The organism is Corynebacterium sp. UMB10321 (assembly GCF_030228725.1).
GTDB lineage: Bacteria > Actinomycetota > Actinomycetes > Mycobacteriales > Mycobacteriaceae > Corynebacterium > Corynebacterium pseudogenitalium.
In genome coordinates this window covers 1-48,621 of sequence record NZ_JASOZC010000015.1, presented here as the reverse complement: position 1 = coordinate 48,621, position 48,621 = coordinate 1, and the positions used below count along the sequence as shown (strand labels likewise).

Here is a 48,621-nt window from a genome sequence, read left to right as displayed (position 1 = left end):
TAAACATAACCCGCCCAATCGGGTGGACGGCCTATGAATCTTCGGTGCCCTGGGGTGGAACCGCTAACAACGTAATGGGAGAGGTGTTTTCCACGGCGCAGCGCCATGCGCTCATCCGGATGCGCAATGGTGAGACGCTTACCAACGCGTCCTATCGCCAAGAATTCCCGATGGACTCCACCCAAGCACGCGCCGAGTTACAACAGCTTGTGGAATACGGCCTAGCGACCGCCCTTGGCCAAGCAGGTGGCACCGTTTATTCTTTCCTCCCGGAAGAGACATCTGCGCCGAAAGCCCCAGAGTCAGCAACTCCGACATCTCCACAATCACGGAGCCGCGCGTACCTACGGAGCGGGGAAAAAATCGACCTGATCCGCAAAGCGCTCCACCACGCCGGACAGCCACTGTCCAAACGTGAAATCGCCGAGCACACTGGCATGAGTTACGGTCAAATAACCCCGACCCTGAAGGCAATGGAGCAGCAAGGCATCATTACGTTCACAGAAAAGCACTGGAACGCGAAGAACCAGCGCTACGCGCTTTCTGGTGAACAAGACGAGTAGATGCGGACAACGCGGCGTCGAAAAAGAGCACCGCGCCTATCACCAGCACAGCGATCAGGGAGATCAAGAACTCGGTATGGCTCCCCTCAGCGCTCGGCCACAAGTCGATCAAGCCCGGCACCGCAAGCACAAGACCTGCGATCGCGATATAGCTTTGCGGCACTCCTGTAAATCTCTTGCCGCAGCTAATCGACGTCCAACTCCGTCCCAATAATGCGGCCCGTCTAGACGTAACTAATCGTCCAAGGTTTCCGTGTCTCCGGGAAACCATGGACGATTAGTCGGGTGCATTCGGCTTGTGTTGACAGAGGCCGTGATGGTGTTACGGCAGCATTGCAGCGATGTTGGCTGGCAGCATCGGCTTGAGCGCTGGCAGCGCGACCGCGCCGAGCACGCCCGCGATCAGCAGCGCGACCGGCGTCCAGAACGTTGCCGCGCGACCCGCGTTTGTCATCTTCGAGGACTGCTGGGTGATGAAGCTTGCCTCGTAGTTTTCGCCCTTGGCGCAGGCGATGTAGGATTTGAAACTTTCAATCGTGTACAGGAGTTCAGGGAACTCCTTGAGTATTTTCTCATCTTTGGTGATGGTGGTGCCAGTGTAGAACTGGATTAGCAGGCTGCGGTTGGTGCTTTGGAGTTCCCTCAGACGTGCCTCGATCTTTGGAAGATTCTCTATCGCCCATGTGCGGTCGGTTTGCTTCGTAAAGTAAGCAGCTTCGCTAGGGTCATCGAGGTGGCGCTGAACAATTGACATGTTAGTTTCTGTAATCTTGCACGTATTTTTGTCGACCATCTTGTTGCCCAGCGGTGCAGAGATTAGGTAGGAGTCCATCGGGTGCTTCTCAGTTTCGGCGCCCGTGGTCAGTGCGAGCGCCCCGACGGTCATGGTTGCGGCGAGGGCTACGGCTGCAATTTTCTTCACACCGAAAACTCCTTTGGGCGACAGGAAAAACAAGGTTCTTGTATATTCAAGCCCCCTCAGCGGTTGTCAAGACTGCTGCCCGGGCGCGAAGCCAGGTGCAATTCTGTTCACAAAATCCCGAGCAAGCTTTTCACCACACCTTCCGCCCCCGAAACCCCGCAGCCTCCGCCGCCGCAGCGCCCCGGCCTACCCCAACAGCGCGTTATCGATGAGCCGCACGCCGTCCACCGTCGCCGCAACCAGCGCCAGGCCAGGACCGGACGTCGGCTGCAACGTATCCGGATCGACGACCACCAGGTAGTCCAGCGTCACGCCCTCCGAAGCGGCAAGCTCCGCGCGCACGGCATCCACGTCCAACGCGCCCGCCTCGGCCTGCTCCTGCAGCGTCCGCAGCGAACGTGACAGCGCCAGTGCCTGCGAGCGTCCCGCCTCGGAGAGGCGCACGTTGCGGGAGGACTGCGCCAGGCCGTCCGCGGCGCGCGCGATGGGCAGGGTGCGGATCTCCACGTCGTGGTTCAGGTCGCGAACCATCCGGCGTAGCACCGCGACCTGCTGCGCGTCCTTCTGTCCGAAGTAGGCGACGTCTGGTTTGGCCAGGTTGAACAGCTTGTTCACGACGGTCGCTACGCCATCGAAGTGCCCCGGCCGCGACGCGCCTTCCAGGACGGTGCCCATCTCGCCGGTGCGAACCCAGATCTGCGGCACCCCTCCCGGGTACATCTCCTCGACACTGGGCGCGAACACGATGTCGACGCCGCGCTCCTCGCAAAACGTTGAGTCCGCCTCAATATCGCGTGGGTAGTTGCGGTAATCGTCGGTGTCGCCGAGGTCGGTGAACTGCAGTGGGTTGAGGAACACGCTGGTAATCAGCGTGTCGACCTCTCCCCGGGCCCGCTCAATCAGCGTGCCGTGCCCGGAGTGCAGCGCGCCCATTGTCGGCACCAGGCCGACGGTCCCGGTCGCTTCGGCGCGCGCCGCGCGCAGTTCTTCAACAGTGGTAATGACTCGCATGGTGGCCTTCCTTAGTCCTCGAACGATTCGGCAGCAGCAGGGAAGTCCCCCTTTTCGACGTCCTCCCGGTACCTCCGCGCGCCCTCCAGCAGCTGCGCGCCCAGGTCCGCATACTGACGTACAAACCGCGGCGTTTTTCCGCCGGCGCGGAACCCGAACGCGTCCTGCCACACGAGCACCTGCCCGTCAGTGCCGTTACCTGCGCCGATGCCGATGGTCGGGATCGGAACCTCGTTCGTTACCCGCGTCGCGATCTCCGAAGGCACCATCTCCAAAACGACCGCGAAAGCACCCGCGGTTGCGACGGCGGTGGCGTCGTCAAGTAGTTGTTGAGCTGCGTCACCGCGACCCTGTACCACGTAGCCGCCGAGTGCGTGCTCGGACTGCGGCGTGAACCCTATGTGGGCGCAGACGGGAATGCCGGCGTCGACAAGCGTTTTGATCGTCGGCGCCACCTCGACGCCGCCCTCCAGCTTCACTGCCTGCGCTCCAGTCTCCTTCATCACGCGGACCGCCGCGGCGAGCGCCTGCGCCGGCGACTCCTCATACGTGCCGAACGGCAGGTCAACCACCACAAACGTACGCTGCGTCGAGCGCACCACGGCCGAGGCGAACGCGATCATCTCGTCGAGCGTGATCGGCAGGGTAGTGGTGTGGCCAAGCACCACGTTGGCCGCCGAATCCCCGACGAGCAGGAAGTCGATGCCCGCCTCGTCGAAGATCTGGGCGGTCATGGTGTCGTAGCTGGTCAGCGCCGTAAATTTGCGGCCCTCTGCCTTCGCGTGCGCGAAGTAACGAGTACGGAGTCGTTTCATAGGGCCTTATATTAGGACGCTGGGTGGCGCCTCGCTGGCGGTTATTGAAAATCGGATGTCCACCATGGTGTACACAAAACCCTTTACAATCGCGCGAAATGCACTAGGTTGTGTAGAAACACTTTGAAAAACGGGGGGACACTTTGCGCACCTATACCTTGGCACCACTGCTCGCCGCCACACTTCTCGCTGGCTGCTCCAGCACCACTCTTATCGACGCCCCCTCCGCCCCAACCAACGCCCCTCCCTCGGATTCTGCGGGCCAGAAAGCCTTCGTGTTTGAGTCCGGTACCGTCCCCATCGGCGACTTCGACCCATTCACGCTTGCCCCCGAGGACTACTTCGATCCCTGCAACGACATCACCGAGGAGGAATTCCGCCGCGCGGACTTCACCGGGGAAATCAAGCGGAGCACGGACGGGGAGATTGACTCGCCGCATGGGAACTCATTTTGCATGTTTTCTGAGCCGGGAACTTTTCAGTCCAAAGGAATTGCGAACAGTGACGGAAATAGATCACAAGCAGAGCAGACACGAGTTATGGTCGACGGAATCGAGTCAAATATCTTGCCGGAAATCTACGTCTACAGGCAGGAGATGCCCCTTGTGACGACTCATCCGTGCATTGCACAAGTGGATACGATGCGTGGAGCTATCGGAACCTTCTTTTTCAGCCTTGACGAGAGCTATTCGTTTGATGATTACTGTCAGATAGCGGTTGATCTGCTAGAGCAATTGTATTTGTCCGGGGCACACAGCTAACCAAAAGATATTGGGGGAAAAATGACAAAAATAATTATTGAAGTTGATGATGTTAACGGCGCCATCAATGACTTGCAGACGATAGTCTATGACGCTGCCGGTATGTTCACGGCGACCACTTTTAATGCTGGGGGATCCTTCTCCTCGGTCTCCGGCCTCCGCGAGGCAGGGGAGAAGCACGGGGCGATCTACTCGGAGCACGCTCCACTTGCGACGGACGCGTTCACGGGGAATGTGAAGTCGTCGGCAAAGGTGTTGAAGGTCTGCCTGGACAATACGGTGATGGCGGACGATTCGATTGCGGGGATTGTGAACGCGGTCGGGCTTAGTGGAACGCCTGGGTTGAGTGGGCTGGGTTCGAATCTTGGGATGTCGTCGGCGGCGGCTGTCGCGAAGAGTTACAAGACGCAGCCGTTCAATAACAGTTCGGTGTACGCGTCGACGGATGGGAGCTTCGAGTCGCTGGTGAGCAATATTCTGACCACGAACACAGCGATTCCGTCGGGGTTGGCGTCGAATTGGACGTCGAATGCGCAGCGTATTTACGAGATGGTGGAGGCCATCGCCCCGGCCATTGCGTCCCTCGAATCTTCGGCGGAGACCGAGTTCGTCGCCCAGGCGATCGCGCGTCTCCAGCTGATTCAGGCGGCGGGCTCCGAGTACGCAGCCAACTCGGCGGCGCTTGCGGGGAATAACACGGGATTGGCGGCGTTGGCGTCGTCGTCGCAACTTATGGCGGCGGCAGCTCAGGCTGCGGCGATAGCAGCTGAGGCGGTATCCCCGGCTGCGGTGAAGGCTGTGAAGGAGGCCTTCGTCAGCTCCTACCCGATGTACGTCAACTCGTACCTGCCGGCGACGAACCCGACCTTCGTCAAGCTGCTTCCGGACCTCACCGACGTCACCGGTTCCGACTTCTCCATCAGCGGCCCACCCGCGCCGACAGCACCCGAGTTCGCGGACGCGCCAATGCCAGCGGGGCTTGCCAGCATCTTTGCCAACAACGGCTACACGGATCTCGCGAACGCGCGTGGTCCGCAGGATGTGTTGCAGCAGTTTGGGAAGCCGAACCCGGACATGCTCAATGCCATCGCGTCCGGCGCCACCCCGACCCAGGTTGCCTCGGCGCAGGCCCCGACGCTTCCTCCACCGGGAGCGCTGAACGCGCCGGCAGCGAATGTCGCGCCGGGCGCTGGCCTCCACGGCGGTCTCGCATCCGGTGCAGGCGGGCTCGGCGGCGCAGCGACAAACGCCGCTTCCGCAGCGGGCTCCGGCGTAGGTGCAGGCCAAGGCGCATTCGGCGGCATGCCGATGGGTGGCGCAGGCGGTGGTGGTCGCCATCGCGCCGGGTCGCTGCACCAGCAGGCGCCAGGTTTCGGCTCCTCAGCAGGCGCAGGGGCAGGCTCACCCACAGCCTCAGGATTCGGCTCCAACGCTGGCCTCGCCGGCGGCGGCGCGGGAGGATTCGCCGGTCGGCCGGGTGCCGGGTCCACAGGCAGCTTCGGCTCCTCAGCAGGCGCAGCGGGTGCCTCAGGTTCTGCCGCCAACACCGCAGGTCAGCAAGGGCAGCGAGGCGGCTTCATGGGTGCGCCAATGTCGCAGGGCCGCGGCAAAGATGACAAGAAGCAACGCCCCAAAGCGGTCACCAGTGCCGTCGAGAGGGAGGGCAACATCCACGCCCTTCTTGGCGACGCCCCCTTGGTCAACCCCGGCGTCATCGGCTTCAACGTGCGTGGTCGGTAGGCAGTCCAGCGCGCTGGCGTAGTTCGGCGGCGCGCTCGGGGCGTGGCCGTAGTCGCCAGATGTGTGCGCTCACCGCGGCGCCGATCGCAGCGAGCAGCACCGCCACCGGCCACAGCCCGACCACCACTATCACCACCCATATGGAGGCGCCCATCCCCAACCACAGCAGCCCCAGAATCCGCAGCTTCTGCGCCCGCGTCAGCTGTCCTGAGTAGTAGTCAATAATGAAGGGGCCGAACGTGTCATGGCGCAGCAGGTAGCGCTCCAACCGTGGCGAGCTCCGCGTGAAGCACACCAGCGCAAGCAGCAGAAACGGCGTCGTGGGCAGGATCGGCACCCACACGCCGACCGCGCCCAGAGCGAGCGCCACCAGCCCCACAATCATGTACACGTATCGCATCGTCGCCACAGTCTAGCCGCAACATGCAACAATAGTTGTATGACTGCCTGCACTATCCTGTACGCCTCGTTCTACGGATCCACCAAAGAATACGCCGATGAGCTGGCGAAACGCCTCAGCACCACCGCCGAGCCAATCCCCGACGCCGACTTCAACCCCGAAGGCCCCATCGTAGTTCTCGCCCCCATCCACGGCCCGAACAACCCCGGTGCCAGCTTCATCCGCAAGCTCCCCGACCCACTTTTCGACGCCCACTCCGTCTCCCTCGTCACCGTCGGCATGAGCCTGGACGAAGTGGCCGTCGATAAGGACTTTTCCGCGAAACTTTTGGGCAGCCGCGCGGACAGCGTCACCCGCTTTTACCTGCCCGGGCGCATGAACTATTCCGAACTATCCGCTGCTCACGCCGCCACGATGGCGGGCGTCGTCGGCGCTTTGCGGCTCAAACCGCGCAAGTCCGCGAACGACCGCATGATGATTGACACCTATAACAAGGACGTCGACCGCGTCGACTTCACCCGCCTCGCCCCCGTCGAGGCCTGGGTGCGCGACAACAGCTAGCGGATCAAACCGGCCTGCTTTGCCAGGCCTGCGATACCGGCCAGCACCGTAAACACGACGCCGATAATGATGCCGGCTTTCGTGCCGTCATCCATCGGCTCAGCCTTGAAATCCTTGCCCTGCAGGCACGCCTGGAGCGCCATGCCATCGTTGATGGCTGCGGTGTCCGCTGCATTGGATGATCCGAACGCCTCGCTGAGCTGTGACGACTGCTGCAGGTTCGTCAGGTCCGCATCTGCCAGCTTCTTGAGGTCCTGCTTCGTCGCAACCCAGCGCTTGATGCTTTCCTGCTTGTAGGTTCCGTTGTTCTGAGTCATGTCAGGGCTGTCGAATTTCAGGGTGCAGTGCTTCTGGTAGTTCTTCGTGCTCATCGTGTTCGACGCGGCATCGGCAGCCGGCGCGAGCATGGAGGCAGCCATCGCAGTAGCGAGAACGGTAGTGGTGATCTTCTTCATCGTGATGTCCTTATATAGAGAAGAAAGCTCCGCATGATGCGGAGCTTTAGAGGGGGAGGGGATACTACTTGAGGAGGTTGCCCAGGAACTGTGCAACAGGTACTGGAAGTGCGTTACGGAACTCAGGCGAGAACGCTGCACCAAGCGCCGCGATACCCAGGAGTGCAGGAACAATGACGGACAGCCAGTACGCGGCCGCGCGACCCTCATGCGGCTCGACGACGGAGGACAGCGAGTTCACGAAGTTGGTGGTGTAGTTCTCGCCGTTCGCGCAGGCCTGCAGCGCGAGCAGGTCTTCGCCCTTCATAAAGTCGTAAAAAGTTTGGTCACTGTCGCCCCGCAGGTAGGCCTGGTGGTTCATGAGGAAGGAATTAGCGGTAGTGGCATCTGGCATCTTCCGCCTCGCCTCTGCAGGGGTGAGTGTATCCGGCAGGCCGATTGCGTAGGTGATCGTGCACTTGTTGCCGGAGACGACGGTGGTCACCTTGTAGGCGTCGTCATAGCTGCTGCCTTTTTCTTCTGCGGCACCTGCCGTCGGGACGATCAGGCCGAGGGTCATGGTTGCAGCTACAGCTGCGGTCGCGAACTTCTTCACAGTGGGCACTCCTTGCGTTGACAGTGAACCATTAGATAGCGCTCATAATGTTCAGTGATCTGTACGTTTTTCTCAAGCTTTACCCCCGAAAGGTCCGTACTTAGTCCAGCAAAACTTCCGTCGACCTCCTCCCGTCGACCAACGCAGGTCACGGCATTTTTGGGCTTTTCGACGCCAATTCCCAATCTTGCGCTGACCTGCATTGGTCAACGCTAAGAGGTCGACCGGAACGTCTCGCCGGTCGACAGGCAAATGGTCTGGACCCCATGCAATTCTGTTCACGAAATCTCGAACAAAATCGAGAGGACATATCCCACCCGCCAACACCACCACACACCCCACCTCCGGGCCCCACCCACTACACTGTGTATCCATGACTAACGCGAGCGAAACCCCAGCGCACCGTTACGGCGCTGGCCTGGCAAATCAGATTGAGCAGAAGTGGCAGACGTTCTGGAAGGACAACGGCACGTTTAACGCGCCGAACCCGGTGGGCGACCTCGCCACGGGTGGCACACTGCCCGAGGACAAGCTGAATGTGCAGGACATGTTCCCGTACCCGTCGGGCGCGGGGCTGCATGTGGGCCACCCGCTTGGCTACATCGCGACGGACGTGTTTGCCCGCTACAACCGCATGTTGGGCAAAAACGTGCTGCACACGTTGGGCTATGACGCGTTTGGTCTTCCGGCGGAGCAGTACGCGATTCAGACGGGGACGCATCCGCGTACGACGACTGAGGCGAATATCCAGAATATGAAGCGTCAGCTGGGCCAGTTGGGTCTGGGCCATGATCCGCGTCGTTCGGTGGCGACGACCGATCCGGAGTTTTATAAGTGGACGCAGTGGATTTTCCTGCAGATTTATAACGCCTGGTTTGATGAGGAGCTGCAGAAAGCTCGTCCGATTGAGGAGCTGGTGCGTGACCTGCTCACGGGCGAGCGCCTGACCAAGGACGGCCGTAACTTCCGAGACTTGACGCATGCGGAGAAGCACAAGGCGATTGATGAGTTCCGCTTGGTGTACCTGTCCGATTCGATGGTGAACTGGTGCCCTGGTTTGGGTACGGTGCTGGCGAATGAGGAGGTCACGGCGGAGGGCCGTTCGGAGCGTGGGAACTTCCCGGTGTTCCGCAAGCGGCTGCGTCAGTGGATGATGCGCATTACTGACTACTCGGATCGCCTGCTCGATGACCTTGATCTGCTGGATTGGCCGGAGAAGGTCAAGGCGATGCAACGTAATTGGATTGGTCGTTCGCGTGGTGCGCAGGTGGCGTTCGCGTCGGAGGCGGGCCCGCTCGAGGTCTTTACGACGCGTCCGGATACGTTGTTCGGCGCTACCTATATGGTGCTCGCGCCTGAGCACCCGCTTGTCGACGCCCTCACGGCCGATGCCTTCCCGGCCGACACGGATGAGCGTTGGACGAATGGGGCGGAGTCGCCGAAGGTGGCCGTCGAGAAGTATAGGGCGGCGATTGCTGCCAAGAGTGACTTGGAGCGCCAGGAGAATAAGGAGAAGACTGGCGTGTTCTTGGGTTCGTTTGCGACGAACCCGGTGAGCGGCGAGCAGGTGCCGATCTTCATCGCGGATTATGTCCTGACCGGTTATGGTACGGGCGCGATTATGGCGGTGCCGGCGCACGACGAGCGCGACTACGAGTTCGCGACCGTCTTTGGTCTGCCGATCGTGCCGGTGCTCGACGGCGACGTCGCAGAAACCGCGTTCACGGGCGACGCGCCGCACATCAACTCTGCGAATGAGCAGGGTCTGGACCTCAACGGCCTGGGCAAGGACGAGGGTATCGCGAAGGCGATTGAGTGGCTGGCCGCGAACGGTGCTGGTGAGGAGAAGATCCAGTACAAGCTTCGCGACTGGCTCTTTGCCCGCCAGCGCTACTGGGGCGAACCGTTCCCGATCGTGTACGACGAGAACGGCCAGGCGCACGGCCTGCCGGAAGACATGCTGCCGGTCGAGTTGCCGCAGGTGGAGGACTACAACCCGGTGTCCTTCGACCCGGAGGACGCGGATTCTCAGCCGGCGCCGCCGCTGGCGAAGGCCACGGGCTGGGTCGAGGTGGAGCTCGACTTGGGTGAGGGCACGAAGAAGTACTGGCGCGACACGAACGTGATGCCGCAGTGGGCGGGTTCCTCCTGGTACCAGCTGCGCTACATCGACCCGACGAACCAGGACGCGTTCTGCGACATCGAGAACGAGCGCTACTGGACCGGCCCGCGCAGCGAGAACGATCCGGGCGGCGTGGACCTCTACGTCGGCGGCGTGGAGCACGCGGTGCTGCACCTGCTCTACGCCCGTTTCTGGCACAAGGTGCTCTACGACCTGGGCTTTGTCTCCTCGAAGGAGCCGTACCGCCGCCTGTTCAACCAGGGCTACATCCAGGCGTACGCCTACACGGATTCGCGTGGCGTGTACGTCCCGGCCGCCGAGGTGGAGGAGAAGGACGGCAAGTTCTACCGCGACGGCGAGGAGGTCAACCGCGAGTACGGCAAGATGGGCAAGTCGTTGAAGAACGCTGTTGCTCCGGATGACATCTGCCGCGATTACGGCGCGGATACCCTGCGTGTGTACGAGATGTCGATGGGCCCGCTGGACACGTCGCGCCCGTGGGCGACGAAGGACGTCGTCGGCGCGCATCGTTTCCTGCAGCGCCTGTGGCGCCTGGTTGTGGACGAGGAGTCCGGCGAGGTCACCGTCACCGACGCCGCGCTCACCGAGGATGACAACAAGCAGCTGCACCGCACCATCGCCGGTGTCCGCGATGATTACGAGCACCTGCGGGATAACACGGTCGTCGCAAAGCTGATCGAGTTCACGAACTACCTGACCAAGACGTACCCGTCGGGCGCCCCGCGCGCGGCGGTCACTCCGCTGGTGCAGATGGTCGCGCCGCTCGCCCCACACATCGCGGAGGAGCTGTGGGCGAAGCTCGGCCACGCCGACACCATCACGTTCGAGCCGTTCCCGACCTTCGAGGAATCATTCCTTGTCGACGCCACCATCGAACTGCCCGTCCAGATCAACGGCAAGGTGAAGGCCCGGATTGACGTCCCGACGGACGCCTCCAAGGAGGACACCGAGTCCCTCGCCCTGGCTGACGAGCGGGTCAAGGAGCTCACCGACGGCAAGAACGTGGTCAAGGTGATTGTGGTGCCGGGCCGTATGGCGAACCTGGTCGTTAAGTAAACGTTCAGGAAACGTGTAGGTGCTGCGGAGCGTTTGTGTGTACTGTTGGGCACCATGACTGAACCAAATACACCTAACAACGATCCGCAGAACCCGGGTGGCATCCCGTCCTACCCGGAATACGGCGCGTCGCCATACGGCCAGCCCTCGGGACAGTCCTACGGGGAGCAGGCCGATTTCGGTGCGTTTGACGTCAACTCGGCCGCCCAGGCGTCCGACGAGAGCGCGTTGCGTTACCACGGCGCCCAGCTCGCCGTCCCGACGAGCCCCGCAGCCGCCATGCTCGCTAACGACGACGGCTTCGTCGGCATCACGCCTTCCCAGTACGGCGACGGCGTCACCCCGCACCCGATCAGCAACCCGGCCGCCAACGGCGTCGCCCACGGGCTGGGCACCGGGAAGCTGTCCGTCGGCGCTGCGCTGAAGTACGGTTTCAAAACCGCCTACGCCAACCCGGGCACCTGGCTGGTGCTCGCATTTGTGTACGCGCTGCTGAACAACATCGGGGCCGTCTTCCAGAGCGACACGGTCAGCGCCCTGGGCATGCTGGCCCTATTCTTCGTCACGCCGCTGTTCCTGGCCGCCGCGCTGCAGCAGACCCTGGTCGGCCCGAAGCAGTTCGTCCTGAAGGACATCAAGTCGGCTGCCTACGGCAAGACGCTGGGTATGTCGGTGGTCGTCGGCATCATCACGACTCTGATCTTCGCCCTGCTCATGGTGATCGGGTTCGTCGCTGGTTTCGCCGGCGCGGACCCGGAGGCGCTCCTGACCGCCTCGAGCGGTGATCTCAGCGCTATCGACCCATCCGCGTTCGTGACCCTATTCGTTGGGATCGGCATCGCGGTGCTGATCATGTTGCTTATCTCGCCGTTCTTCATCTTCCAGTCGTTCTACGCAGCCGACAACAACGGCACTTTCGGCGACGCCTTCAAGGCCGGCTTCACCACAGCGAAGCGCAACTACGGTGGTCTGCTCGGCCTGATGATCGTCTGCGGGATCCTGATGGTCACCGTCTCCGGCAGTGGCGCCGCCTCCAGCGTGGCCGCTTTTGTCTCTCTGGTGTTGGGCACGCTGCTGGCCGCCCCAGCACTCCTGGCGATGGTATACGCCTACCGCCAGGTCTCCGGCGGCCCCGTCCCGCACGAGGTAGCCGTTGCCTAAGCGCAGCACCTACTACACGGCCGTGGCACTGACCGCCGCGGCCGTGCTCTTTTTTACCGTCGGCAAGGCGTACGTTGGCCTGCCCGGGGTGTGGGACACAATCTCCCACGAGGTCCGCCACCTGCGCCTCATCCCCTTCGGCTCCTTCATCTACTACCGAGTCTGGTGGGGGCCGTGGCTCAACCTCATCGGCAACATCGTCCTTTTCCTCCCAGTCGGCTACCTGGCCCGCCTCCGGCTCGGCAAGGTCTGGAAGGCCACGCTCGTGGCGATGGTGGCGTCCCTAAGCATCGAAGTAGCCCAGTACGCGCTCGCCGCCGGCTACTCAGATATCGACGACCTCCTCATCAACACCGCCGGCGGCGCCCTGGGCGCTACACTTGCCCACATGCCCAGCTTCACCCGCACTGTCTTCCCCGACGGCGACGAACCCGACGCCCGCTTCACCCTCGCCAACGAGCGCACCTTCCTCGCCTGGACCCGCACCGCGCTGGCATTCCTGGCAGGCGGCATTGCCCTCGGCGCCTTCGACGTCACCGGCATCACCTCCGAGACCCAAACCTTCGCCGCCGCCACCGTGATCGTGATCGGCATGGCCATAGCTGCCGGCGCCGCCATCCGCTGGGTCCGCGTCGAGCGAGCCCTGCGCCACGGCCGTCCCCTGCCCGCCCCCGCGATCGCGCCGCTGCTCGGCGTCGGGATCCTGGTCGCCTCCATCGTCGTGCTGGTAGGCCTGCTCTCGTGACCATCCCCGTCCCGGACCCCGGCCTCCAGCCCGAGCGCACCGCCCTGAGCTGGACCCGCACCGCCCTGGCCATGCTCGTCTGCTCGATGGTGCTCCTGCGCTGGTCCTACGCCTACCCCGTGCCCGTCTTCGGCGCCATCGGGTTACTACTCACGCTCGCGACAGTGCTCATCGCCAGATATCGACGCCTCTACCGCACCGAAGCGCACAACCTCGCCCAGGAGCGCTCCCAACCAAACACGGTTTCCGTCTTCGCCACTGCGTGTGCGCTAGTCGGTCTGGGTGGGTTGGGCCTGTGGCTGGTCCTTGTGAATTAAGGGGTCGAGGGTCTGCGCACTCGGGCCTGCGCACCTTTTTCCTGCTTGGAAAATCCGTGACCTGGGGAAACGTGCCTGGCTTCGCGCGAAATCAGGGAATTTGGTGTCTTGCAGTGGGGTGCAGTGCCAAACCAAGCAGCTAGTGAAAACCAGCCCTTTTCTGACCAGGCACTATGAACATCTATACCAAGCCTGGCTGCGCCCTTTGGCACTGGCTGCCGATTCTGCGCACCTTTTTCCTGCCAGAGGAATCCGCGACCTGGGGAAACGCGCCGGGCTGCGTGCGAAAACCAGGAATTTGGTGTCTTGTGGCGGGGCGCAGTGCCAAATCACGCAGCTAGGAAAAACTAGCCCTTTTCTGACCAGTCACTATGAACATCTATACCAAAACGAAGTGCGTCCTTTGGCACCAGGCCTACGAAGAAAAGTCGATGGCGATGCACTTCAGCATGTCGTAGCCATCCCCGTTGAGGGCGAACCCGTCGCCGGTGTCCTCGCCGAACCCGAAGGCCTCGAGCATCGCGGTGCCTTCTTTATAGATGGTTGAGTCCGGGAGGTGGGGGGAGTCGGAGATGAGGTTGAACATGAGTTGGTTCCAGTTTTCGCGGCCGAAGGTCGCGTAGAATCCGCGGGCGATGTTTTCGGCGAAGTCGAATGGGTTGTCGCCGCCGCTGAGCAGCTCGACGCCCTCGTTGGTGATGGTGTAGCGCCCGGTTTGCTCGGCGCGCATGAAGCCGGATTCGACGAAGAAGTTGTGGAGGTGCCTGCGCCAGATGGGGTCGTCGGGGAGGAGGCCGTCCATGAGGTTGTAGAGCGCTTCGGTGATGCCGGTGTAGACGGGGGAGTCGAAGGTCGGGTTGGGCCCGTAGTAGTCCTCGAGGAATTCGCCGATGGCAGCCATGACGGCGGGGTTGCTCTCGGGGTTGGGGTCGATGGCCATGATGTCTTTGAGGTCTTCGCGGTTGGCCAGGTATTCGCGGAGCGCTTCGCGGACGTCTTCGTCTTCTTCGGCGGCGGCATCGGGGTCCATCATGTTGCGGGCGACCATGGTTTCGACGCTGTAGTACATGCGGTTCGAGATACTGACCGGGTCTGCCTTGGTAAGCCTGTCGACCATGTGGCCCGGCGACATGACGGGCATGGCGGAGAACAGGGTTGGGGTGATGTGCATGTCGGCGGGTTGGCCGGCTGCGAGGCGGACGGCTTCGTCATAGAGCTCGGTCATCATGGCGGGGCCTTTGAGGTGCTCGATGACGTCGGGGCCGAGCGCCGAGATCAGGACAGGGGTTGGCCCGGCGATGGTGGATGGCCCGAGTACTTGGACGTTGATGTTCCAGTTGGCGCCGGCGTCGTAGATGTAGCTCATGGTTTCGGGCATGTCTTGGACGGTGAGGTCGTTTTCGTCGTATTCGCCGGCGGCTGGTTGGGCGGTGTAGACGCGTTGTTCGCCGTTGATGTTCCCCGAAAACATGTGTGTTGCTGCGCTCGAGAAGCCGAGGGTGGCGTCGATAATGAGTGCGAGTTCTCCCAGGTACATCGAGTGATCAACATTAATGCATCGTGAAATCTCGGGTCGGGAGTTTTCTACGGTGATTAATAGAGAGATGTTCATGTCGTTCACTCTATAGTTTTGTATCTTTTAGCGCTCGCGAACTACCCAGAATGTGCAGCGGGCGACGCAGAGGAGCCAGTGGAAGACGAGGAGAGCTGGCAGCGCGGTGGCGATGATGGTGAGCCATTCCAGGTTCCATACTTCGGCGAGGTGGTGGCTGCCGACGCTGATGGTGCCGGTGGGGAAGGTGGAGGCCCACCAGGCGGGGGAGTATCGCACCCAGTGCGCGACGGCGGGGTAGAAGTGCCACATGGCGAAGGCGATCATGGGGATCGCGATGATGAGCAGCACGGTGCCAACGATAAGCTCGGCATCCTTGCCGAACAGCAGGTCCACGGCGGACACTGTCTGCCCGACGACGCCGAGGGGGATCCAGGCGGTCGCCGCGTTCGGCCCGCTCAGGTCCACTTTTCGACGCCACGCCGCCACATACACCCTGGCAAACAGCGGATACGCTGCGCCTATCGACGCCACCAAGCAGCACACGCCAAGTATCCAGTAGATGTCGCCGCCGCCTTTGGCGTGGGTCGTCCCGGCCGTGTTGGCCGCCATGATGGGGCCGACGAGCGCGAGCCCCCACGCGAAGTTCGGTTCCCCTTGGAAGCCGCGGAGCTGGTTGGCGTACACGGCGAGGCAGGCGGGAGCCCCGACCCAGAAGCCAACCAGGATGAAGGTTAGGTTGTCGGTGAGGTTGGTCCACGCGGTGCCGAGCGACATGATCCCGATGAACGTCATGGCCCACGGCGCCATCATGTCCTGGTGGAAGCGGGGCGTGCGGTAGATGATGAACCCGACGACGAGCGCCACCAGGATGGCCACCCCGATACAGGCCACGACCCACGCCAGAGGGTCGAGTCCGCTGATGACCAGCAGCGTCGCCACCAGCGAGGTCCCCATGAGGCTGCCGCCCCACGCCGGGCCCGCTGGCGGCAGGCTATAGCTGGTCCTGGTTTTCACACGCGCTCACGCTGCCAGGAACGGAATCGGAGTGCGCACGCGCACCAGTGGAACAGCAGCAGGAGCAGCAGCCCGAAAGAGAGGGCGTGCCAGCCCTCGGTCCAGGAGCCCAGGCACAGGGTGCCCACCGGGAATGTGGAGCCCCACCAGCGGGCCGTACGGCGCCCAGGTGAAGACCGCCTGGTAGAAGCAGTACATGCCGAAGAGGACGCACGGTACGCCGATGGCGAACATGATGATGCCGTAGAGGTGGGCGTCGAAAAGGAAGGTGGAGGCGGCCGTCGACTGGCCGACAACCCCGAGCGGAATCCAGGCCGTGCCTGCCGCCGCGCCGCGCGGGCGATCGCGGCGCCGCCACAGCGACCAGTAGCAGTAAGCGAACAGCGGGATCGCCGGGATGAACGTGAAGAAGAAGCACACGATGCCCGCGTGGTGGTAGAACATGCCGTGCTCGGCGGCGAGCTGCCCGCCGGAGGTCGCCGCGACCATCGGCGTGACCGGCGCCAGCCCCCACGGGAACGCCGGGGTGGTGTAGTGCTCCGATACCTTCCAGAAGCCCCACAGCTGCCACAGGCACACCGCGATCGACAGCGGCGCGCCAATCCACCAGCTGATCAGCTGGAAGATGTCGTTGCCGGTCAGCGCCGTCCACGCAGAGCCGCACGCCAAAAGCCCCATCGTGTACATGCCCCACGCCGCCATGTTCTGGTGCCGCGGCGGCTCGTTGCGGATGCCCACCGTGAACACCGCCAGCAACACCGCCGCCACCAGTGCAAACGCAACCTGTCCGAGGCGGAACCCGTGCAACCCGGACAGTGTAGAGGCGATCGACGTCCCCATCAGGGACCCGGCCCACGCGGGGCCATACTTAGGCAATTGCATGCACCTACGCTAAGCCCGCCGGGCCCGTTTGGCCAACTACGCAACGCGGCCAAACAGCAGCGCTCGGCCGGTTTCCTCCCCCGTATTGCGCACCGTGACGGCCAGGTGCCCAGCCGCAATCCGCCCGACCTGGCCCGGCTTCAGCGCCACACCCTCCAGGCGCAGCCCCTCCGACTGGTCCAGCACGTGGTGCTCGTACTCGTCGTTGACCCACACGGTGACCTGCGCGCCGGGCGCCACCCGCAGCTCCGCGGCAAGCCTTCCCTTGGGCCCCGGCACCTCCTGCCCGGCCAGGCGCCCCGCGTGGACGCGCAGCTTCCCGCCCGGCGTGGTGTCCACCGCGCGCAGCGCCACCCACGCTGAGGGCTCGCGGTCTGTGAGCGCCTGCAGCGACTCCGGCACATCGTCGATCGAACAGATTTCTACAGTTGCACGCATGCGACTATCCTACCGGCGTGCAGAAACTTTCCGGTGGCCTCCTGTTCGCGCTCGCCCTGCTCACCGCGGCGGGCCCGCTCGGCATCGACATGTACTTGCCCGGCATGCCCGAGCTCGCCACCCAATTATCGACGTCCCCCTCCTCCGCCCAACTGACCATCTCAGGGTTCATGCTCGGGATGGCACTCGGCAACCTAGTCTTCGGCGCTATCTCTGACGGGACGGGCCGCAAACCCGCCATCCTGGTCGCCTCCGCGGTGGCGCTCGCGGCGTCGGTGGCGTGCGCCGTCGCCCCCACGATCTCCTTCCTGATCGCCGCCCGATTCCTCCAAGGCCTGGCAGGGGGCTGCGCCGTCGTCGTTACGCGAGCCGTCATCCCCGACATCGCCCACGGCCGCGAGGCCGCCCGCGGCCTGTCAGGCCTCATGGCGATCTCCGGCTTCATGCCCGCAATCGCCCCCGTACTCGGCGGCCTGATCATCCCCACCTTCACCTGGCGAGGCGTCTTCTGGACCATCGCCGCCGTCAACCTCGCCCAAATCCTCATCGCCTGGCGCTTCGTCCCCGAAACCCTCCCGCCCGCCAAGCGCACCCGCGGCACCCTCCGCACCATCTTCCCCCGCATGGGCCAATGCCTGCGTCGCCCCGCCTTCCTCGGCTACATGTTCGCCGCCGGCCTCGGCTTCGGCACCCTGTTCTCGTACATCTCGGCATCACCGCTGGTCCTGCAGGTACAACTCGGCGTTACACCAACTACCTTCTCCCTCATCTTCGGCGACATCGCCCTGCTCATCCCGCTGTCGAACTCCATCAACATGCGCCTGGTCAAGACCCACCAGCCACGCACCCTGCTCGTCGTGGCGTTATCTGTTGACATCCTCGCCGGGCTGATCCTGCTCGCTTACAGCCAGCTCGGTCCCAACCTCACGATGCTCCCCTTCATCGCCACGCTGTCCGCCATGGCCGGGTTCATCATGGCCAACGCCTCGGCGCTCGCCGTGGAGGAGATCCGGGACATCGGGATCGGCGCCGGCACCGGCGCGATGGGCTTCTTCCAATTCATCATCGGCGGCCTGGTCCCTCCCCTGGTGGCGCTCGGGTCCAACCCGACCGCATCGATGGCCAATGGCATCCTCACCTGCGCCGGCCTGGCCCTTTTGGGAGTGCTTTTGGGTAGCGCTGCACCACATTCCAGGCCTAAAAACATCTAGCACTTCTGTGGCGTGCAGGTATCCTGGGGCCGCTTTTCAAATGCTGGAATTTGGTGCATGGAGTGGGGAGCGAGTGACAATGGACGCAATCCTGTCGGCTGAACCCGGTAAAAGCCCAGGTCGTGAAAAGTGGGTTGCGTCTTTTGTCACTCGGGTCGGCGAGGGTGACACCAAATTCCTTTGCGCAGAGATCGCGACCTGGGGAAATAGCCAGGCACCTTTCCGGAAAATCGGGAATTTGGTGCACGTTCTGCCGCGGTTAGCGCCAAATACCCACATTAACAATCAGCGACCTGGTCTTTTGCGTGCACGTCCAGCTCAACGCTCGAACTTAGAGAAAAAGAGCTATCGATTTCGATCCGGTTCTACTTATCCTCAGAGCGATTGTCCTTGAGAAAGCCCATGAAACTGAAGTATGGGACATCTTCTGTCGCTCGTTGAACGGCTTCGAAAACAGCATCACTAATAGGGTCAATTACCTGGTCACTTAGGTTTAAGACTTCCAAGAAGAAGTGCTGGGTAATCACGTATGGACGAAAGCTCTCCTGATTGCTACCAGGTTCTAATTCTTTAGCAAGTTCGTACTCGTCTTCATCGCATTCACTAACTGTGAAATCAGGAAGAGCGTCAATTTCGGAGAAGGAAAGTTTGAGTTCCTTCTGGAAACGCTCTGCAATGTGGTAAGAATCCTTTTCAGAGCAATACACGTAAAGCTCTTCGTAAAAGCCTTGCAGCTCACCATTTGACAAGGAAGAAAGACTGGTCATTCGAAAGCCGCTCCGTTCATGAGTAGTTGGGATAGTAAGTTTAGCTTTCACGGGGGCAGCAATTTCGGTTGCGCCGAGTGCTAGTGCTTATGTACCGAAGCCAGCATCGGAAGTCTTCCCAGCGCAGAAAAAGCCTCCACGAGGAAAAGGATTCAAGCTCAAGCACTGCCGAGCAATCTAGCGCCCAACCAACACCTAAATAATCTTGCGCTCCCTCGCCCGGTCCACGGCGGCGGTCCGGTTGTCCACGCCGAGCTTGTTATAGATGTGGATCAGGTGGGTTTTCACCGTGGCCTGCGAGATGAAGAGCCGGTCGGCGATGGCGCGGTTGGAGGCGCCGGTCTGCAGGGCGCGCAGGATTTCGATTTCGCGGGCGCTTAAGGCTTCGTCGGGGCGCATGAGGCGCTCGGCGAGGACTCCGGCGACTTCCTGGGAGAGGACGCGTTTGCGCTGGGCGGCGGCGATGATGGCGTCGTGGAGTTCGTCCTCGGGGGCATCTTTGAGCAGGTAGCCGAGGGCGCCGGCTTCGACGGCGGCGACGACGTCGGCTTCGGTGTCGTAGGTGGTCAGGATGAGCACGGGCGGGCCGCCTGCTTCGCCGAGGCGTCGGGTGACTTCGATGCCGTCCACGTGTGGCATTTGGATGTCGGTGACCACGACGTCGACGTTGTCGGGCATGTGCTCGATGGCGCGCCCGTCCGCGCCTTCGCCAACAACGGTGATGTCGCCGAAGGAGTCGAGTACTGCGCGGAGGCCGGCGCGGACGACGGGGTGGTCGTCGAGAAGCATGACGTTGATCTCACTCATGGGTGTCCTTTCCCAGGGGGATGCTTGCTGCTAGTACGTTACCTTCGACGCTGAGGGTGCCGCCGACCTCCGCGACGCGCGCCCGCAGCCCGCGCAGGCCGTAGCCTTCGGGCCCGGTGATGCCGCGGCCGTTGTCGAAGACGTCGACGGTGGCGACGTCCCCAAGCTTCTCCACCGTGACCACGGCGCGGGTGGCGCCGGCGTGGCGCACGATGTTGGAGAGCCCCTCGCGCACAACGCGTTCGATGACGCTGGCGGCGGGCTCGGGCACGTCTTCGACGTTGAGGTCCACCGTGAGCCGCTGCCCGAGTGCTTGTTGACGCCCCTCCGCTCCCCGCGCGAGCTCCTCCAGCCTGCGTGGCAGGGGTTCGGCGGGCCCGGCGTTGACGGCGACGAAGCGGCGCGCCTCGGCGAGGTTGTCGGAGGCGGTGGCGCGGATGGTGTCGAGGATCTGTTTCGCGCCGGGCTCGGTGATCTGTTTGTCCAGCGTGCGGCCGAGCAGCACGATGGAGCTGAGGCCTTGCGCGATGGTGTCGTGGACTTCGCGGGAGAGGCGGGCGCGTTCCTCGAGGACGCCGGAGGCGTGTTCGGCGGCGGCGAGTTCCATGTGGGTGGCCTGGAGTTCGTAGGCGAGGTGCTTGTAGTGGTCGGCTTCGGCGCGGAGTGCCCGGTAGGAGTGGTAGATCAGTAGCGCCAGCACGGTGCCGAGCAACGGTCCGACTACCCCGCCGATTCCCGCGCCCGGCACTGTGACCGACAGCGTGAATGCCAGCAGCAGCGCCGCCACCGCGATACCGGACCAGGTGGGCAGCACCACGGAGACCAGGATGACCAGCGGGAACTCCAGCCAGACGAACTCGGCGGCGTGCAGCGCCATGACCACCCACAGCGCGAGGACGGCGGCGAGCCAGGTGTACATAGCAGCGCGGGGGAAGCGCTTGCCTTCGTTGTAGGCCACGGTCCCGGCGAGGTAGAGCAACGCGAAGGGGACCGCCATGCAGATGGCCAGCGGGTTCCACCCGCTGGAGACAACGCCGACGAGCAGCAGCACGGCAACGAGTACGTGCAGGCTGACGCGCAGGAAGGTGAGGATCCGGTTGGTGGTGTTCACGCAGATCACCTTAGACGCTGCACCCGACATCCGATTGAGAGCGCATCAACCGGACGGTTGATTCGAGGTTCAACCCCGCTCCCGATGTGGATTATGCCTGCTCACACGCACAATGTGGGCATGTTCGTCGGATTGAGAGAAATTGTGAAAGCGCGAGGCCGCTTCGGCCTCATTGTTGGCACGGTTGGCCTGATCACGTTGCTCGTGGTGATGCTGACCGGGTTGACCAACGGGTTGGGCAAGCAGAACACGGAGGCCCTGGAGGCACTGGATGCAAAGTCGGTCGTCTTCCAGGACATGGATGAGCCTTCCTATATGACGTCGCGCGTGACGGCGGAGGAGGGCACGGTCCCGCTGGGCACCGGCCAGACGTTGCTGCTGCGCGAGAACGGCAAGGAGGAGTCCATCTCCATCCTGGGTCTGCCGAAGGGCACTGAGCTTCCGGGTGGGGAGGTGCTTGGCGACGGCGCGGTCGCGTCGCGTGAGCTGCACGTCGCTCCTGGCGACGAGCTCTCCGTCGGCGGCACCCCGATCACCGTCGACGCCGTCACGGATGACCTGTACTTCTCCCACACCGCGGTCCTGTGGGTGAACACGGAGGACTGGAAGGCCGCCATGCACACCGATGCGGACGGCACGGTGCTGCTCGCTAGCGATGACCGAGGCATGAGCATGAAGGACTCCTTCAACGGCCTGGCCGCGTACAAGTCGGAGCAGGCGTCCTTCAACATGATCCTGGGCTTCCTGTACGCCATCGCGGCGCTGGTCATCGTGGCCTTCTTGACGGTGTGGACCATGCAGCGCACCCGTGACCTGGCCATTTTGAAGGCGATTGGGGCGTCGAATAGCTACTTGCGCAAGGATGCGCTGGGTCAGGCGGCGGTGCTGCTGGGCATCGGCGCGGCGGTTGGTGCCCTGATTGCGCTGGGCATTGGGCTGGCGGCGTCGAAGGTGGCGCCGTTCTCGCTGACGGTGCTCACGGTCGCGGGGCCGCCGCTGGCGATTTGGGCGATTGGGATGGTAGGCGCGTTCATCGCGACGCGCCAAATTACAAAAGTTGAGCCGCAGCTCGCACTGGGAGGTATTGCGTAAATGTTGCACATGGAACACGTCACCGTCACGTACCAAGACGGCGAGGACACACTCACGGCGCTGGATAACATCAGTTTCGACGCCAACCCTGGCCACCTCACCTTCATCATCGGCGAGTCCGGCTCCGGCAAGTCCACGCTGCTTTCCGCAGCGGCCGGGCTACTGAAGCCCGACAGTGGCACCATTCTTGTCGACGCCACCCCGGTCTCCGACGAAGTCCGCCTGCAGAAGATCGGAATGATTTTCCAGCAGGCCAACCTGATCGGGGCGCTGAACGTCCGGGATCAGCTGCTGGTCACCGACCATATTCGTGGTGTGAAGCCCCGCGTGGACCGCGCGAACGAGCTGCTCGCGGAAGTCGGCCTCGACGGGCTTGGGGACCGCAGCATGCAGCAGCTCTCCGGCGGGCAGCGCCAGCGCGTCGGCATCGCCCGCGCGCTGATGGGGGAGCCGAAGCTGATCCTGGCGGACGAGCCGACCGCGGCGCTCGACTCCGAGCGCTCCCACGAGATCGTGGCGCTGCTGCGCACCCTGGTGGAGGAGCACAATATTGCCTGTGGGTTCGTCACCCACAACGCCAGCCTGATTTCCGACAGTGACGAGGTTGTCCGCGTCCGCGACGGCCACGTGTCGCGGGAACGCGCGCTAGCGTAGCTTCGGGCGCGACCCAAGCGCCAAGGTGATGAACGCGCAGGCCGCCAGTCCGGCCGTCATGCACAGCGTGCCGGGCAGGAAGCCGGCGTCCACCACCGCGGCGCCGAGCGCGGATCCGGCCGCGATCCCGACCTGGTAGGTCACCACGTAGATGGAGCTTGCCAGGTCTTCGTTGCGTTTTCCGGCGTGCAGGAAGATGGTGGTTGCCGACGGCGGCAGCGCCCCGTTCGCCAGCCCGAACACGATGATCATCGCGATGATGAGCAGCACCGATTTCGTCTCCAGCGCGAGCAGCCCCAGTGCTGCCGACCCCACCAACAGCATGGCGACGAACCCGTTGACCCGGATCATGCGCCGGTCCACCGTGTTGCCCGCCGTCAACACGCCAATCACCCCGCAGATGCCGAAGAGCGACAGCCCGAACGGGACCAGCTTCGGCCCGGCTGTCGTCGTCATGAGCAGCGCCAGGTAGGTAAAGGTGGTGAACACGGCGGTGACGTTGAACGTCAGGAAGAGGACCAGCGACGGGATCGCCGACTTTGTCCGCTTCGCACCCGCTGCCGACTCCGGGTGCTTCGCCGGCATCGAGGGTAGCGACGCCACCAACGCCACCACCGAGAAAATCACCGCGACACCCAGCACCCAGGTGGCGCCGCGCCACCCGATCCACCCGCCGAGCATGGTGGTCAACGGCGTACCGATCACCGCCGACATCGTCGACCCGAACGACACCGTCGCCACCGCCTTGCCCGTCATCCCCTTTGGCGCCAGCCGTGCCGCCATCGGGTTGATCAGCGACCAGAACAGCCCGTGCGTAAACGCCGCGGTCACGCGGGCAGCGACGAGCACCGCGTAACTGTTCGCGATGCCCTGCAGGATCACGCCCCCGGCGAGGAAGCCGAGCGTGGCCAGGAAGACGGGCCTGCGGTCCCAGTTGCGCGTGAAGTGCATCAGCGGGATGGTCACTACGGCGACCAGGCCGGCGTACACGCTCATGAGGAGGCCGATCTGGCCTTCCGTCACCCCGAGGTCCTGCGCCATGGGCCGAATCAGGCCGACCGCGAACATCTCGTAGGTGACGTAGACGAACGCCGCGAAGCTCATCGCGGACAACGGCAGCATAGGAAGCGACGACTGTTTACTCACACGTGACAACCTACACCGGGCGTGTTAGGCGAACGCCCCCAGGTTGAGAGCCTGCATGATTACGGTGCCTCCCGCCAGCACCGCGCCCAGCACTCCGAGCACGATCCCGGCGATCGCGAGCGGGGTGAGCTCCTTCTCTTCCTCGGTCTCGGGCGGGGTCGTGGTTGTGGGCGCGGGCGTGGTTGTGGTTGGGGCTGGCTTCGTTGTGGCCGTTGCGGTCGGCTCGGGTGCTTGGGTGGTTGGCGTGGCCGGTGTCGTGGGCGTGGGCTTTGGTGCCGTGCTGGTAGTCAGCGTCGGGATCGGCGGCACCACCGTATTCACCGCGTTCGGCGGGATCGGGAGCGCCAGGGTGGCGTCGCCGCCGGCGGCACAGAGCTGCTCAGCCCGCTCCCGAAGGCTGACGTATTCCTTGACGCGCCGCAGGTTGGTGTAGAAGAACGTGTAGGCGTACTGCTGCGCCCAGGCGGTGGCGGCGGCGTCGCTGAGCCCAGGGAAGCGGGTTTGGAGCTCGCGCGCGATGTCTGGGGTTTCAGTGGCTTGGGTGACCGGCCGGAACAGGGCGCGTTGCCCTGGCCCGAGCACCTGGTATTGCCCCATCAGTTCGTAGTAGTGGTAGGTCAGCACGTCATCCGCCGACGCCTGCGGTGTGGTGCGCTGCGGACTGTACTTGAAGAGGTACCACTCGGCGACACTCGCGGGCAGCCCCGCCTCAGTGAAGGCCTCAACCGCGTACGTGTGCTGCAGCGAGTCGGGCCGCGCGAAGTTGCTGGGTGCGAGGAACTCTCGCCCTTCCTCTTCCCTAATCCGCTTATACACGTCCTCTTCGACCTTCCCCAGCTCCGGAAACGCTTGCCGGAATGTTTGATAGTCCAGCGCGTACTCTTTTTCGGGCGCGGAGAAGTGGAGGCGCGCTGCGTTCATGAGGCGGGCGTATTCGGCGGGGGAGAGGTAGAACGCGCAGAGTTTCGTTGCGGGATCTTGGGGGCCGATGACGGCGGCGTCCGCAACTGGAGATAGCAAACTGGCGCTGAGCCCGAGGGCTACAACGCCAGTGAAAAATCTCCGAGACTCCATGGAGATGAGATTACAGCATCTTGGCTGCCGTCAGGCCGAGGACCGCCAGGATTGCAATCACGATGGTGCCAACAATGCCACCGATAAGGGCAGCCGAGTTATCGCTCGTATCGACTGTCTTCGAAGGCTCCTGGGTGACGGTGGTCTTCCCGTTCAATGGGTTGACCTGAACGTCAACGGAAACCGTGGTGGTCGGAGAGGAAGGCGTGGTGGTTGGCTGCTCCTTGCTGCGCTCAGTGCCCTCAGCACCCTGCGAGACTGCGTCCGGGTTGGAGTGCTGCGTTGGGAAGAGCACGATGCCGGACTTGCCGTCGCGGCAGTTGTCCTTCGACTGGTTCAGCGCTGCTTCGACCTCCGCCATGGTGCGGGTCTCTGCGACGCCTTCCTGGTTCTCGAACTGGTCAACCCAAGCAGCTGCCTGTTCGTCGGTGAGGCCCTTGAACTGGTCCTTCTTCTCCTGGATCAGGGCGTCGCGGTCACCGATGGTCGGGAAGACTGGTTCCGGTGCGCGGAACGACTGCTTCGAGGCTGGGATCTCGCCGTTCTCGAAGTACTTGTCGTACTCCAGGATCTCTGGGAGGCGACCCGGGTTCTCGAAGCCTGCCACGACTGCGTCGCTCCACTTGTGGGTGACGTAGTCGAGTGCGACAGACTCTGGCAGTTCCGAGTCCTCAGCGACCTGCTTAGCGAGCTCAGCGAGCTTCGGGCGAGGATCTGGCTGGAACTGCTGCTGGTACGCAAAGTCCGACTTCAGATCGTTGTACAGCTTCTCGCCGTGCACCTTGGCTGCTGGGAAAGCCTGCTCGAATGCGAGCTTCCACGCCTTGTCGACGTCGAAGCTTGCTGCCTTGCCCTTCGACTGCTCATAAAGCTTTGTCTCTTCGGCGTTAAGGCGGATGGAGCATACGCCGGAGACATTCTCGCCAACGGTGGCACCTTCAGCGGAAGGGGCGACCATGGCGCACGCGCCGAGCGAGAGCGCGATTGCGATTGCTTGGAGTCTCCGATTGTTGAACATATTTCTGAGTGTAGCCGAGGGAGCTGCGGAAACGTATTCGTTCGTTGACGCGTGTTTCTGTATTTATCCAGGAAAAACCGTAAATAAACCTTAATATTCACATACTCGCAGGTCCATGACATGTGTTTGCGGGATTGTTCAACATCTACATTTAAGGAAGCCACAAACCAAACAAAGGGACCATACCCCACCTAACCCTTTCTGGGGGTGTACGGGGTGAAAATGCAGTTCATCGGCCCTAAATTACACCGCTGTAATTTAGGGGCCTTACACTGCTTTTGCTAAAAACGTGCGCACCACGCCGTAGCGCTACGCACATTGGATGCAATTTCGCTAGCAGAAGTCTGTGCGTGGCCGTACGGTGTCCGGGAAGCGAGCCACGCAGCCACCGCGTGTACCTGAACCGACTGGGCCAAAAGTAGGACGTCGTCTATCCCGTCGCGCGCCACACGAGCCCCAATAATCCCGGCAAGCACATCGCCGGAGCCGGGTGTGGCGGCCCAGGAGGAGCCGGCGTCGATAAGGATGGATTCCTGACCGTCTGAAACGACAGTGGCGCGCCCTTTGCGGACCACAGTGCAACCAAGTTGGCGGGCGCAGTCGGCAGTCTCCCCGACGTGATCTTTGATCATACCTATATACAGGCGTGAAAATTCACCGTCGTGCGGGGTCACCACAACCCGCGCCAACTTACGCGGCGCGCGGGCCACAAGGGTGAGCGCATCCGCGTCGAGCACCACCGGCACACCCTGCCGCAACACCCAATCGACGGCAGTATCCGCCTCCTCGCCGAGTCCAATTCCGGGACCGCACACCCACGCCTGCACCTGACCGGCTTGCTCCAACTCGCGGGTTGCCACGACCTCCGGCCGCGCCCGCACCACTTCGAGCGCCTGCGCGCCCGCGAAACGCACCATCGCCGGCGTCGCCGTCACCGCGCCAGCTGTGCACAGCAGCGCCGCGCCGGGATACGTACCGCTGCCAGCGTGGATGCCCACCACACCGCCTGTGTATTTGTCGTCATCGGCGCCGGGCTCCTTGACGTCCACCGGCACTGGGCCCATCGGCCTGATGTCCTCGAGGTCCAGGCCCGTGTTGGGCACCGCGCGGTACGTCCGCACGTGGCTCTCCGGCAGTGGTAGCCCAATGTCCGCGCACAGCACGTTCCCGCAGCGCGTCGAGAGGGCGTGCGCGTAGCGCCACCCGCCGAACGTCACCGTCACGTCGGCCTGCAGCGCGTTGCGGCCGGCCTCGCCGGTGTCGGCATCCACGCCGCTCGGCACGTCCACCGCGAGCACCTGGTTCGCGTCGATGTCGGCGACAGCGTCGGGCAGGTCGCCGGCACCGCCGAGGCCGAAGAGGCCGTCGATAAGGAGGTCGCACGCCCCAGGCTTCTCGACGACCCCACCTCCGGCCCCCACAAACGCATCTAACGCCCGCTGCTGCGCCCGGCCCAGTGGCAGCCAAGCCTCGACGTGCCAGCCCTCCCTGACGAGCTCCGCCCCCGCGTACAGCGCATCCCCGCCGTTGCCGCCCGGGCCCACCAGCAGCAACACCCGCTCCCGCGGCCCCGACATCTCACGCGCCACCCGCGCCACAGCGTGCGCGGCGCGCTGCATCAACGCGTCAGGAGACGCCTCAGCGGCAAGGAGGGGAGCTTCCGCGGCCCGAATCTCCGCGGCGGAATACGCAAACGGTGCAGCAAACATTCCGCCATTCTACGCGCTATTCCGCCTGGCAGGAGGGGCACCAGAACAAATTGCGGCCCTCGTACTTGCGCACCTCGATCGGCGTGCCGCACACAAAGCAGGGCTCGCCGGCGCGGCGGTACACGTAGACCTCACCGCCGTGGTCGTCCTTCCGGGGTGGTCTGTCCATCGCCTCGGGGCTGTGCTCGGGGCGCACAGTATCTATCCGGCCGTGCTCCACCCCATACTCCATCAGCTCGCGCACGTCCTGCCATAGACGCAGGAACTCCCCATGGTCCAACGCCCGGCCCGGCACAAACGGCGAAATACCCAGGCGAAACAGCGGCTCCGCACGGTATATATTGCCCACGCCAGCGAAGTACTGCTGGTCCATCATCAACGACCCAATCGTGCGTCTCGACGCCCGCACCCTCTCCCACAGCGCCTCCGGATCCGCGTCCGGGTCGAGGGGGTCCTCGCCGCTGCGGTCCAGGATCGCCTGCTCCTCCGGCGGGGAGACGTAGCGGCAGTACTGCGGGCCGCGCAGGTTTGCCGCCACCTCCTCGTTGGCCAGGCGCAGCCGGATCTGCCCCCACACGTCCTCGGCGGGCTCGAATCGGAAGGAACCAATCAGGCCCAGGTGCACGTGCACCGTCGCCGTGGAGAACTCCAGGAACAGGTGCTTGCCCACCGCGCGGGCCTCCGTCAGGGTGGCGCCGGCGAGCGGGGAGACGTCGAAACGCCCTTGCGGGGAGGAAATCTCGATGGGCTGCCCCGCAAACGTGTCGTTCAAGTGGCGGGCGAGGCGGTGGATGACGTGGCCTTCGGGCATTAGACTCTGCTACTCCTTATATCTCACCGACCAAGGTACAGCGCGCACCCGCTTCCGCTCCGGTCGACCTCTTAGCGTCGACCAACGCAGGTCACGGCAATTTGGGGCTTTTCGACGCCAAAAACCTGATTCCGCGCTGACCAGGGTTGGTCGACCGTAAGAGGTCGACGGGAACCAACCCGCCCCAACGTGCACAAATAGAGATGCGCGCGCTGGCCCGGTATACTTCAGGTTCCATGCCATATAGCGTTGGATTTGATCGGGATAAGTACATTGCGATGCAGTCGGAGCACATTTCGGCCCGACGAAAAGCAATTGGGGGAAAGCTCTACCTAGAGATGGGTGGCAAGCTCTTCGACGACAATCATGCCTCCCGCGTTCTGCCGGGGTTTACGCCGGATAACAAGATTGCGATGTTGGACCGCATCAAGGATGAGGTCGAGATCGTGATCGCGTTTAATGCGGGTGACGTGGTGCGCCAGAAGATGCGGGCGGACCTCGGGATTTCCTACGAGGAGGACGTGCTGCGCCTCGTGGACGTGTTCCGGGAGCGAGGGTTCCTCGTCGAGAATGTGGTGGTGACCCAGCTGGAGGGTGAGAACCCGCTGGTGGAGGCGTTCATTGAGAGGCTGCAGCGTCTGGGCCTGACAGTGTCGCGCCACTACATGATCGCCGGGTACCCGCACGATACGCAGCGCATCGTGTCCGAGGAGGGCTTCGGCCGCAACGAGTACGTGGAGACGTCCCGCGACCTGATCGTGATGACGGCGCCGGGTCCGGGCTCCGGCAAGCTGGCCACGTGCCTGAGCCAGATCTACCACGAGCACCGTCGCGGTATTAACGCTGGCTATGCCAAGTTTGAGACGTTCCCCATCTGGAACTTGCCGCTGTCGCACCCGGTGAACCTCGCGTACGAGGCCGCGACGGCCGACCTTGATGACGTCAACGTGATCGACCAGTACCACCTGGACGCCTACGGGGAGACCGTCACCAGCTATAACCGCGACATTGAGGTGTTCCCGCTGCTCAAGGCGCTGCTGCGCGAGGTGACGGGGGAGGAGCCGTACCAGTCACCGACGGACATGGGTGTGAACATGGCCGGCTACTGCATCAGTGATGACGCCGCTTGCCGCCACGCCGCGAAGCAGGAGATCGTGCGCCGCTACTACAAGACGCTCGTGGACGAGCGCCGCGACGACTCCGACCACACCGTCTCCGACCGGATCCTGAACATCATGCGCAAGGCGGAGGTGACCCCGCAGGACCGCGTGGTGGTCGCTCCGGCCCTGGAGGTCGCACAAACCACCGGCACGCCGGGCGCTGCGCTGGAGCTGCCGGACGGCACCATCGTGACCGGCAAGACCACGGACCTGTTGGGCCCGTCGGCGGCGGTGCTGCTCAACGCCTTGAAGGTGCTCGCGGGGATCGACGACTCCGTCCACCTCCTGTCGCCGGATTCCATCGAGCCGATCCAGACGCTGAAGACGCGCCACCTCGGGTCCGTGAACCCGCGGCTGCATACTGATGAGGTGCTCATTGCGTTGTCGGTGTCGGCGTCGACAAGCAGTGATGCGGCGGCGGCGCTGGAGCAGCTGAAGAACCTGCGTGGCTGCGACGCGCACACCAGCACCATTCTTGGCTCCGTCGACGAGGGCATTTTCCGCAACCTCGGCGTGCTGGTGACCTCGGAGCCGAAGTACTGGAAGAAGGGGCTCTACCACAAGCGCTAAACTCGTGGGCATGACGAGCAAGATCCTCCTGTATTACAAGTTCCAGCCCATCGCGGACCCGGACGCGGTACGCCTCTGGCAGCGCGACCTCTGCGAGGGCCTGGGACTGACCGGCCGCATCCTGATCTCCAAGGACGGTATCAACGGCACCGTCGGTGGCGACATTAAGGCCTGCAAGACCTACGTGAAGAAGACGAAGGAGTATTTCCGGGGCATCGAGTTCAAGTGGTCTGAGGGCGGCGCGGAGGACTTCCCGAAGCTGTCGGTCAAGGCGCGCGATGAGATCGTGGCGTTCGGCGCGCCGGGCGAGCTGAAGGTGGACGAGCATGGCGTCGTCGGGGGCGGCACACACCTGAAGCCGGAGGAGGTCAACGAGCTGGTGGCCAACAACCCGGATGTTGTGTTTTTCGACGGCCGCAACGCCCGCGAGGCTGAGATTGGCAAGTTTAAGAACGCCGTGGTCCCGGACGTGGAAACCACCCACGACTTCATCAAGGAGCTGGAGAGCGGCAAGTACGACTGGATGAAGGACAAACCAGTCATCTCCTACTGCACCGGCGGTATCCGCTGCGAGATCCTGTCCAGCCTGATGAAGAACCGCGGCTTCGAGGAGGTCTACCAGATCGACGGCGGCATCGTCCGCTACGGCGAGAAGTACGGCAACTCGGGCCTGTGGGAGGGCTCGCTGTACGTGTTTGATAAGCGGATGCACACCGAGTTCGGCCCGGAGAATGACCCGGACTATGTGCAGCTTGGCCACTGCGTGCACTGCGGGGCGCCGTCGAACATGTTCTATAACTGCGTGAACGAGCCGGAGTGCCGCCACCAGTACTTAAGCTGCGAGGCCTGCCGGGAGGAGAACCCGTACTGCGCAGATTGCGCTAGTGCGTCGCATCAAGCGCCAGCATCCCAATCGTGACCGTCAGCCACCACATGGTGAACGGCACGATGGGCAGCCAGAACACGCCCATCCAGGGGATCCAGCGCTCGTAGCGGTTGAGCTTGCGCACCATCAGCACCGCGCAGGTGAGTAGGCCCGCCACCGGCGGAATCGAGGTGACGACGGCCCACCACGTCCGCCACGACTCGGTGCACAGCCACGTCGCGTCCCCGGCCTCACACAGGGGGCCGCCCTGCACGCGGGCGACGGCGGCGAGTGCCCACGCGAACAGCAGCGTGCCAAGCACCGTCACCACCGCAAGCGTGATCGCCTGCTTCGTCGACGCCTTGTTGCGCCGCGCGACCTCCAGCGGGTCCGGCTCTAGGGCAAGCTCGTCGAAGCTGGCCGGTTCCGGCCGGACGCGGGAGAAGCGGTCCGCGCCGGAATGCAGATCGTTTTCGGGGTGGTCAAATACGTCAGCCATGGTTAGTGCTTCCCTCGTGGGTACACGATGACGGGCACGGGGGCGAAGCGGATGAACTCGCCCTCGCGGGTGCCAACGAACACGCGCTTGAGCGGGCCCGAGGACTTCGAGCCCAGGCACAAAATGTCGCCCTTCTTCCACTTCACCGAGTCGATGGCCTTCTTCCAACCCTTGCCGGTGGCGACGAAGTTGGAGACGTCGAGACGTTCGGTGTGCTCCGGCCCGAGGTGTTCCGCGACAGCAAACGCCGAGTCGCGTGCGCGGTCCAACAGGCCGAGCGCGGCCTCGTTCCACTCCATCTGGTCTTCCTGATCGTCGAAACCGCCGCCCTCGCTGGGGGAAAACGCGATGATGCGCAGCGGGACGTCGAGAAGGCAGGCGAGCGTGGTGGCGTACGCCAGGCCGGAGAAGCTCGGCTGCACCGCGCCAGAGTCGATGAGCGAGTAGGTGACGCGGGTGATGCCCTTCTTCGAAAGCTGCACGCCCTTCGGCGCCAGGCCCAGCGGAAGCGGGGAGGAGTGCATCATCTCGTCCGCGTCGGAGGTCGGCCGGAAGCGGCCTTTCGATGTCTTCGACTTCGAGCCGAGCAGCAAAATATCAGCCTCGAAACCGTCCGCCATCTCGAACAGGCACTCCGCGAGGCTGCCGCGCTCCAGCACCTGCGCCACCGGGTCCGCCCACTGCGAACGCGGCAACTCGTGCTTCAGCGCCTTCGTGGCCTTCTCGCTGATGGTGTCTCGCTGCTTCTGCAGCCACTTGTCGTACTTCTTCGACGACAGCGACTTCGTCCACGAACCCGACACCGACGCCGCAACCCGCACCGTCACGGGCAGGCTCCGCCCCAGCCAGGCGGCGAACTCGATCGCCTCCGAGTTGGAAGCATCCCAACCAACGAGCACTCGAAGTGGGCGCTCAGACTCAAAGGACTGGGCTAGTTCAGAAGAGAAAGATCGTGGCGCCATACCGACCTAGTGTATTAGCTTTCCGGGTTCGCGTAGACGTCTGCCAGGGTATTAATTGCCTCGGTGGCGGCGTCGAGCTGCTGCAGCGAGGCGTCATCAAGCGTGGCGAGCATATCCGCGAGGTACTGCGTGCGCTCCTTGCCCACTCGCCTCAGCTCGCGTTTGCCCTGGTCAGTTAGGTCGACGAGCACGCCGCGCCTGTCCTCCGCGGAGCGCGTGCGGTGCACTAGGCCGCGCTTCTCCAGCTGGTTGATGGTGTTCGAGGCCGTCGGCATTCGCACGCCCTCTGACGTGGCGATATGGCTGATCCGGCTTGGCCCTTCCACCTCGAGGCGACGCAAGATCGAAAGCTGGGGGCCGGTGAGGTCGGAGCGTTCCGTATTTCGGAAATACGCGACATACAAACTCGTCATCGCCGGGCGAATACGCTGTGCCAACTCCAACGGGTCAGGACGATCAGCCATAAGGACCTGCCTTGTACAAAAGAGACGAACAAAACGTGCAACGCATCATTCTATACATAGGCGAAGGAAACTATGTTGTTGCGCTAGTATGGCGGCGATGTTCACCTACCAGCACGAAGTTTCGCACGAATGGCAACGCCGGGCGGCCCTTCGCGCCTATCACGCCGGGCACATTCCCAAAGAAGAGCTTTGCGACGCCGACTTCCTCCTCCGCGCAGCCGCAGAACATCACGGAGAGGCGTCGAAAAGAAACTGCCCAATTTGCGGCCGTGACATGCGAGAAGTGCGCTGGGTGTACAGCGAAAAGCTTGGACGTCGCACCGGCACCGCACGCAGCGAGGCCGAGATTGACACCCTCGTTGGTGAGGTCGGCCCCATCACCGTGCACAAGGTGGAAGTGTGCCCCCACTGCCACTGGAACCACTTGTTGCAAGAATGGACCGCCACTCCAGTGCGGTAAAAACGCCCGGTACGGGTAGTGTGTGCTGTAGCAATTCTGTAGGTGATCGTACAGGGACAATGTGTGACTAACGTAGACGAGAAAACCAAGACCCCATCCAAGTCCCGGTCGCGGACGGGCCAATGGGTCCTAGCCATGCTCCTGCTCTTGGTGCTGCTGGCCAGCATCCCAGCTGTGTGGTTTATCTGGAACTACCAGCGGGCGAACATCCCGGAGCCGCATGAGATCGAAACGGCGCAGATCTCAAACCTCTACTTTAACGACGGCAAAACCGACCTGGCTCGCATCGTGCCGCCGGAGGGCAACCGCGTTCAGATCCCGCTGGAGCAGGTGCCAGTTGACGTGCAAAACGCCGTCCTCGCTGCCGAGGACCGCGACTTCTGGGACAACTCCGGCTTCTCCTTCACCGGCTTCGGTCGCGCCGTGATCGGCCAGATTACCGGCAACGCATCAGCCGGTGGTGGCTCCACGATTACGCAGCAGTACGTGAAGAACGCCCTGGTCGGCAATGAGCACTCCTATGAGCGCAAGGCCAAAGAGCTCGTCTACTCCATCAAGATGACCCACTCTTGGACCAAGGAAGAAATCCTCAACGCCTACCTCAACACCGTCTACTTCGGGCGCAACGCATACGGCATCGAGGCTGCCGCGCACGCATTCTTCGACAAACCGGCCAGCGAGCTGACGCTGGAGGAGGGCGGCGTGCTTGCGTCCTCCATCCAGCTGCCGAGCCAGCTCGACCCGTGGACCAACCCTGATGGCGCGAAAGCCCGCTGGAACTACGTGATGGATGGGCTCGTTGAGACGAACAAGCTCGACCCTGCGAAGCGCGCCGGGCTGCAGTACCCGGAGACCCGCGATCCGTCGACCTACTCCGCCTACACCGAGGCGAGCGGCCCGAACGGCCTGATTAAGAACCAGGTGATGACGGAGCTGGCCACCATCGGCATCTCCGAGTCGGACCTTACCAACCGTGGTTTGAAGATCACCACCACGATTGACCCGAACTCGCAGTCAGAGGTTGAGCGGATTTCCCGCGAGCAGCTTTCGCTCCTGCAGGACGACGCCCGCACCGGCGTCGTGGCCATCGACCCGAAGACGGGCGCAGTACGCGCCTACTACGGCGGCGACGACCCCTCCGGCTGGGACTACGCCAACGCCGGCCTGCAGACCGGCTCCACCTTCAAGATCTTCGCGCTGGCCGCGGCCTTGCAGCAGGGCATCCCGCTCAACGCGATGTACTCGGCCACCCCGGTGACGCTGCCAGGCGGCCACGTAGTGACCAACTGGGACGGCGGCGGCTCCGGCATGCTCTCCATGCTCGACGCCACCCGCACCTCCTCGAACACCGCGTTCATGCGCATCCAGGATGACCTGGACAACACCACGCAGGACACCGCGGACATGGCGCACGCCCTCGGCGTGGCCCGCTCCATCCCGGGCATCCCGGTCACGCTGCGTGAAAACGGTGGCCAGCCCTACGAGGGCATCGTGCTGGGCCAGTATCAGTCCCGTGTACTCGACATGGCCACCGCCGTCTCCACGCTGACGAACCGCGGTCTGGCGCACCCGACGCACTTCGTGCAGCGCGTCACCGACGCCTACGGCGAGGTCCTCTACGAGTTCGACCCCGGCTACACGGAACGCCGCGTTTCCCAGCAGGTCGCTGACAACGTGATCAAGGCGATGCAGTCCGTCGTCCCGTACTCCAACGCCGTGCTGGCAGGCGGTCGCCCGTCCGCCGCGAAGACCGGTACCGCCCAGCTTGGTAACACCGGCCTGAACAAGGATGCGTGGACCGTCGGCTCGACGCCGCAGCTCGCCGTGGCCGTGTGGGTCGGTACCGCCGACAACACCTCGGCGATCTTCAACTCCTACGGCGGCAACATGTTCGGCGCCGACACTCCAGGCCGGATCTGGAAGAACGTGCTGGACTCCCTCCTGCAGGGCCAGGACTTCGAGTACTTCCCTGAGGCATCCCCTGTGTACTGGGGCGTCAACCCCTACTCGGGCGGCGTGAACCTGGGCGGCTACTACGGTGGCTTCTCCGGTAATTCGACCACGGGTGCTCCGGCTGATGCGGCGTCGCCAAGCGCCGACGCCAACGCGCCGACGGGCGAGGCCGGACCTGGCCAGCCGGCGGCACCAGCCCCCGCACCGGCTCCGGCTCCGGCGCCAGCACCGGCGCCCGCGCCGCGGCCGGACCCGGTACAGGACGCAATCGACCAGGTTATAAACGATATCTTTGGATAACGGAGCAACGATGACAGCAACCACGTGGCCTGACCCGAAGGATCGCGTCCAGCCAGCCCTCACCGAACCCGCCGCCCGCGGTTGGGTTGAGTTCCTCGGCGGACCTATGGGGCGCTTTGCCCAAATTGGACGCTCTAAGTTCTGGACGCCGCTGCGCACCATTTTCGCGCTCGCCTACGTCTTCATCGGCCTCGGCGCGCTCTCAAAGTCAAACTGCGCGATGGGCAAGCTTGACGACGCCGGCGTGATGCAGGTCAACTGGGACGGCAACCGCCAGTACACCTCCTTTTGCTATAACGACATCCTGCCGCTGTACGGCGGCCGCGGCCTGGACCAGCCGGGCTTCGTCTACGACTTCTCCTGGGTTGAGGGCGACCTGACTCGCTACATGGAGTACCCGGTGCTCGCCGGCCTGTTCCAGCAGTTCTGCGCGTTCATCTCCCGCAACACCTACTTCGCAGTCTCGCGCATCCTGCCGGAGTCCGGTTGGTACTTCTACGTAACAGTGCTCATCCTGGCCGCCATTTGGGTGGTTACAGCGCGCATGGTGGCGGAGCTTGCCGGCAACCGAATCTGGGACACGCTGCTCGTTGTCGGTTCCCCGTTGCTGATCATGCACCTGTTTACCAACTGGGACATCCCCTCAATCTTTTTCGTGGTGGCGGCGATGCTCGCCGTGCGGAATAAGAAGTACTGGCTGGCAGGCGTGCTGATTGGCGCCGGTACCGCGTTCAAGCTGTGGCCGCTGTTTATCCTCGGCGCATACCTGGTGTTGGCCATCCGGAAGCGGAATTTCGTGCCCTTCCTCAAGATGGTTGCCACCACGGCGCTGACCTGGGCTGCGGTGAACCTACCGGTGTACCTGCACAACCCGGAGGCATGGAATGAGTTCAACCGCTTGAACACTGACCGCGGCTGGGAGTGGACCACCATCTACGCAGTGATCAACCGCGTCTTCGGCTGGAGCGGGTTTGATAGTGGTGAAGGCGCCCCCGTCATCCTGAACACGGTTACGCTGGTGCTCTTCCTCGCGGGCTGCGCAGCCGTCCTCGTGCTTGGCCTGAAGGCGCCGCGCACGCCGCGCGTCGCCGAGCTGTTCGTGCTCATCGTCGGGTTCTTCCTCCTCTTCAACAAGGTGTGGAGCCCCCAGTACTCCATCTGGTTCATCGTTCCCGCTGTCCTGGCGCTGCCGTACTGGCGCCTCCTGCTTTCCTGGATGACGGTCGACATGATGGTGTGGCCAGTGCTGATGTGGCACATGATGGGCGAGGACCAAAAGGGTGCTCCTGGCGCGCTGCTGGACACCGTCATCATCTCCCGCGACGCACTCATCATCGCCATCATGGTGCTGGTTATCCAGCAGATGTTCGGCAAACGCGAGGACAAAGTTGCTGCCGCGCACAACGGCCACGACCCGCTTCTGACTACCCCTGAAGATTGGAAGGAGCCAGCATGGGATCCGCAACCGTTACCGGAATCGCCTCAATCGCAGTCGGATTCGGTTTCATCGCCGCAGCGTTCGTAGCGACGAACCGTCAAGAAATCCCTCGCGCCGTCGGCTACGGTCTTGCCGCTTTTGTCTTCATTACCGTCATTCCGGTGATCCTCGCGGTCTTCGTAGCCGTGCCCAATCCGCAGTAGGGCGGAGGGGGCGTCGAGAAGTATTTTGCCCAGCGTAACGGGTGGGGTACGCTGGTGGGGTTGCTTGACGCAACGACCCTCCTGCCACCGCACAATGCGGCGGCCGAAAACATTCAAATCTAGACCATAGGAGGTGATGAGGTCCGTGCGTCACTACGAAGTAATGATCATCCTCGATCCACAGCAGGATGAACGCACCGTTGCCCCGTCCCTGGACAAGTTCCTCGAGATCGTCCGTAAGGAAAACGGCAAGGTAGAAAACGTTGATGTGTGGGGCAAGCAGCGTCTTGCGTACCCAATCAACAAGAAGGAAGAGGGCATCTACGCTGTCATCAATCTTGAATGCGCAGCAGATACCGTCCAAGAGCTCGATCGTGTGCTGAGCCTGAGCGAATCAGTGCTGCGCACCAAGGTTCTGCGAACCGACAAGTAAAGAACGGCTTTCGGAACCACGGAAACGAAGGAGTCAAAACAATGGCACAAGGCGATACACCGATCACCGTCGTCGGCAACCTGGTTGCGGACCCGGAACTGCGGTTTATTCCAAGTGGTGCAGCGGTAGCGAACTTCCGCATCGCTTCCACGCCACGCCAGTTCAACCGCGACACGAATCAGTGGGAAGACGGCGAGGCCCTGTTTTTGACCTGTAACTGCTGGCGTCAGATGGCGGAGAACGTCGCGGAGTCCCTCACCAAGGGCATGCGCGTTATCGTCAACGGTCGCCTGAAGCAGCGCTCCTACCAGACCCGCGAGGGCGAAAACCGCACCGTGTTTGAGGTCGAAGTTGATGAGGTAGGCCCGTCCCTGAAGTATGCCACCGCGAACGTGCAGCGCACGCCACGCGAAGGCAACTCGGGCTACGGTCGCCCACAGCAGCAACAGCAACAGCAGCAGCCTCAGAACATGGGTGGGTTTGGTCAGGCACCGCAGCAGCCTGCACAGCAACAGCAGCAGGCACAGCAGTCGCAGCCGCAAAACGATCCGTGGAATTCGGCTCCACCTGCCGGTGGATTCGGCGGGATGGACGACGAGCCCCCGTTCTAAGCATTTCCCACACATAAGCATTTTCAACTCAAGGAAGGTTAGGATTCATGAAACTGATCCTCACCGCTGCCGTTGATAACCTTGGCGAGGCAGGCGAGATCGTCGAGGTCAAGGGCGGCTATGGCCGTAACTTCCTGCTCCCACGTGGCCTGGCTATCCCAGCCACCCGCGGTGCAGAGAAGCAGATCCGTGATATTCAGCGTGTACAGAAGGAGCGCGAGGTCCGCGACTTGGACCACGCAAAGGAGCTGCGTGATCAGCTCGACCAGCTGACCGGCGTGAAGGTGCCAGTGCGTACCTCCGAGAAGGGCAAGCTGTTCGGCTCCGTCAAGCCTGGCGACATCGCAGCAGCTGTCAAGGCAGCCGGCGGTCCATCCCTGGACAAGCGCCGCATCAATGTACCGAAGGGCCTTGTTACCAAGACCGGTGGATACCAGGTCAAGGTGAACCTCCACGACAGCGTGGAAGGCAAAGTGAACTTCGAGGTCGTTAGCAAATAACGACGATTACCGATAGGTAGTCCAACGACAACAGCTTGAGAACGGGTCCCGCTTGTGAGGAGCGGGGCCCGTTTTCGTTTGCCTGCCTGCGCTTGTGGATAACTCTCCACAGCGAGGCGGTGTGCCCCTCATGTGACGGTGTATTTAGCGCACCGAAGGCGCCTAGTCAAACCGGCTGGTAGCGGGTTATCCACCGGGGGTGCCAATGGGTATCGTCTTGAATAAAAGTGGTGTGACCTGCGAAGAGGTTGCTGTAGGGCGCGCCTTCGATGGCTTTTCCACACACTCTCCACACGTTGTGCACACCCCCTGTGGATAGACCCCAGGCACAATAGAAAACTATTCACAGCCCCTGTGGATAACTCAACTGGCGGTACGTGAATGTCTGGGGTATCCGGTACGCTGTTGTGCAACACGAAAGGGTAAAGGGTACTGCATGGCTGAGAACTCGAGTGCCGCGAGCTTCGACGATTTTGACGACGACTACGTTCCACCACCGGAGCCTCCGGAGTCCTCGGTGCCGCCGGAGCCACGCCAGTGGGACGGCGGGTCGTTGAACTTTAACCGGGGCCGCAAGGACCTGAAGGAGTACCGCCAGCCCCCGCACGACGAGCGCGCGGAGCGTTCCGTGCTTGGCGCCATGCTGCTCAACCAGGACGTCATCACTGACGTTTCGGACGCGTTGCGCCCGGAGGACTTCTACTTCCCAGCGAACCAGCTGGTGTACAAGACCATCACGAACCTGTACTCGCACGGATCCGACATTGACGCGGTGGTCGTCGCAGGCCAGCTGGACCGTAACAACGAGCTTGAGCGTGTCGGCGGCGCTCCTTACTTGCACACGCTCATCTCCGAGGTGCCGACGGCCGCCAACGCCCGCTACTACGCGGAGATCGTCGAGGAGAAGTCGGTCCTCCGCCAGCTGGTCAATGCCGGTACGCACGTTGTGCAGCTCGGCTATGAGGGCGAAGACGGCATGGAGATCGACGCCGTCGTGGACCGCGCTCAGCAGGAGCTCTTCCAGATCTCCCGCAAGAACGCTGGCGAGGACTACAAGGTGCTCGGCGACCTGCTGCAGGACACCGTCGACGAGCTCGCGGCCATCGCGCAGGGCGGTGGCCTGGAGCAGGGCGTGCCCACCGGCTTCATTGACCTGGACAAGCTCACCAACGGTCTGCACGCAGGGCAGATGATCATCATCGCGGCGCGCCCGGGCGTCGGTAAGTCGACGCTGGCGCTCGACTTCATGCGCTCCTGCTCAATCCAGCAGGGCAAGACCTCAGTGATTTTCTCGCTCGAAATGAGCGCGTCCGAAATCATCATGCGCATGCTTTCGGCCGAAACAGAGATCAAGCTGTCCTCGATGCGCTCGGGGCAGATGGGGGAGCAGGACTGGGAGAAGCTCACCCGTCGGCTCGAGGAGATCCAGGACGCCCCACTCTTTATCGACGACTCCCCCAACCTCACCATGATGGAGATCCGCTCTAAGGCGCGCCGGTTGAAGCAGCAGCAGGGCCTCGACCTGATCGTGCTGGACTACCTGCAGCTGATGAGCTCCGGCAAGCGAGTGGAGTCGCGCCAGCAGGAGGTCTCCGAGTTCTCCCGTAACCTGAAGCTATTGGCGAAGGAGCTCGAGGTACCGGTGATCGCGATTTCCCAGCTCAACCGTGGCCCCGAGGCCCGCACAGACAAGAAGCCGCAGCTCGCCGACCTGCGTGAATCCGGCTCCCTGGAGCAGGACGCCGATATGGTCTTCCTGCTCTACCGCCCGGACTCGCAGGACCGCGACGACGAGCGCGCCGGCGAAGCCGACATCATCGTGGCGAAGCACCGCGGCGGGCCAATCGACACGATTCCGGTTGCGCACCAGCTGCACTACTCGCGCTTCGTGAACATGGCGCACGGCTAATCCTGCACCCGTCCGGGGGTGGACAGCCAAGGCTGCCCTTGCTTAGGGTTGGCTCGCCATGCATGACACGCTGCGCGTTTCTGGCTAGCATTGTGGCCTAACACAGTTACGAACGAAGGAAAAGTCACAATGTCTGTCCGAATGATGCACGACGCACCGTCCGCGTGCGCCCACACGGTGGCCCAATTAGAGGAACGTATTACCGTCGCGAAGAACCAGGATTCGACGATGCTGCTGAACCTCCCCCGCAGCATCGACGAGCTGGCCGCCACCTCCCAGCCAAGCGGTGTCCTGCACCGCCTCCGCGGCCTGTTTAGCGCGTAGCGCGGAAGCGGCGCAGCCGCAGCGAGTTCGTCACTACGAACACGGATGAAAATGCCATCGCTATGCCTGCAAGCAGGGGGTTGAGCAGCCCGATGGCTGCCACGGGGATGAGCACCACGTTGTATGCAAAGGCCCAGAACAGGTTGCCTTTGATGGTGCGCAGCGTCGCGCGCGACAGGCGGATGCCGTCGGCGGCGCTGACCAGCGAGTTATTCATCAGGGTGATGTCGGAGGCCTCGATGGCCACGTCGGTACCGGCGCCCATCGCCATGCCAAGGTCGGCCTGCGCGAGCGCTGCGGCGTCGTTCACGCCGTCACCGATCATCGCCACGCGTTTGCCCGCGTCCTGCAGGCTGCGTACCAGGTCGACTTTGTCGGCGGGGAGTACGCCGGCGGTGACGTTGGCGGCGTCGATACCCACTTCCTTCGCCACGGCGAGCGCGGTCGCGCGGTTGTCGCCAGTGAGCAGGTGCGGCTCGAGCCCCAGCTCCTTCAGCTTTTCGACGCCCACCCGGGAATCTTCCTTCACGGCGTCGCGCACCGCAATAACCCCTTCAAGCACGCCGTCGACCTCGACGGCGACCACGGTCGCGCCAGTCGCCTCCATGGACTCAAAGTCGTCCCGGTATTCGCCGAGGTCAACCGTTGGGCGCCCCACCCGGACGTGTTTGTCGTCAACGGTCGCGCTGGCGCCGATGCCGGGCTCGTTCCGGAAGTCGGTGACGGACTCGGTGCGAGCGTCCTGGACGTAAGCGGTGATGGCACGGGCGATGGGGTGCTCCGAGTGCGCCTCCACGGCGGCGGCGAGTGCGAGGGCGTCGCTGCTGCCATTCGCGTCAACCACGGTCATTTCGCCGGTGGTGACGGTCCCGGTCTTGTCCATCACGATGGTGTCCACCTGGCGGGTGGATTCCAGGATCTCCGGGCCGCGGATCAACAACCCGAGCTCGGCTCCTCGCCCGGTGCCCACCAGGATGGCGGTCGGGGTGGCCAGGCCGAGCGCGCACGGGCACGCGATGATCAGCACCGCCACCGCCGCCGTAAACGCGGCAGCCACGCTGTAGCCCAACAGGAGGTGCACCACCAGGGATACCGCCGAGATAGCGATCACGGTCGGGACGAAGATCTGCGCGATCCTGTCTACCAGCCGCTCTACCGGCGCCTTGCCGGCCTGTGCATCCTTGACCAGCTGGCCCATCTGCGCCAGCGTCGTGTCCGAACCAACGCGTGTTGCTTGCACAAGCAGTCGGCCGTGCGTGTTCAGGGTCGCGCCCGTGACGTCGTCGCCTTCCTTGACGTCGACAGGAACAGACTCGCCGGTGAGCATTGAGGCGTCGATCGCCGAGCGTCCCTCGACCACCGTGCCGTCCGTCGCGACCTTCTCGCCTGGGCGCACCACGAACGTGTCGCCGACCTTCACGTCGGCGATCGGCACGCGCGTTTCCACGCCGTCGCGCAGCACAGTCGCATCCTTCGCGCCCATGTGCAGCAAGTTGCGTAACGCCTCGGAGCTGCGCCCCTTCGCGCGGTGCTCAAACCAGCGCCCAAGCAGCAAGAACGTGATGACGACGCACACCGTCTCCAGATAGACTTCGTCCATCCCGGCAGAGTTCGGCGTCAGGCTCATGTGCATTCTCATGCCCGGTTCGCCCGCGTTGCCGAAGAACAGTGCATAGATCGACCACCCGTAGGCGGCCGTGGTGCCCATGGAAATCAGCGTATCCATGGTCATGCTGCCGTGACGCAAGTTCAACAGGGCATTGCGGTGGAAAAGCGACCCTGCCGAGAAATACACCAGGGTCGTGGCAGCAAACGCCGCCCACTGCCAGTACGTGAACTGTAACGCCGGAATCATCGACACCAGCATCACCGGCAGTGACACCACCGCGGACCACACGATGGTCCACAAGAGGGTGTCGCGCTCGGGTTCGGAGGGGGCGTCGTCAAGCGGCTCGTCGGCGTCAGTGACCGTGAACGCATCGTAGCCCGCGTTCCGAATCGTTTTGATCAACGCATCAGGGTCCGCGAGCGCCGGATCGTACTCGACGGAGGCGGTCTCCGTCGAAAAGTTCACCGACGCCTCGACCCCCTCCATCTTGTTCAGCTTTCGCTGCACCCGCGACGAGCACGACGTACACGTCATGCCCGAAACGCCGAGTTCTATCTGTGCATTCGACATTAGATCAGCTTGAACCCCGCTTCCTCAACCGCCTTATCGACGTCCTCCCTGCTCACCTCTGCGCCCTCAACCACAACCTTGCCGGTTGTGTGATCAGCGTTCACCGAGGTCACGCCCGGGATTTCCCCGACCTCTTCCTGGATGCTGAGCTCGCAATGCCCGCAGCTCATGCCCTCAACCTGGAATGTTTGCGTTGCCATAATATTTCCTTCCTTCCTGCGGGAATCGCCCCGCACTTGTTAGTGTTGCATTGATAGCTGCCAATCTAACAAAAAACGAAAAGGAGCTACCTAATGGCCACAACCGACCTCACTGAGGAAACATTCCAGGAAACCGTTCTCGGAGAGGGCATTGTCATCGTCGACTGCTGGGCGTCCTGGTGCGGCCCCTGCCGCCAGTTCGCGCCTGTTTACGAAAAGGTCTCCGAGAAGCACCCGGATGTGACCTTTGCGAAGCTCAACACCGAGGAATACCAGCAAGTAGCGGTCGCCCTGGATATCCAGGCAATCCCGACGCTCATGGCGTTCCGTGACGGAATCATGGTCTACCGCGAAGCCGGTGCCCTGCCGGAATCCGCATTCAACGACCTTGTCGAGCAAGTCAAGGCACTCGACATGGACGAGGTCCGCCGCCAGGTCGAGGCCCAAAACGCGCAGGAGGGACAGTAATGGCAAACCCATTCGTGAAGGGCTGGAAGTACCTGATGCAGTCCTTCGACACCAAGATCGACGAAAACGCCGACCCGAAGGTGCAAATCCAGCAGGCCGTCGCCGCCGCGAAGAAGCAGCACCAGGAAATTACTGAGCACGCAGCCGCCATCATCGGCAACCGCAACCAGCTCAGCATGAAACTGGACCGCCTGCTCAAGTCCCAACAGGACCTCGAGGCGAAGACCAAGACCGCCCTCCAAACGAACGATGACGCCGCCGCCGAGGTCATCGCCACCCAGCTGGTGTCCGTCGAGCAGGAACTCGAGCAAACCAAGCAGGCCTACGCCGCCGCCGAGCAAGCCGCACAGGAAGCCCAAGCGAAGCAGAAGGAATCCGAGGCGCGCCTGCAGGAACAGCTCGCCCAGGTCTCCCAGCTGGAATCCCAGCTTGACCAGGCGAAAATGCAAGAGCAGACCACTAAGGCCATGGACTCCCTCAACCAGTTCGGCGGCGACGACAACGTCCCGACCCTCGACGGCGTTCGGGACAAGATCGAACGCCGCTACGCCCAGGCGCTCGGCGAGCAGGAGCTGGCTAAGTCCTCCATGACGGACCGGATGACCGAAATCGAGTCGGCCGGCAGCGATGTCGCCGCCAGCGCCCGCCTGGATCAGATCCGCGCTGAGCTTTCCGGCGGCAAGTCGGCTTCGTCCTCTTCCGAGGCCCCGAAGGAAATCGAGGACAGCAAGGATTAGGAAAACCTCAGCGCCGCAAACTGTAGTAACAGGATTGTAGTATTCCCCGAAAATAAGTTCGAAATGGGGATTACTACAATCCTGTTGCTCACATTTAGAAAAACCGCAGCGCACAACGCAGAAAGAATGCCCCTGCCCGACCTGAATGTGTCGGACAGGGGCCTTGTTGTATCGAAAGTGTGTTAGCTTTCGCGGCGAATGTTGATGAGTACGCCGCGGATGCCGGAGTGGAAGCCGTCGCGAAGGTTGACGCGCTGGGTTTCCGTCAGGGTGTACTCGTGCAGGGTCTCGCAGGCGAACTGGAGCAGCGGCCTATCGATCTCCGGCGGCAGACCGCCACCGGAAAGCATGTGGGCCTTGTCGCGCTGTTCGCTGGATGCGGCGTTCTCGAACCACCAGGCTGCGTACTGTTGTCCCACGTCGTAGGGGGTTTGGAAGCCGGAGGACGTCCAGACTTCTTCCGGAAGCGGCACGTAGCGCGAGCGGAGTTTGCGGCGCGGTGCCATCATCGACGGCTTCGGTGCCGGTTTGGGGGCCGGTACGTCGTCGGTGTCCTCGTCGGAGATGGTTTCCGGCTTCGGGTCCTCGGCAGGTGTTGCAGGCTCTGCCGACTTGACCGGTGCCGGTGGTTCCGTGGGGACCGGGCCAGGCTTTGGGCCGGGCTTCGGCATATCGGCAGGCGATGGGGTCGCCGGGGTCGCTGGGGTAACTGGGGTTTCCGCGGCCGGTGGATCGACCGGCTGGTCCGAAGCGGGCTCCTCAGCAGCAGGCTCCTCCGGCGCAGCGAGTGGGTCGGGTCCCAGGCCGGGTACTTCGGTGGGGCCTTGGTTGTCTTCGACGGGTTCGGCGTCGGCGATCGGGCGTTCCCGGATGCTTGGTGGGAGGGGCCCTTCGAGGACGCGGAGTTGCATGGAGTCTGCGAAGTCTTCGCGTGGGTCGAGGATGGTGGTGGTGTCGCAGGCGTGGCGGAGGGCGGAGGACATCGAGTCCCAGCCGAATCCGTAGAGGTGGACGCGTACGCCGTTGTTGGTGGCTTCTTCGACGCCTGGGATCATGTCGGCGTCGCCGGAGACAAGGACGAAGTCGCTGAACTGGCCACGTGTTGCGTTGATGACCAGGTCGGCGACGAGTCGGGTGTCGACACCTTTTTGGGTGCGCCGCTCACCCCATTCGATGAGTTGCCCCGTGCGGAGTTGGACCCCGTCGCAGGAGCGCAGGGCGCGCTGGTAGCGGTGGGGTCCGGAGTCGGGGATGCCGTCGTACCACATTTGACGGTGGATGGGTTGGTGGAGTTGGTGGCTGATCATGACTCCGAGGTTGGCGACTACCTCGGGTAAGTCGATTTCTAATTGTGCTCGCGCGCCGATTTCCCATGAGTTGTAAAAGCTCGCCAGTAGGTAAGAAGTGTCGACGAACACCAGTGTGCGTTCAAGCATGGCTCCTAAATTCCGATTCTTTATTGTCGTTAAATTCTTTTCATCACAAGGCTACATATGTTTGTGTGCCTACTCATGCTAGTAGTTCAAGAAATTTCGTAGGGGTCCTTGCGAGCTACCTGACCACGGTTCTATAGTTAGTTAGTGCAGTAACTAACCAACGAGCTCGAAGGGAGGAATGGTGGTTGGGGATTCAGAGCCACTCTTCGTGCAGATCGCGAAGTTGGTGGAGGACCTCATCGTCGACGGGACGCTGAAGTCGGGCGAGCGGGCGCCGTCGACAAACGAGCTCGCAGCCTTCCACAACATCAACCCCGCGACAGCACGCAAGGGCCTCGGCTTACTTGTCGACGCCCAGGTCCTCGAGAAGCGCCGCGGCCTCGGGATGTTCGTCACCCCGGACGCGCGCGAACGGATCCTGGAAACCCGCCGGGAAGCGTTCCCGGGTACGTTCGTCGCCCCTCTTATCGACGAAGCCGTCCGCGTCGGCCTGAGCCGCGACGACTTGATCGACCTTGTACATCGAGTAGCAGAAAGTAGAGGAATGTATCAATGAACGCCATGATTATCCGCGCCGATGGGCTAGAGAAGCACTTTGGTAAGAAGCACGTCCTCAACGGGGTGTCCTTCGACCTGCCGTCTGGCGGCATCCACGGGCTGTTGGGGCGAAATGGCGTCGGTAAGTCGACGTTGTTGCAGATTGTCGCCGGCCAACTGAAATCCTCCGGCGGCGCCGTCGAGGTGTTCGGCCTGGCTCCGTTCGATAACGCAGCGGTGATGGACCGCGTCGCGCTCACCGGCGTCGACGTCGGCTACCCGGCGAGCTGGAGCGGCAAGGACATTCTCAAGGGCGCGCAGCTGCGGTACCCGAACTGGGACGATGGGCTCGCGCGCCGCCTCATCGACGACTTCGACCTCGACGAGGCGCTCGGCACCACGTACAGCAAGATGTCGCGCGGCCAGCGCGCGATGGTCGGCAACATTGTCGGCATCGCCTCTGGCGCCGAGCTCACGCTTCTCGACGAACCCTACGTCGGCCTCGACGTCCACAACACCAACGTGTTCTATCGCCACCTCCTCGACGTGGCCGAGGACGGACGCACGTTCGTGATGGCCACGCACCATATCGAAGAGGCGTCGAAAATTCTGAGCAGCGCCCTGGTGCTGGGCCGCGACGGCAAGGTCAGTGCGCACGTGACCGCCGACGATGCCGACGCCCACGCCGAGCGCCTCGACCTGAGCAACCCCCTGCGACCTGTCGATTTCGGCGACGTCATCGAGCACCTCCTGGAGGTGAGCTAAATGCAGACCTTTGTCCGCCCCGGCTTCTTCCGCGCCCAAATGTTCGCAGGCTCCAAATGGCGCTTCTGGATGACACTCTTCGGCCTGCTCATGGGCGAAGCGACCATCTTTGCCGACTGGTTGGGCAGCGTCCCGCTGGTCATTACAGCCGCGACATTCTCCTCGCTCCTCCTCTACGCGACCTTCATCCCCGAATCGGACGTTTTTCGCTCCTATGGGATGAACCGCAAGCGCGCCCTCGCGTACAAGCGCCGCGCCGCCCTCGTGGTCTGGGCCGTACTTTGCATCCCGACGCTGATCGTGAGCCCATCGCTGTACGGCCTGCTCGCCATCGCACTGGTCACCGGCTGGCTTGCCCTATACGTAGCTAACGACTCCACCACCGGCGAAGAACTCAACTCTTCCGACAACGGTTCGGCCATCATGGGGCTGCGTCTGGACCAGCCCCTCATCTTCCAACTCTTCTGGAAACAGCCGCTCCTCTTGGCCGTGGCCTTTGGCCTTTGCTCGGTCGCCGTGCAGTTTGCGGTGCGCTCGTTCGCCGACAAAACATGGATACCGTTCGTCGCAACCATCCCTGACCTTTTCCTTTTCGGTTGCTTCGCGGCTATCTATTCTTGGGGCACAAGCTCGCCGACGACGGCCCGAGCGTACGGCATTCCCCGTCGCACGTGGGCTCTGCATGAACTGGGTGCAGCGGCGGTGGCCGCGGGGATCTACGTTGCGCTGCGTACCCTTCCTACACTTCTCGACGCCCACACCCTGCCCACCGTGCCCCTCTGGGCAACGTTCAACTTGATCCTCACTGGACTTGCGATCCCGTTGGCCTGGGGACGCAACCAACTGGTGACGTTCATGGCCGTCATGATTCTCTGGCAATTCCTCCGTGACCCCGTGCCTTGGAAAGGAGCGGTGATGGTGGCCGGATGTGCGTTGTTGTTAGCACTTGTGACGCTCGCACTGTACGTCACGGGGCGCGCAAATGGCGCCCAAAAGAACCCTGATATGAAGTTGTAAAAATAACCTCTGGCCTGGCGATTTGTGTTGTTGTTGGTGTGTGTGTAACTTTATGTGAGTCAGCGAGACCGACAACGCCCCGCCAGACAGACTCGGT

Annotated in this window: 50 protein-coding genes and 2 pseudogenes; 27 read left to right on the top strand and 25 right to left on the bottom strand. The window is 62.9% G+C overall.

Annotated features, from left to right (window positions below; genetic code table 11):
- Nucleotides 1-563, top strand: a pseudogene (locus QP752_RS11030) (hypothetical protein); the annotation flags it as partial.
- Between the two features lie 322 nt (nucleotides 564-885).
- Here QP752_RS11030 and QP752_RS11025 read toward each other — a convergent pair.
- From QP752_RS11025 to panB, 3 genes are all read right to left on the bottom strand, one after another.
- A complete protein-coding gene (locus QP752_RS11025) occupies nucleotides 886-1,485 on the bottom strand; it encodes a hypothetical protein (protein WP_070975381.1) in 600 nt (199 codons plus the stop codon).
- Between the two features lie 186 nt (nucleotides 1,486-1,671).
- The gene (gene panC / locus QP752_RS11020) at nucleotides 1,672-2,496 is read right to left on the bottom strand and encodes a pantoate--beta-alanine ligase (protein WP_284805516.1); all 825 of its coding nucleotides are present in this window, start codon (nucleotides 2,494-2,496) and stop codon (nucleotides 1,672-1,674) included.
- Nucleotides 2,497-2,507: 11 nt separating this feature from the next.
- On the bottom strand, nucleotides 2,508-3,311 hold the full coding sequence (gene panB / locus QP752_RS11015) for a 3-methyl-2-oxobutanoate hydroxymethyltransferase (protein ID WP_284805515.1): 804 nt from the start codon (nucleotides 3,309-3,311) through the stop codon (nucleotides 2,508-2,510).
- Between the two features lie 143 nt (nucleotides 3,312-3,454).
- Between panB and QP752_RS11010 the strand changes: the two genes are divergently transcribed.
- Nucleotides 3,455-4,072: a DUF3558 family protein gene (locus QP752_RS11010; RefSeq protein WP_284805514.1), complete on the top strand. Its 618-nt coding sequence runs from the start codon at nucleotides 3,455-3,457 to the stop codon at nucleotides 4,070-4,072.
- Nucleotides 4,073-4,093: 21 nt separating this feature from the next.
- Nucleotides 4,094-5,812 carry a hypothetical protein gene (locus QP752_RS11005; protein ID WP_284805513.1) on the top strand — a complete coding sequence of 573 codons (1,719 nt, stop codon included), beginning with the start codon at nucleotides 4,094-4,096 and terminating at the stop codon, nucleotides 5,810-5,812.
- Here QP752_RS11005 and QP752_RS11000 read toward each other — a convergent pair.
- Nucleotides 5,793-6,212, bottom strand: a complete 420-nt coding sequence (locus QP752_RS11000; protein WP_256021917.1) for a YbaN family protein — start codon at nucleotides 6,210-6,212, stop codon at nucleotides 5,793-5,795. The two genes, QP752_RS11005 and QP752_RS11000, sit on opposite strands and share 20 nt — an antisense overlap.
- 39 nt (nucleotides 6,213-6,251) lie before the next feature.
- On the opposite strand from QP752_RS11000, the gene QP752_RS10995 reads away from it, so the two are divergent.
- The gene (locus QP752_RS10995) at nucleotides 6,252-6,773 is read left to right on the top strand and encodes a flavodoxin domain-containing protein (RefSeq protein ID WP_256060293.1); all 522 of its coding nucleotides are present in this window, start codon (nucleotides 6,252-6,254) and stop codon (nucleotides 6,771-6,773) included.
- On the opposite strand, the gene QP752_RS10990 is transcribed toward QP752_RS10995, so the two are convergent.
- Both QP752_RS10990 and QP752_RS10985 read right to left on the bottom strand, forming a co-directional pair.
- Nucleotides 6,770-7,228 carry a hypothetical protein gene (locus QP752_RS10990; RefSeq protein WP_284805512.1) on the bottom strand — a complete coding sequence of 153 codons (459 nt, stop codon included), beginning with the start codon at nucleotides 7,226-7,228 and terminating at the stop codon, nucleotides 6,770-6,772. The genes QP752_RS10995 and QP752_RS10990 overlap by 4 nt on opposite strands.
- 64 nt (nucleotides 7,229-7,292) lie before the next feature.
- Entirely contained in the window at nucleotides 7,293-7,823 is a 531-nt protein-coding gene (locus QP752_RS10985) for a hypothetical protein (protein ID WP_284805511.1), read from the bottom strand.
- Nucleotides 7,824-8,196: 373 nt separating this feature from the next.
- Between QP752_RS10985 and leuS the strand changes: the two genes are divergently transcribed.
- The 5 genes and pseudogenes from leuS to QP752_RS10960 all read left to right on the top strand — a co-directional run bounded on the left by leuS (nucleotide 8,197) and on the right by QP752_RS10960 (nucleotide 13,245).
- Nucleotides 8,197-11,022 (top strand): leucine--tRNA ligase, encoded by a 2,826-nt coding sequence (leuS, locus tag QP752_RS10980; protein WP_284805510.1) that lies wholly within the window; start codon nucleotides 8,197-8,199, stop codon nucleotides 11,020-11,022.
- A 54-nt stretch (nucleotides 11,023-11,076) separates the two neighbouring features.
- Nucleotides 11,077-12,183 carry a hypothetical protein gene (locus QP752_RS10975; protein WP_284805509.1) on the top strand — a complete coding sequence of 369 codons (1,107 nt, stop codon included), beginning with the start codon at nucleotides 11,077-11,079 and terminating at the stop codon, nucleotides 12,181-12,183.
- Between the two features lie 22 nt (nucleotides 12,184-12,205).
- Nucleotides 12,206-12,556 (top strand): annotated as a pseudogene (locus tag QP752_RS10970) (VanZ family protein); the annotation flags it as partial.
- 15 nt (nucleotides 12,557-12,571) lie between these two features.
- A complete protein-coding gene (locus QP752_RS10965; RefSeq protein WP_284805517.1) occupies nucleotides 12,572-12,928 on the top strand; it encodes a YidH family protein in 357 nt (118 codons plus the stop codon).
- The gene (locus QP752_RS10960; RefSeq protein WP_284805508.1) at nucleotides 12,925-13,245 is read left to right on the top strand and encodes a DUF202 domain-containing protein; all 321 of its coding nucleotides are present in this window, start codon (nucleotides 12,925-12,927) and stop codon (nucleotides 13,243-13,245) included. The genes QP752_RS10965 and QP752_RS10960 overlap by 4 nt, the downstream gene beginning before the upstream one ends.
- Nucleotides 13,246-13,660: 415 nt before the next feature.
- Here the strand turns inward: QP752_RS10960 and QP752_RS10955 are convergent, their stop codons facing one another.
- Genes QP752_RS10955 through QP752_RS10940 form a run of 4 tightly spaced genes read right to left on the bottom strand, consistent with a single transcriptional unit; the run spans nucleotide 13,661 to nucleotide 17,134 of the window.
- Nucleotides 13,661-14,857: a hypothetical protein gene (locus tag QP752_RS10955; protein WP_284805507.1), complete on the bottom strand. Its 1,197-nt coding sequence runs from the start codon at nucleotides 14,855-14,857 to the stop codon at nucleotides 13,661-13,663.
- A gap of 27 nt (nucleotides 14,858-14,884) precedes the next feature.
- On the bottom strand, nucleotides 14,885-15,814 hold the full coding sequence (locus QP752_RS10950; RefSeq protein ID WP_284805505.1) for a hypothetical protein: 930 nt from the start codon (nucleotides 15,812-15,814) through the stop codon (nucleotides 14,885-14,887).
- A 6-nt stretch (nucleotides 15,815-15,820) separates the two neighbouring features.
- On the bottom strand, nucleotides 15,821-16,696 hold the full coding sequence (locus QP752_RS10945; protein ID WP_284805504.1) for a hypothetical protein: 876 nt from the start codon (nucleotides 16,694-16,696) through the stop codon (nucleotides 15,821-15,823).
- A 36-nt stretch (nucleotides 16,697-16,732) separates the two neighbouring features.
- The gene (locus QP752_RS10940; protein WP_284805503.1) at nucleotides 16,733-17,134 is read right to left on the bottom strand and encodes a hypothetical protein; all 402 of its coding nucleotides are present in this window, start codon (nucleotides 17,132-17,134) and stop codon (nucleotides 16,733-16,735) included.
- 17 nt (nucleotides 17,135-17,151) lie between these two features.
- On the opposite strand from QP752_RS10940, the gene QP752_RS10935 reads away from it, so the two are divergent.
- On the top strand, nucleotides 17,152-18,345 hold the full coding sequence (locus QP752_RS10935) for a multidrug effflux MFS transporter (protein ID WP_284805502.1): 1,194 nt from the start codon (nucleotides 17,152-17,154) through the stop codon (nucleotides 18,343-18,345).
- Between the two features lie 365 nt (nucleotides 18,346-18,710).
- Here the strand turns inward: QP752_RS10935 and QP752_RS10930 are convergent, their stop codons facing one another.
- The 3 genes from QP752_RS10930 to QP752_RS10920 form a co-directional block, all read right to left on the bottom strand.
- On the bottom strand, nucleotides 18,711-19,112 hold the full coding sequence (locus QP752_RS10930) for a hypothetical protein (RefSeq protein WP_070361708.1): 402 nt from the start codon (nucleotides 19,110-19,112) through the stop codon (nucleotides 18,711-18,713).
- Between the two features lie 195 nt (nucleotides 19,113-19,307).
- Entirely contained in the window at nucleotides 19,308-19,919 is a 612-nt protein-coding gene (locus QP752_RS10925) for a response regulator transcription factor (RefSeq protein ID WP_218117849.1), read from the bottom strand.
- Complete coding sequence (locus tag QP752_RS10920) at nucleotides 19,912-21,030, bottom strand: sensor histidine kinase (RefSeq protein WP_284805501.1); 1,119 nt, start codon at nucleotides 21,028-21,030, stop codon at nucleotides 19,912-19,914. Before QP752_RS10920 ends, QP752_RS10925 begins: the two co-directional genes overlap by 8 nt.
- Nucleotides 21,031-21,150: 120 nt before the next feature.
- Here QP752_RS10920 and QP752_RS10915 point away from each other — a divergent pair, with 120 nt between their 5' ends.
- Both QP752_RS10915 and QP752_RS10910 read left to right on the top strand, forming a co-directional pair.
- Nucleotides 21,151-22,122, top strand: coding sequence for an ABC transporter permease (locus tag QP752_RS10915; protein ID WP_070975363.1), 972 nt, complete (start codon nucleotides 21,151-21,153; stop codon nucleotides 22,120-22,122).
- Nucleotides 22,123-22,776 carry an ABC transporter ATP-binding protein gene (locus tag QP752_RS10910; RefSeq protein ID WP_070975362.1) on the top strand — a complete coding sequence of 218 codons (654 nt, stop codon included), beginning with the start codon at nucleotides 22,123-22,125 and terminating at the stop codon, nucleotides 22,774-22,776. It abuts the gene before it with no gap.
- Here the strand turns inward: QP752_RS10910 and QP752_RS10905 are convergent.
- The 5 genes from QP752_RS10905 to QP752_RS10885 all read right to left on the bottom strand — a co-directional run bounded on the left by QP752_RS10905 (nucleotide 22,768) and on the right by QP752_RS10885 (nucleotide 28,534).
- Complete coding sequence (locus QP752_RS10905; protein ID WP_083329415.1) at nucleotides 22,768-23,880, bottom strand: MFS transporter; 1,113 nt, start codon at nucleotides 23,878-23,880, stop codon at nucleotides 22,768-22,770. The two genes, QP752_RS10910 and QP752_RS10905, sit on opposite strands and share 9 nt — an antisense overlap.
- Before the next feature lie 66 nt (nucleotides 23,881-23,946).
- Nucleotides 23,947-24,996 carry a hypothetical protein gene (locus QP752_RS10900; RefSeq protein WP_284805500.1) on the bottom strand — a complete coding sequence of 350 codons (1,050 nt, stop codon included), beginning with the start codon at nucleotides 24,994-24,996 and terminating at the stop codon, nucleotides 23,947-23,949.
- A gap of 10 nt (nucleotides 24,997-25,006) precedes the next feature.
- Entirely contained in the window at nucleotides 25,007-26,014 is a 1,008-nt protein-coding gene (locus QP752_RS10895) for a hypothetical protein (protein WP_284805499.1), read from the bottom strand.
- A gap of 281 nt (nucleotides 26,015-26,295) precedes the next feature.
- Nucleotides 26,296-27,723 (bottom strand): bifunctional ADP-dependent NAD(P)H-hydrate dehydratase/NAD(P)H-hydrate epimerase, encoded by a 1,428-nt coding sequence (locus tag QP752_RS10890; RefSeq protein WP_284805498.1) that lies wholly within the window; start codon nucleotides 27,721-27,723, stop codon nucleotides 26,296-26,298.
- A 16-nt stretch (nucleotides 27,724-27,739) separates the two neighbouring features.
- A complete protein-coding gene (locus QP752_RS10885; protein WP_256001178.1) occupies nucleotides 27,740-28,534 on the bottom strand; it encodes an Fpg/Nei family DNA glycosylase in 795 nt (264 codons plus the stop codon).
- 236 nt (nucleotides 28,535-28,770) lie between these two features.
- On the opposite strand from QP752_RS10885, the gene QP752_RS10880 reads away from it, so the two are divergent.
- Complete coding sequence (locus QP752_RS10880; RefSeq protein WP_070363408.1) at nucleotides 28,771-30,264, top strand: DUF1846 domain-containing protein; 1,494 nt, start codon at nucleotides 28,771-28,773, stop codon at nucleotides 30,262-30,264.
- Between the two features lie 10 nt (nucleotides 30,265-30,274).
- Nucleotides 30,275-31,183: a rhodanese-related sulfurtransferase gene (locus QP752_RS10875; RefSeq protein ID WP_070361717.1), complete on the top strand. Its 909-nt coding sequence runs from the start codon at nucleotides 30,275-30,277 to the stop codon at nucleotides 31,181-31,183.
- Here QP752_RS10875 and QP752_RS10870 read toward each other — a convergent pair.
- The 3 genes from QP752_RS10870 to QP752_RS10860 are packed head-to-tail and all read right to left on the bottom strand — an operon-like array spanning nucleotide 31,146 to nucleotide 33,054.
- On the bottom strand, nucleotides 31,146-31,628 hold the full coding sequence (locus tag QP752_RS10870; RefSeq protein ID WP_070478589.1) for a hypothetical protein: 483 nt from the start codon (nucleotides 31,626-31,628) through the stop codon (nucleotides 31,146-31,148). The two genes, QP752_RS10875 and QP752_RS10870, sit on opposite strands and share 38 nt — an antisense overlap.
- A gap of 2 nt (nucleotides 31,629-31,630) precedes the next feature.
- Complete coding sequence (locus QP752_RS10865; protein ID WP_070478591.1) at nucleotides 31,631-32,590, bottom strand: universal stress protein; 960 nt, start codon at nucleotides 32,588-32,590, stop codon at nucleotides 31,631-31,633.
- Nucleotides 32,591-32,604: 14 nt separating this feature from the next.
- Entirely contained in the window at nucleotides 32,605-33,054 is a 450-nt protein-coding gene (locus QP752_RS10860; RefSeq protein WP_070361721.1) for a MarR family winged helix-turn-helix transcriptional regulator, read from the bottom strand.
- Between the two features lie 97 nt (nucleotides 33,055-33,151).
- On the opposite strand from QP752_RS10860, the gene QP752_RS10855 reads away from it, so the two are divergent.
- From QP752_RS10855 to QP752_RS10845, 3 genes are all read left to right on the top strand, one after another.
- A complete protein-coding gene (locus QP752_RS10855; RefSeq protein ID WP_070478730.1) occupies nucleotides 33,152-33,514 on the top strand; it encodes a DUF5318 family protein in 363 nt (120 codons plus the stop codon).
- Between the two features lie 63 nt (nucleotides 33,515-33,577).
- Nucleotides 33,578-35,767, top strand: a complete 2,190-nt coding sequence (locus QP752_RS10850; RefSeq protein ID WP_070478593.1) for a transglycosylase domain-containing protein — start codon at nucleotides 33,578-33,580, stop codon at nucleotides 35,765-35,767.
- 10 nt (nucleotides 35,768-35,777) lie between these two features.
- A complete protein-coding gene (locus tag QP752_RS10845) occupies nucleotides 35,778-37,292 on the top strand; it encodes a glycosyltransferase family 87 protein (protein ID WP_070478595.1) in 1,515 nt (504 codons plus the stop codon).
- Here QP752_RS10845 and QP752_RS10840 read toward each other — a convergent pair.
- Entirely contained in the window at nucleotides 37,250-37,525 is a 276-nt protein-coding gene (locus QP752_RS10840) for a hypothetical protein (protein ID WP_284805497.1), read from the bottom strand. The genes QP752_RS10845 and QP752_RS10840 overlap by 43 nt on opposite strands.
- A 19-nt stretch (nucleotides 37,526-37,544) precedes the next feature.
- On the opposite strand from QP752_RS10840, the gene rpsF reads away from it, so the two are divergent.
- The 5 genes from rpsF (at nucleotide 37,545) to QP752_RS10815 (ending at nucleotide 41,185) form a co-directional block, all read left to right on the top strand.
- A complete protein-coding gene (gene rpsF, locus QP752_RS10835) occupies nucleotides 37,545-37,841 on the top strand; it encodes a 30S ribosomal protein S6 (protein ID WP_070361725.1) in 297 nt (98 codons plus the stop codon).
- A 41-nt stretch (nucleotides 37,842-37,882) separates the two neighbouring features.
- Nucleotides 37,883-38,452, top strand: a complete 570-nt coding sequence (locus QP752_RS10830; protein WP_070361726.1) for a single-stranded DNA-binding protein — start codon at nucleotides 37,883-37,885, stop codon at nucleotides 38,450-38,452.
- A gap of 47 nt (nucleotides 38,453-38,499) precedes the next feature.
- The gene (rplI, locus tag QP752_RS10825; RefSeq protein WP_070361727.1) at nucleotides 38,500-38,952 is read left to right on the top strand and encodes a 50S ribosomal protein L9; all 453 of its coding nucleotides are present in this window, start codon (nucleotides 38,500-38,502) and stop codon (nucleotides 38,950-38,952) included.
- A gap of 436 nt (nucleotides 38,953-39,388) precedes the next feature.
- A complete protein-coding gene (gene dnaB / locus QP752_RS10820) occupies nucleotides 39,389-40,861 on the top strand; it encodes a replicative DNA helicase (RefSeq protein WP_284805496.1) in 1,473 nt (490 codons plus the stop codon).
- A gap of 129 nt (nucleotides 40,862-40,990) precedes the next feature.
- Nucleotides 40,991-41,185 (top strand): hypothetical protein, encoded by a 195-nt coding sequence (locus QP752_RS10815; protein ID WP_070361729.1) that lies wholly within the window; start codon nucleotides 40,991-40,993, stop codon nucleotides 41,183-41,185.
- On the opposite strand, the gene QP752_RS10810 is transcribed toward QP752_RS10815, so the two are convergent.
- Both QP752_RS10810 and QP752_RS10805 read right to left on the bottom strand, forming a co-directional pair.
- Nucleotides 41,175-43,364, bottom strand: a complete 2,190-nt coding sequence (locus QP752_RS10810; RefSeq protein WP_284805495.1) for a cation-translocating P-type ATPase — start codon at nucleotides 43,362-43,364, stop codon at nucleotides 41,175-41,177. The two genes, QP752_RS10815 and QP752_RS10810, sit on opposite strands and share 11 nt — an antisense overlap.
- Nucleotides 43,364-43,564, bottom strand: coding sequence for a heavy-metal-associated domain-containing protein (locus QP752_RS10805; RefSeq protein ID WP_284805494.1), 201 nt, complete (start codon nucleotides 43,562-43,564; stop codon nucleotides 43,364-43,366). Before QP752_RS10805 ends, QP752_RS10810 begins: the two co-directional genes overlap by 1 nt.
- Before the next feature lie 93 nt (nucleotides 43,565-43,657).
- Between QP752_RS10805 and trxA the strand changes: the two genes are divergently transcribed.
- Both trxA and QP752_RS10795 read left to right on the top strand, forming a co-directional pair.
- A complete protein-coding gene (trxA, locus tag QP752_RS10800) occupies nucleotides 43,658-44,032 on the top strand; it encodes a thioredoxin (protein ID WP_070361732.1) in 375 nt (124 codons plus the stop codon).
- A complete protein-coding gene (locus QP752_RS10795; protein WP_284805493.1) occupies nucleotides 44,032-44,769 on the top strand; it encodes a PspA/IM30 family protein in 738 nt (245 codons plus the stop codon). Before trxA ends, QP752_RS10795 begins: the two co-directional genes overlap by 1 nt.
- Nucleotides 44,770-44,951: 182 nt before the next feature.
- Here the strand turns inward: QP752_RS10795 and QP752_RS10790 are convergent, their stop codons facing one another.
- Nucleotides 44,952-46,205: an NYN domain-containing protein gene (locus QP752_RS10790; RefSeq protein WP_284805492.1), complete on the bottom strand. Its 1,254-nt coding sequence runs from the start codon at nucleotides 46,203-46,205 to the stop codon at nucleotides 44,952-44,954.
- A gap of 178 nt (nucleotides 46,206-46,383) precedes the next feature.
- Here QP752_RS10790 and QP752_RS10785 point away from each other — a divergent pair, with 178 nt between their 5' ends.
- Genes QP752_RS10785 through QP752_RS10775 form a run of 3 tightly spaced genes read left to right on the top strand, consistent with a single transcriptional unit; the run spans nucleotide 46,384 to nucleotide 48,524 of the window.
- Nucleotides 46,384-46,761: a GntR family transcriptional regulator gene (locus QP752_RS10785; protein ID WP_070361735.1), complete on the top strand. Its 378-nt coding sequence runs from the start codon at nucleotides 46,384-46,386 to the stop codon at nucleotides 46,759-46,761.
- The gene (locus QP752_RS10780; RefSeq protein WP_284805491.1) at nucleotides 46,758-47,507 is read left to right on the top strand and encodes an ABC transporter ATP-binding protein; all 750 of its coding nucleotides are present in this window, start codon (nucleotides 46,758-46,760) and stop codon (nucleotides 47,505-47,507) included. The genes QP752_RS10785 and QP752_RS10780 overlap by 4 nt, the downstream gene beginning before the upstream one ends.
- The gene (locus QP752_RS10775; RefSeq protein WP_284805490.1) at nucleotides 47,508-48,524 is read left to right on the top strand and encodes a hypothetical protein; all 1,017 of its coding nucleotides are present in this window, start codon (nucleotides 47,508-47,510) and stop codon (nucleotides 48,522-48,524) included.
- Nucleotides 48,525-48,621: the final 97 nt, after the last annotated feature.

Bases quoted from the DNA above. Each gene is read 5' to 3' on its own strand.
- QP752_RS10975 (WP_284805509.1), top strand. From the start codon at position 11,077: ATGACTGAACCAAATACACCTAACAACGATCCGCAGAACCCGGGTGGC.
- QP752_RS10945 (WP_284805504.1), bottom strand. From the start codon at position 16,696: ATGCAATTGCCTAAGTATGGCCCCGCGTGGGCCGGGTCCCTGATGGGG.
- QP752_RS10955 (WP_284805507.1), bottom strand. From the start codon at position 14,857: ATGAACATCTCTCTATTAATCACCGTAGAAAACTCCCGACCCGAGATT.
- QP752_RS10885 (WP_256001178.1), bottom strand. From the start codon at position 28,534: ATGCCCGAAGGCCACGTCATCCACCGCCTCGCCCGCCACTTGAACGAC.
- rpsF (WP_070361725.1), top strand. From the start codon at position 37,545: ATGAGGTCCGTGCGTCACTACGAAGTAATGATCATCCTCGATCCACAG.
- QP752_RS10875 (WP_070361717.1), top strand. From the start codon at position 30,275: ATGACGAGCAAGATCCTCCTGTATTACAAGTTCCAGCCCATCGCGGAC.
- QP752_RS10775 (WP_284805490.1), top strand. From the start codon at position 47,508: ATGCAGACCTTTGTCCGCCCCGGCTTCTTCCGCGCCCAAATGTTCGCA.
- QP752_RS10845 (WP_070478595.1), top strand. From the start codon at position 35,778: ATGACAGCAACCACGTGGCCTGACCCGAAGGATCGCGTCCAGCCAGCC.
- QP752_RS10780 (WP_284805491.1), top strand. From the start codon at position 46,758: ATGAACGCCATGATTATCCGCGCCGATGGGCTAGAGAAGCACTTTGGT.
- QP752_RS10890 (WP_284805498.1), bottom strand. From the start codon at position 27,723: ATGTTTGCTGCACCGTTTGCGTATTCCGCCGCGGAGATTCGGGCCGCG.
- panC (WP_284805516.1), bottom strand. From the start codon at position 2,496: ATGCGAGTCATTACCACTGTTGAAGAACTGCGCGCGGCGCGCGCCGAA.
- QP752_RS10900 (WP_284805500.1), bottom strand. From the start codon at position 24,996: ATGGAGTCTCGGAGATTTTTCACTGGCGTTGTAGCCCTCGGGCTCAGC.
- QP752_RS10810 (WP_284805495.1), bottom strand. From the start codon at position 43,364: ATGTCGAATGCACAGATAGAACTCGGCGTTTCGGGCATGACGTGTACG.
- QP752_RS10930 (WP_070361708.1), bottom strand. From the start codon at position 19,112: ATGACCAGTCTTTCTTCCTTGTCAAATGGTGAGCTGCAAGGCTTTTAC.
- QP752_RS11000 (WP_256021917.1), bottom strand. From the start codon at position 6,212: ATGCGATACGTGTACATGATTGTGGGGCTGGTGGCGCTCGCTCTGGGC.
- QP752_RS10925 (WP_218117849.1), bottom strand. From the start codon at position 19,919: ATGAGTGAGATCAACGTCATGCTTCTCGACGACCACCCCGTCGTCCGC.
- QP752_RS11005 (WP_284805513.1), top strand. From the start codon at position 4,094: ATGACAAAAATAATTATTGAAGTTGATGATGTTAACGGCGCCATCAAT.
- QP752_RS10995 (WP_256060293.1), top strand. From the start codon at position 6,252: ATGACTGCCTGCACTATCCTGTACGCCTCGTTCTACGGATCCACCAAA.
- QP752_RS10915 (WP_070975363.1), top strand. From the start codon at position 21,151: ATGTTCGTCGGATTGAGAGAAATTGTGAAAGCGCGAGGCCGCTTCGGC.
- dnaB (WP_284805496.1), top strand. From the start codon at position 39,389: ATGGCTGAGAACTCGAGTGCCGCGAGCTTCGACGATTTTGACGACGAC.
- QP752_RS10795 (WP_284805493.1), top strand. From the start codon at position 44,032: ATGGCAAACCCATTCGTGAAGGGCTGGAAGTACCTGATGCAGTCCTTC.
- QP752_RS10785 (WP_070361735.1), top strand. From the start codon at position 46,384: ATGGTGGTTGGGGATTCAGAGCCACTCTTCGTGCAGATCGCGAAGTTG.
- QP752_RS10910 (WP_070975362.1), top strand. From the start codon at position 22,123: ATGTTGCACATGGAACACGTCACCGTCACGTACCAAGACGGCGAGGAC.
- QP752_RS10990 (WP_284805512.1), bottom strand. From the start codon at position 7,228: ATGAAGAAGATCACCACTACCGTTCTCGCTACTGCGATGGCTGCCTCC.
- panB (WP_284805515.1), bottom strand. From the start codon at position 3,311: ATGAAACGACTCCGTACTCGTTACTTCGCGCACGCGAAGGCAGAGGGC.
- QP752_RS10815 (WP_070361729.1), top strand. From the start codon at position 40,991: ATGTCTGTCCGAATGATGCACGACGCACCGTCCGCGTGCGCCCACACG.
- trxA (WP_070361732.1), top strand. From the start codon at position 43,658: ATGGCCACAACCGACCTCACTGAGGAAACATTCCAGGAAACCGTTCTC.
- QP752_RS10895 (WP_284805499.1), bottom strand. From the start codon at position 26,014: ATGTTCAACAATCGGAGACTCCAAGCAATCGCAATCGCGCTCTCGCTC.
- QP752_RS10855 (WP_070478730.1), top strand. From the start codon at position 33,152: ATGTTCACCTACCAGCACGAAGTTTCGCACGAATGGCAACGCCGGGCG.
- QP752_RS10860 (WP_070361721.1), bottom strand. From the start codon at position 33,054: ATGGCTGATCGTCCTGACCCGTTGGAGTTGGCACAGCGTATTCGCCCG.
- QP752_RS10805 (WP_284805494.1), bottom strand. From the start codon at position 43,564: ATGGCAACGCAAACATTCCAGGTTGAGGGCATGAGCTGCGGGCATTGC.
- QP752_RS10905 (WP_083329415.1), bottom strand. From the start codon at position 23,880: ATGAGCTTCGCGGCGTTCGTCTACGTCACCTACGAGATGTTCGCGGTC.
- QP752_RS10880 (WP_070363408.1), top strand. From the start codon at position 28,771: ATGCCATATAGCGTTGGATTTGATCGGGATAAGTACATTGCGATGCAG.
- QP752_RS10870 (WP_070478589.1), bottom strand. From the start codon at position 31,628: ATGGCTGACGTATTTGACCACCCCGAAAACGATCTGCATTCCGGCGCG.
- leuS (WP_284805510.1), top strand. From the start codon at position 8,197: ATGACTAACGCGAGCGAAACCCCAGCGCACCGTTACGGCGCTGGCCTG.
- QP752_RS10790 (WP_284805492.1), bottom strand. From the start codon at position 46,205: ATGCTTGAACGCACACTGGTGTTCGTCGACACTTCTTACCTACTGGCG.
- QP752_RS10965 (WP_284805517.1), top strand. From the start codon at position 12,572: ATGCCCAGCTTCACCCGCACTGTCTTCCCCGACGGCGACGAACCCGAC.
- QP752_RS10830 (WP_070361726.1), top strand. From the start codon at position 37,883: ATGGCACAAGGCGATACACCGATCACCGTCGTCGGCAACCTGGTTGCG.
- rplI (WP_070361727.1), top strand. From the start codon at position 38,500: ATGAAACTGATCCTCACCGCTGCCGTTGATAACCTTGGCGAGGCAGGC.
- QP752_RS10940 (WP_284805503.1), bottom strand. From the start codon at position 17,134: ATGCGTGCAACTGTAGAAATCTGTTCGATCGACGATGTGCCGGAGTCG.
- QP752_RS10865 (WP_070478591.1), bottom strand. From the start codon at position 32,590: ATGGCGCCACGATCTTTCTCTTCTGAACTAGCCCAGTCCTTTGAGTCT.